53 protein-coding genes and 1 pseudogene (2 of these 54 running past the window's edge) are annotated in these 56,984 nt (G+C 75.2%); 30 read left to right on the top strand and 24 right to left on the bottom strand.

Annotated elements, in window-relative coordinates:
- From QSK03_RS06835 to QSK03_RS06820, 4 genes are all read right to left on the bottom strand, one after another.
- On the bottom strand, positions 1–444 hold the 5' portion of the coding sequence (locus QSK03_RS06835) for a regulatory protein RecX (RefSeq protein ID WP_285649690.1). Its footprint begins 216 nt before the window's first position; 444 of the gene's 660 nt are visible here — the first part of the coding sequence; it begins with the start codon at positions 442–444; its stop codon lies off the left edge, out of view.
- 4 nt (positions 445–448) lie between these two features.
- Entirely contained in the window at positions 449–1,489 is a 1,041-nt protein-coding gene (recA, locus tag QSK03_RS06830; protein WP_285649688.1) for a recombinase RecA, read from the bottom strand.
- Between the two features lie 265 nt (positions 1,490–1,754).
- On the bottom strand, positions 1,755–1,949 hold the full coding sequence (locus QSK03_RS06825) for a DUF3046 domain-containing protein (protein WP_285649686.1): 195 nt from the start codon (positions 1,947–1,949) through the stop codon (positions 1,755–1,757).
- 236 nt (positions 1,950–2,185) lie between these two features.
- Positions 2,186–3,643 carry a glycosyltransferase family 39 protein gene (locus tag QSK03_RS06820; RefSeq protein ID WP_285649684.1) on the bottom strand — a complete coding sequence of 486 codons (1,458 nt, stop codon included), beginning with the start codon at positions 3,641–3,643 and terminating at the stop codon, positions 2,186–2,188.
- A gap of 123 nt (positions 3,644–3,766) precedes the next feature.
- Between QSK03_RS06820 and QSK03_RS06815 the strand changes: the two genes are divergently transcribed.
- Both QSK03_RS06815 and QSK03_RS06810 read left to right on the top strand, forming a co-directional pair.
- Positions 3,767–4,315: a sensor histidine kinase gene (locus QSK03_RS06815; protein WP_285649682.1), complete on the top strand. Its 549-nt coding sequence runs from the start codon at positions 3,767–3,769 to the stop codon at positions 4,313–4,315.
- Complete coding sequence (locus QSK03_RS06810; protein ID WP_285649681.1) at positions 4,312–4,980, top strand: response regulator transcription factor; 669 nt, start codon at positions 4,312–4,314, stop codon at positions 4,978–4,980. The genes QSK03_RS06815 and QSK03_RS06810 overlap by 4 nt, the downstream gene beginning before the upstream one ends.
- A gap of 1 nt (position 4,981) precedes the next feature.
- On the opposite strand, the gene QSK03_RS06805 is transcribed toward QSK03_RS06810, so the two are convergent.
- Positions 4,982–5,662: a GAP family protein gene (locus QSK03_RS06805; protein ID WP_285649680.1), complete on the bottom strand. Its 681-nt coding sequence runs from the start codon at positions 5,660–5,662 to the stop codon at positions 4,982–4,984.
- The gene (locus QSK03_RS06800) at positions 5,659–6,891 is read right to left on the bottom strand and encodes a patatin-like phospholipase family protein (protein ID WP_285649678.1); all 1,233 of its coding nucleotides are present in this window, start codon (positions 6,889–6,891) and stop codon (positions 5,659–5,661) included. Before QSK03_RS06800 ends, QSK03_RS06805 begins: the two co-directional genes overlap by 4 nt.
- A 72-nt stretch (positions 6,892–6,963) precedes the next feature.
- On the opposite strand from QSK03_RS06800, the gene QSK03_RS06795 reads away from it, so the two are divergent.
- Positions 6,964–11,769 (top strand): ATP-dependent helicase, encoded by a 4,806-nt coding sequence (locus QSK03_RS06795; protein ID WP_285649676.1) that lies wholly within the window; start codon positions 6,964–6,966, stop codon positions 11,767–11,769.
- Here QSK03_RS06795 and QSK03_RS06790 read toward each other — a convergent pair.
- On the bottom strand, positions 11,758–12,513 hold the full coding sequence (locus QSK03_RS06790) for a hypothetical protein (protein WP_285649674.1): 756 nt from the start codon (positions 12,511–12,513) through the stop codon (positions 11,758–11,760). The two genes, QSK03_RS06795 and QSK03_RS06790, sit on opposite strands and share 12 nt — an antisense overlap.
- 242 nt (positions 12,514–12,755) lie before the next feature.
- Here QSK03_RS06790 and QSK03_RS06785 point away from each other — a divergent pair, with 242 nt between their 5' ends.
- On the top strand, positions 12,756–13,709 hold the full coding sequence (locus tag QSK03_RS06785) for a hypothetical protein (protein WP_285649670.1): 954 nt from the start codon (positions 12,756–12,758) through the stop codon (positions 13,707–13,709).
- A gap of 142 nt (positions 13,710–13,851) precedes the next feature.
- On the opposite strand, the gene QSK03_RS06780 is transcribed toward QSK03_RS06785, so the two are convergent.
- From QSK03_RS06780 to QSK03_RS06765, 4 genes are all read right to left on the bottom strand, one after another.
- The gene (locus QSK03_RS06780; protein WP_285649668.1) at positions 13,852–14,094 is read right to left on the bottom strand and encodes a hypothetical protein; all 243 of its coding nucleotides are present in this window, start codon (positions 14,092–14,094) and stop codon (positions 13,852–13,854) included.
- 11 nt (positions 14,095–14,105) lie between these two features.
- Positions 14,106–15,245 (bottom strand): inorganic phosphate transporter, encoded by a 1,140-nt coding sequence (locus QSK03_RS06775; RefSeq protein ID WP_285649666.1) that lies wholly within the window; start codon positions 15,243–15,245, stop codon positions 14,106–14,108.
- Between the two features lie 111 nt (positions 15,246–15,356).
- Complete coding sequence (locus QSK03_RS06770; protein WP_285649664.1) at positions 15,357–16,181, bottom strand: IclR family transcriptional regulator; 825 nt, start codon at positions 16,179–16,181, stop codon at positions 15,357–15,359.
- A 105-nt stretch (positions 16,182–16,286) separates the two neighbouring features.
- Positions 16,287–17,762 (bottom strand): M28 family metallopeptidase, encoded by a 1,476-nt coding sequence (locus tag QSK03_RS06765; protein ID WP_285649662.1) that lies wholly within the window; start codon positions 17,760–17,762, stop codon positions 16,287–16,289.
- A 328-nt stretch (positions 17,763–18,090) separates the two neighbouring features.
- Here QSK03_RS06765 and QSK03_RS06760 point away from each other — a divergent pair, with 328 nt between their 5' ends.
- From QSK03_RS06760 to QSK03_RS06740, 5 genes are all read left to right on the top strand, one after another.
- Positions 18,091–19,914, top strand: a complete 1,824-nt coding sequence (locus tag QSK03_RS06760; protein WP_285649660.1) for an MFS transporter — start codon at positions 18,091–18,093, stop codon at positions 19,912–19,914.
- A 90-nt stretch (positions 19,915–20,004) separates the two neighbouring features.
- A complete protein-coding gene (locus tag QSK03_RS06755) occupies positions 20,005–20,322 on the top strand; it encodes a hypothetical protein (protein ID WP_285649658.1) in 318 nt (105 codons plus the stop codon).
- Positions 20,323–20,347: 25 nt separating this feature from the next.
- Entirely contained in the window at positions 20,348–21,226 is an 879-nt protein-coding gene (locus QSK03_RS06750; protein ID WP_285649656.1) for a DNA-formamidopyrimidine glycosylase family protein, read from the top strand.
- A 33-nt stretch (positions 21,227–21,259) separates the two neighbouring features.
- The gene (locus QSK03_RS06745; RefSeq protein ID WP_285649654.1) at positions 21,260–23,992 is read left to right on the top strand and encodes an AAA family ATPase; all 2,733 of its coding nucleotides are present in this window, start codon (positions 21,260–21,262) and stop codon (positions 23,990–23,992) included.
- Between the two features lie 95 nt (positions 23,993–24,087).
- Positions 24,088–24,732, top strand: a complete 645-nt coding sequence (locus tag QSK03_RS06740) for a hypothetical protein (protein ID WP_285649651.1) — start codon at positions 24,088–24,090, stop codon at positions 24,730–24,732.
- Here QSK03_RS06740 and QSK03_RS06735 read toward each other — a convergent pair.
- Complete coding sequence (locus QSK03_RS06735) at positions 24,707–25,123, bottom strand: DUF2000 domain-containing protein (RefSeq protein WP_285649649.1); 417 nt, start codon at positions 25,121–25,123, stop codon at positions 24,707–24,709. The genes QSK03_RS06740 and QSK03_RS06735 overlap by 26 nt on opposite strands.
- A 50-nt stretch (positions 25,124–25,173) precedes the next feature.
- Here QSK03_RS06735 and QSK03_RS06730 point away from each other — a divergent pair, with 50 nt between their 5' ends.
- Positions 25,174–25,965 (top strand): AraC family transcriptional regulator, encoded by a 792-nt coding sequence (locus QSK03_RS06730; protein ID WP_285649647.1) that lies wholly within the window; start codon positions 25,174–25,176, stop codon positions 25,963–25,965.
- A 12-nt stretch (positions 25,966–25,977) separates the two neighbouring features.
- On the opposite strand, the gene QSK03_RS06725 is transcribed toward QSK03_RS06730, so the two are convergent.
- The 4 genes and pseudogenes from QSK03_RS06725 to rimO all read right to left on the bottom strand — a co-directional run bounded on the left by QSK03_RS06725 (position 25,978) and on the right by rimO (position 29,843).
- Positions 25,978–26,811: a PspA/IM30 family protein gene (locus QSK03_RS06725; RefSeq protein WP_285649645.1), complete on the bottom strand. Its 834-nt coding sequence runs from the start codon at positions 26,809–26,811 to the stop codon at positions 25,978–25,980.
- 535 nt (positions 26,812–27,346) lie between these two features.
- Positions 27,347–27,563 (bottom strand): annotated as a pseudogene (locus tag QSK03_RS06720) (helix-turn-helix domain-containing protein); the annotation flags it as partial.
- A 154-nt stretch (positions 27,564–27,717) separates the two neighbouring features.
- Positions 27,718–28,272 carry a CDP-diacylglycerol--glycerol-3-phosphate 3-phosphatidyltransferase gene (pgsA, locus tag QSK03_RS06715; RefSeq protein WP_285650073.1) on the bottom strand — a complete coding sequence of 185 codons (555 nt, stop codon included), beginning with the start codon at positions 28,270–28,272 and terminating at the stop codon, positions 27,718–27,720.
- An 83-nt stretch (positions 28,273–28,355) separates the two neighbouring features.
- Entirely contained in the window at positions 28,356–29,843 is a 1,488-nt protein-coding gene (gene rimO, locus QSK03_RS06710) for a 30S ribosomal protein S12 methylthiotransferase RimO (RefSeq protein ID WP_285649643.1), read from the bottom strand.
- Positions 29,844–29,959: 116 nt separating this feature from the next.
- Here rimO and QSK03_RS06705 point away from each other — a divergent pair, with 116 nt between their 5' ends.
- A complete protein-coding gene (locus QSK03_RS06705) occupies positions 29,960–30,493 on the top strand; it encodes an amino-acid N-acetyltransferase (RefSeq protein ID WP_285649641.1) in 534 nt (177 codons plus the stop codon).
- Here QSK03_RS06705 and QSK03_RS06700 read toward each other — a convergent pair whose 3' ends face one another.
- From QSK03_RS06700 to QSK03_RS06685, 4 genes are all read right to left on the bottom strand, one after another.
- Positions 30,494–31,252, bottom strand: coding sequence for a CPBP family intramembrane glutamic endopeptidase (locus tag QSK03_RS06700; protein WP_285649638.1), 759 nt, complete (start codon positions 31,250–31,252; stop codon positions 30,494–30,496).
- A gap of 160 nt (positions 31,253–31,412) precedes the next feature.
- Positions 31,413–32,141 carry a sensor histidine kinase gene (locus QSK03_RS06695; protein WP_285650070.1) on the bottom strand — a complete coding sequence of 243 codons (729 nt, stop codon included), beginning with the start codon at positions 32,139–32,141 and terminating at the stop codon, positions 31,413–31,415.
- 95 nt (positions 32,142–32,236) lie between these two features.
- A complete protein-coding gene (locus QSK03_RS06690) occupies positions 32,237–33,208 on the bottom strand; it encodes a hypothetical protein (protein WP_285649636.1) in 972 nt (323 codons plus the stop codon).
- A gap of 397 nt (positions 33,209–33,605) precedes the next feature.
- Positions 33,606–34,256 carry a hypothetical protein gene (locus QSK03_RS06685; protein ID WP_285649634.1) on the bottom strand — a complete coding sequence of 217 codons (651 nt, stop codon included), beginning with the start codon at positions 34,254–34,256 and terminating at the stop codon, positions 33,606–33,608.
- A 156-nt stretch (positions 34,257–34,412) separates the two neighbouring features.
- Here QSK03_RS06685 and QSK03_RS06680 point away from each other — a divergent pair, with 156 nt between their 5' ends.
- Positions 34,413–35,573, top strand: coding sequence for a sensor histidine kinase (locus QSK03_RS06680; protein WP_285649632.1), 1,161 nt, complete (start codon positions 34,413–34,415; stop codon positions 35,571–35,573).
- A complete protein-coding gene (locus QSK03_RS06675; RefSeq protein ID WP_285649631.1) occupies positions 35,570–36,232 on the top strand; it encodes a response regulator transcription factor in 663 nt (220 codons plus the stop codon). The genes QSK03_RS06680 and QSK03_RS06675 overlap by 4 nt, the downstream gene beginning before the upstream one ends.
- Here the strand turns inward: QSK03_RS06675 and QSK03_RS06670 are convergent.
- Together QSK03_RS06670 and QSK03_RS06665 are read right to left on the bottom strand one after the other, a co-directional pair.
- A complete protein-coding gene (locus tag QSK03_RS06670) occupies positions 36,193–37,413 on the bottom strand; it encodes an MFS transporter (RefSeq protein WP_285649629.1) in 1,221 nt (406 codons plus the stop codon). The genes QSK03_RS06675 and QSK03_RS06670 overlap by 40 nt on opposite strands.
- Positions 37,414–37,483: 70 nt before the next feature.
- The gene (locus QSK03_RS06665; protein WP_285649627.1) at positions 37,484–38,455 is read right to left on the bottom strand and encodes a LysR family transcriptional regulator; all 972 of its coding nucleotides are present in this window, start codon (positions 38,453–38,455) and stop codon (positions 37,484–37,486) included.
- Positions 38,456–38,605: 150 nt separating this feature from the next.
- Between QSK03_RS06665 and QSK03_RS06660 the strand changes: the two genes are divergently transcribed.
- The 7 genes from QSK03_RS06660 to QSK03_RS06630 all read left to right on the top strand — a co-directional run bounded on the left by QSK03_RS06660 (position 38,606) and on the right by QSK03_RS06630 (position 46,965).
- On the top strand, positions 38,606–39,550 hold the full coding sequence (locus QSK03_RS06660) for a fumarylacetoacetate hydrolase family protein (RefSeq protein ID WP_285649626.1): 945 nt from the start codon (positions 38,606–38,608) through the stop codon (positions 39,548–39,550).
- A complete protein-coding gene (locus QSK03_RS06655; protein WP_285649625.1) occupies positions 39,547–40,533 on the top strand; it encodes a cyclase family protein in 987 nt (328 codons plus the stop codon). Before QSK03_RS06660 ends, QSK03_RS06655 begins: the two co-directional genes overlap by 4 nt.
- On the top strand, positions 40,533–41,660 hold the full coding sequence (locus QSK03_RS06650) for an FAD-dependent monooxygenase (RefSeq protein ID WP_285649623.1): 1,128 nt from the start codon (positions 40,533–40,535) through the stop codon (positions 41,658–41,660). The genes QSK03_RS06655 and QSK03_RS06650 overlap by 1 nt, the downstream gene beginning before the upstream one ends.
- Before the next feature lie 12 nt (positions 41,661–41,672).
- Positions 41,673–42,608 (top strand): VOC family protein, encoded by a 936-nt coding sequence (locus QSK03_RS06645; protein WP_285649621.1) that lies wholly within the window; start codon positions 41,673–41,675, stop codon positions 42,606–42,608.
- Positions 42,608–43,576 carry a fumarylacetoacetate hydrolase family protein gene (locus QSK03_RS06640; protein WP_285649619.1) on the top strand — a complete coding sequence of 323 codons (969 nt, stop codon included), beginning with the start codon at positions 42,608–42,610 and terminating at the stop codon, positions 43,574–43,576. Before QSK03_RS06645 ends, QSK03_RS06640 begins: the two co-directional genes overlap by 1 nt.
- 70 nt (positions 43,577–43,646) lie before the next feature.
- On the top strand, positions 43,647–44,663 hold the full coding sequence (locus tag QSK03_RS06635; protein WP_285649617.1) for an amidohydrolase family protein: 1,017 nt from the start codon (positions 43,647–43,649) through the stop codon (positions 44,661–44,663).
- Between the two features lie 169 nt (positions 44,664–44,832).
- Positions 44,833–46,965, top strand: a complete 2,133-nt coding sequence (locus tag QSK03_RS06630; RefSeq protein WP_285649615.1) for an HNH endonuclease signature motif containing protein — start codon at positions 44,833–44,835, stop codon at positions 46,963–46,965.
- A 27-nt stretch (positions 46,966–46,992) separates the two neighbouring features.
- Here QSK03_RS06630 and QSK03_RS06625 read toward each other — a convergent pair whose 3' ends face one another.
- Positions 46,993–49,683 (bottom strand): DNA translocase FtsK, encoded by a 2,691-nt coding sequence (locus QSK03_RS06625; protein WP_285649613.1) that lies wholly within the window; start codon positions 49,681–49,683, stop codon positions 46,993–46,995.
- A gap of 78 nt (positions 49,684–49,761) precedes the next feature.
- A complete protein-coding gene (locus QSK03_RS06620; RefSeq protein ID WP_285649611.1) occupies positions 49,762–50,520 on the bottom strand; it encodes a hypothetical protein in 759 nt (252 codons plus the stop codon).
- A 532-nt stretch (positions 50,521–51,052) separates the two neighbouring features.
- Between QSK03_RS06620 and QSK03_RS06615 the strand changes: the two genes are divergently transcribed.
- From QSK03_RS06615 to pqqE, 10 genes are all read left to right on the top strand, one after another.
- Positions 51,053–51,511, top strand: coding sequence for an MSMEG_3727 family PQQ-associated protein (locus tag QSK03_RS06615; protein WP_285649609.1), 459 nt, complete (start codon positions 51,053–51,055; stop codon positions 51,509–51,511).
- A gap of 32 nt (positions 51,512–51,543) precedes the next feature.
- Positions 51,544–53,232 carry a PQQ-dependent dehydrogenase, methanol/ethanol family gene (locus tag QSK03_RS06610; protein ID WP_285649607.1) on the top strand — a complete coding sequence of 563 codons (1,689 nt, stop codon included), beginning with the start codon at positions 51,544–51,546 and terminating at the stop codon, positions 53,230–53,232.
- 56 nt (positions 53,233–53,288) lie between these two features.
- Entirely contained in the window at positions 53,289–53,378 is a 90-nt protein-coding gene (gene pqqA / locus QSK03_RS06605) for a pyrroloquinoline quinone precursor peptide PqqA (RefSeq protein ID WP_285649605.1), read from the top strand.
- 93 nt (positions 53,379–53,471) lie between these two features.
- On the top strand, positions 53,472–53,687 hold the full coding sequence (gene rd, locus QSK03_RS06600) for a rubredoxin (protein ID WP_285649603.1): 216 nt from the start codon (positions 53,472–53,474) through the stop codon (positions 53,685–53,687).
- 13 nt (positions 53,688–53,700) lie between these two features.
- Positions 53,701–54,465, top strand: a complete 765-nt coding sequence (locus QSK03_RS06595) for a ribonucleotide-diphosphate reductase subunit beta (RefSeq protein WP_285649601.1) — start codon at positions 53,701–53,703, stop codon at positions 54,463–54,465.
- A gap of 74 nt (positions 54,466–54,539) precedes the next feature.
- Positions 54,540–54,632, top strand: coding sequence for a pyrroloquinoline quinone precursor peptide PqqA (gene pqqA / locus QSK03_RS06590; RefSeq protein WP_285649599.1), 93 nt, complete (start codon positions 54,540–54,542; stop codon positions 54,630–54,632).
- 37 nt (positions 54,633–54,669) lie between these two features.
- Positions 54,670–55,629 carry a pyrroloquinoline quinone biosynthesis protein PqqB gene (gene pqqB / locus QSK03_RS06585; protein WP_285649597.1) on the top strand — a complete coding sequence of 320 codons (960 nt, stop codon included), beginning with the start codon at positions 54,670–54,672 and terminating at the stop codon, positions 55,627–55,629.
- Positions 55,630–55,636: 7 nt separating this feature from the next.
- Positions 55,637–56,362 carry a pyrroloquinoline-quinone synthase PqqC gene (gene pqqC, locus QSK03_RS06580; RefSeq protein ID WP_285649594.1) on the top strand — a complete coding sequence of 242 codons (726 nt, stop codon included), beginning with the start codon at positions 55,637–55,639 and terminating at the stop codon, positions 56,360–56,362.
- Entirely contained in the window at positions 56,359–56,640 is a 282-nt protein-coding gene (pqqD, locus tag QSK03_RS06575; protein WP_285649592.1) for a pyrroloquinoline quinone biosynthesis peptide chaperone PqqD, read from the top strand. Before pqqC ends, pqqD begins: the two co-directional genes overlap by 4 nt.
- On the top strand, positions 56,633–56,984 hold the beginning of the coding sequence (gene pqqE, locus QSK03_RS06570; protein WP_285649588.1) for a pyrroloquinoline quinone biosynthesis protein PqqE. 776 nt of this gene lie beyond the right edge of the window; the window shows 352 of its 1,128 coding nt (coding positions 1–352); its start codon is at positions 56,633–56,635; its stop codon lies beyond the right edge, outside the window. Before pqqD ends, pqqE begins: the two co-directional genes overlap by 8 nt.

Raw genomic sequence — 56,984 nt, 5'->3', positions numbered from 1 at the left:
GTCGACGAGCGCCCGGGCGCGGGCGCGCTCGTCGTCGCGGTCGATCTCGTCGACCGCCGTCGTCGCCGTCTCGCGGTCGACGCCCTTGCGGTGCAGCTCCCCGGCCAGTGCCCGCTTGCCCAGGCCCTGGTGGCGGTGGCGCGACGACACCCACTGCTCGGCGAACGCGGCGTCGTCGACGAGCTTGGCCGCGGCGAGACGGTCGAGCACCCGGCGGGCGACGTCGTCCTCGACGTCCTTGCGCACCAGGGCGTCGGCCAGCTCGGCACGGGAGCGGGCGCGCGTGGTGAGCAGGTTCAGGCAGATCGTGCGGGCGACCGACTCGGGGTCGGCCGGTGGGTCGTCGCCGGCCGCGTGGGTGCTGCCGGTGCCGTCGGGGTCGGGCGGCTCCGGCGCGCGCCCCCGCGACGACCGGCGCCGCCCGACCCCGTCGCGGGCCCCCACGCGACTAGAAGTCGACGGGGGCGGGCGCGGTCTCCTCGGCATCGAGCTTCGGGCCGATGCCGAGCTTCTCCTTGATGCGCTTCTCGATCTCGAGGGCGACGTCCGGGTTCTCCTTGAGGAACTTGCGGGCGTTCTCCTTGCCCTGCCCCAGCTGGTCGCCCTCGTACGTGTACCAGGCTCCCGACTTGCGGACGATCGCCTGCTCGACACCCATGTCGATCAGCGAGCCCTCCTTCGAGATGCCGTGGCCGTAGAGCATGTCGAACTCGGCCTGCTTGAACGGCGGGGCCACCTTGTTCTTCACGACCTTGACCCGCGTGCGGTTGCCGACCGCGTCGGCGCCGTCCTTGAGCGTCTCGATGCGGCGGATGTCGAGCCGGACCGAGGCGTAGAACTTCAGCGCCTTGCCGCCCGTGGTGGTCTCCGGCGAGCCGAACATGACGCCGACCTTCTCGCGCAGCTGGTTGATGAAGATCGCCGTGGTGCCCGACGCGTGCAGCGCACCGGTGATCTTGCGTAGCGCCTGGCTCATCAGCCGGGCCTGGAGACCGACGTGGCTGTCACCCATGTCGCCCTCGATCTCGGCGCGCGGCACGAGGGCGGCCACCGAGTCGACCACGATGACGTCGAGGGCGTTCGAGCGGATCAGCATGTCCATGATCTCGAGCGCCTGCTCGCCCGTGTCGGGCTGCGAGACCAGCAGGGCGTCGGTGTCGACACCGAGCGCCTTGGCGTACTCGGGGTCGAGCGCGTGCTCCGCGTCGATGAACGCCGCGATGCCGCCCTGGGCCTGGGCGTTGGCCACCGCGTGCAGCGTCACCGTCGTCTTGCCCGAGGACTCCGGGCCGTAGATCTCGACCACGCGCCCGCGGGGCAGGCCACCAACCCCCAGCGCCACGTCGAGGGCGATCGAGCCGGTCGGGATGATGTTGACCGGCGCCCGGCCCTCGTCCCCGAGCCGCATGACCGAGCCCTTGCCGAACTGCTTGTCGATCTGGGCGAGGGCGAGCTCGAGCGCCTTGTCGCGATCCGGTGCCTGTGCCATGGGGATGTCACCTTCGGGGTCAGGGGTCGACTCTCGGAGGCCGACGGTAGGCGGAGGGTCCGACAGCGTGGTGCCGGAGCCGGCCGGCCTGGGGACGGACGGAACGGTTGTGGACGGACGCCGGCGACGCTGACGCCGCGCAGGGGCCGTACGGAGCAGGGTAGACGAACAGGTGTTCGATCCGGGAGCCCGTGGCGGTCCGGGCGTGTCGGGCGTCGGTGCCGGTGCGGCGGGCGGTCCTCCGGCCGGGAGGTCGACCGGGTCGTCACCGGCGCTCGGCGGGCACCTCGAACTCGGCGCACACCACCCGCCACACGTCGCGCGGCTCCTCACCGTCCTCGAGCGCCTGCGCCACCGTGCGCCCACCGAGCGCGCCGAAGACGTGGTCGCGGGCGATCGACCCGGCCCGCACCGCCCCGAACTCGTCGTCCATCAGCTGCCGGAAGTGAGTCAGCCGCACGCGCTCCACCCTAGGTGGGGGCGTCGCCGCCGGGCCGCGACGCCCCGCCCGACACGGTCACCGGCCGGTGTCGCTCACCTGGCGAGGAGCACCGGCCAGTAGCCCGCGGACCGCTAGCCTGGACCCCGTGGACGGGGCGCTCGGGAGCACGCTGGGGTCGATCGTCGCCCTGGCCTGCATGGTCGGCGCGCTGGTGGTGCTGCTGCGCTGGTGGTTCCAGAACCGCGGCCGCTGAGCTACTGCACGTCGAGGTGCCGCAGGCTCGGCCACAGCTGGTCCCAGGGCACGAGCCGGCCCGTCGCCAGCCAGAGCCGCGTGTCGCCGACCGGCTCCCCCACCGGGCGCACGTCGGCGAACCACGGACGCAGCTCGTCGGCGGTCGACCCCACGTAGAGCACGGTGTCGCCGTCGTCGGACGGCGGCGGGAACCAGCCGTAGCTGCGGTTGCTGCTCACCGCCGGGGGCAGCGCGCCCTCGGGTGCGTGGACGTCGAGGTAGGCCGCGTAGATGTAGGACTCCGCCATGACGGCCGCGTGCGCGCGCTGCGCGGGCGGCAGGGCGTCGTACGCGCGGACCGTCGCGGCGGCGAGCGGCTCGCCGACGGTCGGCGCCGCCATCGCGACCGACGTCGGCAGCACCGCGACCGCGACCGCCGCGCTCACCGCGGCCGCGGGCCAGGCGACCCAGCGCAGCCGCCGGTGACCGGCCTCCCGGCGGCGCTGCAGCCCGACCGCGCCCGCCGCCGCGAGCAGCCCGTAGAGCCCCGCGAGGTAGTAGGGCCGCCCGAGCGTGACCGCGAAGACGACGTAGAGGACGACGGTGGTGAGGGCCAGGTGGCGCAGCTCCGGGTACGTGGCGAGACGCCACACCCCGTACAGCGCGAGCGGCAGGCCCAGCACGCCGGCCGCGGCGAGCATCCCGAGCACGATCCCGGGGCGCCCGCCGTAGAGGAAGGCCGCCTCGGAGGCGACGACCGGCCCCATCTGCAGCTGCGGCCACCCGTTGACGGCCTGCCAGACCAGGGTCGGCGCGGCGAGCACGGCCGCGATGCCGGCGCCCGCCCAGAGCAGGGGCCGGGTCAGGAGCGCCCGCGGCCCCAGCACGGCGACCGCCAGCACCAGCACGGCCGCCAACAGGAGGATCTGGAACTTCACCTCGGCGCCGACCCCGACCACGGCGCCGACCGCGAGCAGCAGCCGGTCGTCGCGCACACGCCACCAGCGCACCAGCAGCCAGCCCAGCGCGAGCCAGGTGACGGGCTCGAGGGTGTACGGGGTGACCCAGTGGCCGCCGATCGTGGCCCAGACGCCGGTGCCCTGGGCGAGCGCGGTCAGCGTCTGGGCCCGCGTGTCGCCGCCGAGCTCGCGGGCGATCAGCGCGGCGAGAAGGACGGCCGCGACCGTCGCCAGGATCGCCGGGAGGCGCAGCACGAGCACGTTCCCGGGCGCGATCGCGTCCATGGCGGCCGCGACCAACGGGGCCACCGGCGGCTGGTCGACCGACCCGAACGCCAGGTGGTGACGCCCGATGGCGAGCATGAGCGCCTCGTCGAACCACCAGCCGGGGATCCACGCGACGGCCAGGTGGGCCGCGGCGACGGCGGCGGCGACGGCGCCCACGGGCCACCACGCGAACGGCGGCCGCGCAGGGCGCGCCGGTGCGGTGGCTGTCGGGACGGGTGCCGTGACGGTCATGGCGATGATCGTCGCCAGGAGCACGGGCCGGCGGCCACGGCGCGACGACTGCTCCCGGTCGACGAAAGGACCGTCGCGGATCGACCTTCGGCCGAGGCCGGTGTCGGAGGCCAGGCGCTCGAGGTGGTGCGCGCCGGGGCCCGCGACGCGCTGGTCGACCTGCGCGCCATCCTCGGCGTGCTGCGCGACCCGGACGCGGACCCCGACGACCACGACACCGACGAGGTGGGCACCGCGCAGCGCGCACCGCAGCCCACGCTGGCCGACCTGGACCGCCTCGTCGCGGGCGTCCGCGCCGCGGGCACGCCGGTCGCGGTGCGCGACGAGCTCGACGGCACCCCGCCCGACGAGTGCGGGCGCACCCTCTACCGCATCGCCCAGGAGGCGCTCACCAACGCCGCGCGCCACGCCCCGGGTCAACCCGTCGACATCGTGCTGCGGGGTGCCCCCGGCGCGGACGCCGAGCTGGACGTCAGCAACCCCCTCCCGCCGGCGCCGGTGCGACCGCCCGGGAACGGCCTGCTCGGCATCGCCGAGCGGGTCGACCTCGCGGGCGGGCGGGTGCGGCACCGCGGGCCGGACGGCGGCCGGTTCCGGGTGGACGTCCGCGTCCCGTGGCCCGTGGTGCCCCAGCCGCTCGCGGACCGGCCGACGCCCGCGGAGGCCCGATGAGCGGGCCGGTCCGCGTCCTGGTGGTCGACGACGACGCCCTCGTGCGCTCGGGCCTGCGCCTCCTGCTGGGCGAGGCGCCGGACATCACGGTGGTCGCCGAGGCGGGCGACGGCGACGAGGTGCCCGCCGCGGTCGCGGAGCACCGCCCCGACGTCGTCCTCATGGACCTGCGCATGCCCCGCGTCGACGGCGTGCGGGCCACCGCCGAGCTGCTCCGCGGGGCCGACGCTCCCGCGGTCCTCGTCCTCACCACCTTCGACTCCGACCAGGACGTCCTGGCCGCGCTCCGCGCCGGCGCCACCGGCTACCTCGTCAAGGACACCCCGCCCGCCGAGATCGAGGACGCCATCCGCCGGGTGGCGGCCGGGGGCACGAGCCTGTCGGAGACCGTGACGCGCCGGCTCATCGCGGCGGCCACCGGCCGCGGCGCCGCACGGCCCGACGCCGGCGCCCGGCTCGCCGGGCTCTCCGAGCAGGAGCGGGCGGTGGCCGCCGCGGTCGGGCGCGGGTGGAGCAACGCGCGCATCGCCTCGGAGCTGCTGCTCTCGCTCTCGACGGTGAAGACCTACCTGTCGAGCGCGCTGACGAAGCTCGACCTGGAGAACCGCACGCAGCTCGCCCTGCTCGCCCACGACGCGGGGCTGGCCGCGGACGACCCGGCCTGAGTCACCACCCCAGGAGCCCGACCAGGCCCTTGCCGGTGAGGTAGATCCCGACCAGGCCGACCGCGACCGCGATGAGCACCTTCGAGTTCCGCCGGCCCCACGCGTGCGCCCCCTGCACCGTCTCCAGGGTCCGGTCCGGGCGCACCACGACGAGCGCCAGCGCGGCGAGGGGCACGGCGAAGCGGAGCACGGTGTAGACGGCGACCTGCACGATCCCGTCCACGGCGCTCGGCTGCGTCTGCAGGATCGCGACCAGCGCGGCCAGGTAGTAGAGCCCCGGCAGGTTGGTGACGACCCCGGCCGCGGCCACCACGCGGGTCGTCGGCGGTCGCAGGCGGCGGTCGAGGGCCTCCGGCAGGACCGTGCTGCGCTTGCGGGGACGCTCCGGGCGCCGGCGCCGCGGCTCCCGGCCGGCCAGCCGCAGCGCCGACCAGATCATCGCGAGGACGCCGAGCACCAGGTCGGCGACGAGCCGCCCAGTCGTGCCCTCGGACGTCGGCGCCCCGGTGTGCAGCCAGGTGACCACGACGATGCCCACGCCGAGGGTCACGGCGATGCCGGCGACGAGGTAGGCGACGAGCAGCGGGCGCGGGCGCTCGGAGAGCAGCAGGATGTACACGATCGCGAGCTGGACGCCGCGCACGGCGCTGAGCAGCCCCAGCGCCAGGGCCTCGGGGCTCACGTCGCGTCCTCGTCGGCGGGGCCCAGGTGCAGGCCCACGATCCGCTCCCCCGCGTACGACGCCGTGAGGAGCCCCGCGGTCCGGTCGTCGGCCCGGACGCGCCACGCGACGTCCTCGCCGACCAGCTCCTTGCGGGTGGCGTCCCGGGCGACGCCGGCCGCCAGCAGTGCGGGGACGTCGCCCGCGAACGGCGGGTCGACCTCGACGGCGGCGTCGACGAGCAGGGCACGGAGGAGGGGGACGTCGCCGGCGTCCCACGCCTCCTCGAGGCGCAGGGCGGCGAGGAAGACGTCGGCCCGCCCGCGGCCGCGCCGGCGCAGGTCCCGCAGGAACGCCACGTCCCGGTTCAGCTTGGACGCGGCGCCGAGCAGGCCGGTGACCGGCGAGCGGGCGAGCTCGAGGACCCGGACGGCGACCTGTCGGTATCCGCCGGCCGGGCTCAGCGTGCCGGCCGCCAGGAGCTGGTCGATCCGCTCGACGGCCGCGAGCTCCTGGTACAGCGAGAGGTTGCCCGCGAGCTCGTTGCGGCGGTCGGCGATCTCGAGGGTGGTCCGCGGCTCGGCGTCCCGCCGGGTCGGGTTGATCTGGACGACCCACAGCTCGTCGGGGTCGTCGTCGAGCAGCGGCGCGACCGGCGGGTTCTGGGAGAACAGCCCGTCCCAGTAGGCGCCGCCGTCGGTGTGGACCGAGCGGAACAGGGTGGGGATCGCCGCCGAGGCCAGCACGGTGTCCGGGGTGATGCGGTCGCGGCGGCTGTCGAAGGCGCGGAAGGCCCCGGTGCGGACGTCGACCGCGCCGAGCACCAGCCGCGGGTGCTCGCCGGCGGCGTCGACCGTCAGCGCGTCGAAGTCCACGTGCCGGCGCAGCAGCCGGCGGAACTCCGCGCGGCCGTCGAACGGCGGCGGCACGAGGTAGGGGTTCAGCGGCGGCAGGAGGCCGAGGCTCTGCACGAGCCCCGCCCCCACGAGCGCGGCGTTGCCGAGGCGCTCGACCGGACCCCGCGCGGCGTTGTCCTCCCAGAACGCCTCCAGCGCCGCCGGGATCCCGTCGACGTCCCCGCGGCGCAGCACCGACCACGTCAGCAGGGCGTTGATGGCGCCGCCGGAGGTGCCGCTGACGGCCACGACGTCGTGCGCGTCGAAGGCACCGCGCTCGACCCACCGGGCCATGACGCCCGCGGTGAACGCCGTGTGACTGCCGCCGCCCTGGAAGGCGAGCGCGATCCGCATCCGGCCACGTTAGTGATCCCTCCCGACCACCGGGAAGCCGACGGCGGTTCGCTGTCGGGGGTCGGGGGCACCATGGGACCCGTGGACGTCATGGACCGCTTCTCCCCCGCGACGCGCGACTGGTTCACCGGCGCGTTCGCCGGGGCCACGCCCGCGCAGGAGGGCGCCTGGGAGGCGGTCGCCGACGGGCAGCACGCGCTGGTCGTCGCGCCCACCGGCTCGGGCAAGACGCTCGCCGCGTTCCTCTGGGCGCTCGACCGGTTGGCGACGACGTCGCCGCCCGAGGAGCCCACCCGCCGCTGCCGGGTCCTCTACGTCTCGCCGATGAAGGCGCTGACGGTCGACGTGCAGCGCAACCTGCGCTCCCCGCTGGCCGGGCTCGGGCAGGCGGCGCAGCGCCTCGGGCTGCCCCGCCCGGACGTCACCGTGGGGTCGCGCACCGGCGACACCCCCGCCGACGAGCGCCGCAGCTTCGCCCGCACGCCGCCCGACATCCTCGTCACGACGCCGGAGTCGCTGTTCCTGCTGCTGACGTCCGCGGCGCGCGAGTCGTTGCGCGGCGTCGACACGGTGATCGTCGACGAGGTGCACGCCGTGCTGGCCTCGAAGCGCGGGGCGCACCTCGCGCTGAGCCTCGAGCGTCTCGACGCCCTGCTCGACGCGCCGGCTCAGCGCATCGGCCTCTCGGCGACCGTCCGGCCGATCGACGAGGTGTCGGCGTTCCTCGGCGGCGGCCGCCCAGTGCGCGTCGTCGCGCCGGAGTCGGCGAAGACGGTGCAGGTCCGCGTCGAGGTGCCCGTCGAGGACATGGCGGCGCTCGACGGCCAGGGCGACAACAGCTCCGGGCCGGGCGTGGAGGAGGAGGTCGAGGGCTCCGCGGCCGGTGCCGCGCAGCGCGCCTCGATCTGGCCCGCCGTGCAGGAGCGGGTGCTCGAGCTGGTCGAGGCGCACCGCTCGACCATCGTCTTCGCCAACTCCCGCCGTCTCGCCGAACGTCTCACCGCGCGGATCAACGAGCTCGCCACGGAGCGGGCGCAGGCCGCGGCGGCCGAGCGCGAGCCGGTGGAGCTGGACGACGACGGGACGGACGAGCCCGGCGCCGACACCGACGACGAGGCCGAGGAGCTCGCCCCGGTGATCGGGCGGTTCCCCGCGGGAGCGGTCGGCCAGTCGGGCACGGCCGAGCCCGCCGAGGTGATCGTCGCGCGGGCCCACCACGGTTCGATGAGCCGCACGCAGCGCACCCAGGTCGAGGAGGCGCTCAAGTCCGGGCAGCTGCCCTGCGTGGTGGCCACCTCGAGCCTCGAGCTGGGCATCGACATGGGCGCGGTCGACCTCGTGGTGCAGGTGGAGGCGCCGCCGTCGGTGGCCAGCGGGCTGCAGCGCGTCGGCCGCGCCGGCCACCAGGTGGGCGCGGTGTCCGAGGGCGTGGTGTTCCCGAAGTACCGCGGCGACCTCGTGTCGTGCGCCGTCGTCGCCGAGCGCATGGCCGGCGGCGCCATCGAGGCGATGCGCTTCCCGCGCAACCCGCTCGACGTGCTCGCCCAGCACGTCGTGGCCATGACGGCGATGGAGCCGTGGACGGTCTCCGACCTCGCGGCGCTCGCGCGCCGGGCCGCGCCCTTCGCCGGCCTGCCCGACTCCGCGCTGGCCGCGGTGCTCGACATGCTCGCCGGGCGCTACCCCAGCGACGACTTCGGCGAGCTCCGCCCGCGCATCACGTGGGACCGCGTCACCGACCAGCTCTCCGGGCGACCCGGAGCCCAGCGCCTGGCCGTCACCAGCGGCGGCACGATCCCCGACCGCGGGCTGTACACGGTGGTGACGCCCGGCTCCGGGCCAGAGAATGGACGCAGCGGCGGCACCGGCGGGTCGCGGGTCGGCGAGCTGGACGAGGAGATGGTCTACGAGTCACGGGTCGGCGACACCTTCCTGCTCGGCTCCACCAGCTGGCGCGTCCTCGACATCACCCGCGACCGCGTCGTCGCCGAGCCCGCGCCCGGGGTGCCGGCCCGGATGCCGTTCTGGAAGGGCGACGCCCCGGGTCGTCCTCTCGAGCTCGGCCGGGCGCTCGGGGCCTTCGTGCGCGAGGTCGCCGCCGCCGACGACGAGGCGGCGACCGCCCGGGCGCAGGCCGCAGGCCTCGACGCGTGGGCCACCACCAACCTGCTCTCCTACCTGCGCGAGCAGAAGGAGTCCACGCGCCACGTCCCGAGCGACCGCACGATCGTCGTCGAGCGCTTCCGCGACGAGCTCGGCGACTGGCGCCTCGTGGTCCACTCCCCCTTCGGTGCCCAGGTCAACGCGCCGTGGGCGCTCGCCATCGCCGCCCGGTTCCGCGAGCAGCGCGGCCTGGAGGTGTCCGCCGCGAGCGCGGACGACGGCATCGTCCTGCGCCTGCCCGACGCCCTCGACGACGCCGGCGAGGAGATCCTGCCCTCGGCCGAGGACGTGCTGCTCGACCCGGACGAGGTCGAGCAGGTGGTCACCGGCGAGGTCAGCAACTCCGCGCTGTTCGCCGCGCGGTTCCGCGAGTGCGCGGCCCGGTCGCTGCTGCTGCCGCGCCGCGACCCCACCCGCCGCACCCCGCTGTGGCAGCAGCGCCAGCGCGCCGCGCAGCTGCTCTCGATCGCCAGCCGCTTCGAGCAGTTCCCGGTCGTGCTCGAGACGATGCGGGAGGTCCTGCAGGACGTCTACGACGTGCCCGGGCTCGCCGAGCTGATGCGCGACGTGCGCTCGCGCGGGGTGCAGGTGGTCGACGTCGCCACCGCCAGCGCCTCGCCGTTCGCCCGCACGCTGATGTTCGGCTACGTGGGGATGTTCCTCTACGAGCTGGACGCCCCGCTGGCCGAGCGCCGCGCCGCCGCCCTCTCGTTGGACTCCACGCTGCTCGCCGAGCTGCTCGGGTCGGAGGCGATCCGCGAGCTGCTCGACGCCGAGGTGCTCGCCGAGATCGAGGGCCAGCTGCAGCGCACCGACCCGGAGCGCCATGTCCGCGACGCCGAGGGCACGGCCGACCTCCTGCGCTTCGTCGGCGACCTCACCACCGCCGAGGCCGAGGCCCGCGGGGTCCGCGAGGAGTGGCTCACCGAGCTGGAGTCGGCCCGCCGCGCGATCCGTGTGCGGGTGTCCGGACAGGAGCGCTGGATCGCGATCGAGGACGCCGGGCGGTTCCGTGACGCCCTGGGCGCCGGCCTCCCGGTCGGCGTGCCCGAGGCGTTCACCGAGCCGGTGGCCGACCCGCTCGGCGACCTCCTGGCCCGCTTCGCCCGCACCCGCGGGCCGTTCCCGGTCGCGGCCGCGGCGCACCGCTTCGGGCTCGGTGTCGCGGTCGTCGGCGGCGTGGTCGACCGCCTGGTCTCCTCGGGGCGGCTGGTGCGGGGCGAGCTGCGCCCGGAGGGGTCGCCGCCGGTCCCCGGGGCGCCCGCCGACCTCGCGGCCACCGGCCCGGACGTGTGCGACGCCGAGGTGCTGCGCCGGCTGCGGCGCGGCTCGCTCGCCCGCCTGCGCGCCGAGGTCGAGCCGGTCGAGCGCGCAGCGCTCGGACGGTTCCTCCCCTCGTGGCACGGCATCGGCGGGCGGGTCCGCCGGGCGCCGGGCCCGGACGACGTGCTGGGGGTCGTCGAGCAGCTCGCCGGCGCGCCGATCCCGGCGAGCGCCCTGGAGAGCCTGGTGCTGCCGGCCCGCCTGCCCGGGTACTCGACCGCGCTGCTCGACGAGCTGACGAGCGCGGGCGAGGTCACGTGGACCGGCTGCGGCACGCTCGCCGGCGGCGACGGATGGCTCGCGGTCGCGCCCACCGACCTCGCCGACCTCCTGCTGCCCGACCCCGAGACCGACCTCGCCGACACCCCGCTGCACCGGGCGCTGCTCACCACGCTGGAGGCCGGCGGCGCGCTGTTCTTCCGCCAGCTGACCGAACGGACGCAGGCGGCGCTGCGCGAGGCCGGCGAGTCCGAGACCGCCCGGGAGATCGACCTGCCCGACGACGCCGCAATGGTCGCCGCGCTCTGGGACCTGGTGTGGGCGGGGCTCGCCACCAACGACACGCTCGCGCCGGTGCGGGCCCTGGTCTCCGGCGGCGGGTCCCGGGGCTCGGGCGGGTCGCGGGGTGGGGCGCACCGCCAGCGCCGGGCACCCGCGCGGGGTCGCTACGCCCGCCTCGGGCGCGCGCCGATGCCCTCGCGCACCGGCCCGCCCACGGCCGCGGGCCGCTGGTCGGGGGTCCCCGAGCGCGAGGGCGAGCCGACCCGGCGCGCCCAGGCCCGCACCGAGGCGTTCCTCGAGCGCCACGGCGTCCTCACCCGCGGCGCCCTCGACACCGAGCGCACCACCGGCGGGTTCGCCGGCATCTACCCGGTGCTCCGGGCGATGGAGGAGTCCGGCCGCGCCCGCCGCGGCTACGTGATCGAGGGGCTGGGCGCCGCCCAGTTCGCGGTGCCCGGCGCGATCGACCGTCTGCGGGCGGAGTCCCGGGTCGAGGACGGCGGCGGAGCGGCGCAGGCCCTCGTCCTCGCGACGACCGACCCCGCCCAGCCTTGGGGCGCGGCGCTCGAGTGGCCGGCCACCGTCGGCAGCCAGGACGGCACCAGCTCGCACCGGCCGGGGCGCAAGGCCGGCGCGCTCGTGGTGCTCACCGACGGCGAGCCCGCGATCTACGTCGAGCGCGGCGGCAAGACGCTGCTGAGCTTCACCACCGAGCACGACACCCTCGCCGCCGCCGCGACCGCGCTGGCCACGGCGGTGCGCGAGGGCTGGCTCGGCAGCATCGCGGTCGAGAAGGCCGACGGCTCCGGCTCGCTCGACGGCGTGCTGGCCGAGGTCCTCACCGACGCGGGCTTCCGGCACAGCCCGAAGGGCCTGCGGCTACGGGCCTGACGAGGTGCCGGTCGGCGCGTCACCGGCCGGCGTGTCCCACGGTCGCGCGAGGAGGCCGCCCGGCTGCGCGGGGTCGCAGCCGACCTGGCGGAGCCGCAGGACCACCCCGCTGACCTTGCGCTCGACGGAGCCCGCGATCTCGGCGAGGAGGGCGCGACGGTCGGCGTCGGGTGCGGCGGCGAGCCACGCCGTCCGGATGCGCAGCTCCTCCTCGGGCTCCCAGGGCAGCCCGTTGCGCGGTGGCGCCGCCGGCCGGAACCGGTTCGGCACCGGGAACGGCACGACCGTCGGATCCCGGAACCCGTCGGGATCGCCGTCGCCGAGGTCGCCGACCTGGTCGTCGGGCCGGTCGCCCCAACGCACACGGCGACGCCCGCCGAGGTCGCCCGGTCCGTACCAGCGGTACCGGCCGAACGGTCCGCCGTCGCCACCGGCGTCACCGCCGTCGCCCCAGCCGGCGCGGTCCCGGTCGCGCCAGGGCTCGAAGGTGCACGAGTCGTGCGCGTCGGCCCAGGCGACCCGCAGCGCGGCGACGAGCACGCGCGCCGGCACGGCGACGGTCACCGGCTCCGAGGGTTCATCGGTCCCGTCCTGATCGTCGGGCTCGTTGGTCCCGTCGGTCCCGTCGTGATCGCCGGGCTCGCCGCTCCGGGGGTACAGCGCGAGGCAGGCGACGGTGCCGACGACCCGGACCGTCAGGTCCCGGTCACCGGCGGGGATGCGGAGTGCGTGGCGCGAGGTCATGACGCCACGGTGCGGTGGTCGCGCCCGCGACGGGTGCGCTTCAGGACGATCGGTGGACACGGCGATCCGGGCCGCGACCGGACGGTCCGGCGCGCTGCTCCGCACGCGGCCCGAAAGCGCCCGGCGCGGTGTGGTTCCGTCCACAGGGGACCTCGAGGAGCGGGCGTGGGGCGCGCACGGCAGGCTGGGCGGCAACCGCCCCGCACCGCCCCGGTCCGAGCAGCCGACGACGAGGGAGAGCAATGGCGCTGGCGTGCCCCACGTGTGAGCAGTCCGCCGCGGAGTACCTCGGGATGGCCGACGACGGCCGCAACATGATGCGCTGCACGAGCTGCGGCCACGAGTGGGTGCTCGGCGCGAAGCCGGTCTCGCCGCGGGCGGTCAGTCAGACCACGCGGTCGCGCAGCACCCCGGCCCGGAGCGCGACCTCCCGCTCCACCGCGCCGCGCTCCCCCAGCCGCTCGACGAGCCGCCCGGCGTCCCCGGCCCGCCCCGCCCGCGAACGCCGGGGGCCCGAGGATGTCGAGACCGCGCGACGCCGGTTCCCGGCCACGCCGGAGCTCCCGCCGGCGCGGTGGAAGCTGATCGACGAGCTGCGCCGCGAGTTCCTCGCCGACTTCCCGTACCCCGACGAGGAGGCCGGGCGCTACCGCGACGTGTACCGGCAGGCGTTCGAGGCCGACGCGCTGCCCTACACCACCCCGAACGCGCTCAAGGACTTCGCGAACAGCAAGGTCGTCGCCCGGCCCGGCAACATGAGCCGGTTCAACGACGAGTGGCGCACGCTCGGCAGCCAGGGCGCCGCCGAGGCGTTCCGCGGGGTCATCGAGCACCTCCTGCGCGGCGAGGACCCGCCGGCGCCGGAGGACCGCCTCACCGAGCTGATCACCTCCGACGACCCGCCCGCGATGGCCGGCTTCCGCGAGTCGATGCTCACCCGCGTGCTGTGCATCGCCGAACCCGAGCGGTTCCTGCCGATCCTCGTCTACACCAGCCCGTCGGGGGGCAAGCGGGAGATCGCGCGGCGGGTGTTCGGCGTCGAGCTCCCGGCGCCCGACTCGACCTCGCAGACCATCGGTCGGCTCGCGTACTGGAGCAACGACCTGCTCGTCGAGCTGATCGGCAACCGGTTCGTCGACCTCGACCACGCCCGCCAGTTCCTGTGGTGGGTCAAGGACCACCCCGACCTCGACTGAACGGCTCAGCGCACGCGGCGTTCGCGCCGGGCCCCGAGACACGAACGGCGACCTCGCTGCATCGGTAGCAGCGACGTCGCCGTTCGTTCGTCGTCGGACGCCGGGAATCCCGGGAACGCCGGAGATTCCGGGGAACCCCGCGTCAGAACGCGATGATGTACAGCCCGTAGAGCACGATCGCGACGACGGCGGCGAAGCACACCACCGCGACCGCCGTGCCCGCGGCCGGGCTCAGGGTGGGGGCGCCGTCGTCGGGGCCGCCGACGCGCTCGGGCACGCGGGCGGAGAGCCCGATGAGCCCGAGGGAGAACAGCGCGACGACGACCACCCCGGCGGCGATCGAGACCACGGAGACGAGGCCCAGCGAGGCCCAGTCGATCTTCATGACGAGTCCTCTCAGGCCGGGACGGCCGGCTCGTGGCGGATGGCGGCGTCGTCGTCGACGTCGTTGACGTTGTCGGCGGTGACCGGACGGCGACGCGAGGCGGCGTAGATGCCCGCGGCGACGGCGATCGCGACGAGGGCCACGATCACGGTGCCCACGACGCCCGTCGAGGCCGCCCAGGCCGCGACGGCCCCGACGATGGCCGCGGACGGCAGCGTGAGGATCCAGGCGATCGCCATCTGGCCCGCGACGCTCCAGCGCACCGCGGCCAGGCGGCGCCCCGCGCCGGCCCCGAAGATCGAGCCGGTGGCCACCTGGGTGGTCGACAGCGCGAAGCCGAGGTGCGACGAGGTCAGGATGACCGCGGTGGTGCTCGCCTCGGCGGCGAAGCCCTGCGGCGTCTCGATCTCGCTGACCCGCTTGCCCAGCGTCCGGATGATCCGCCAGCCGCCGAGGTAGGTGCCCAGGCCGATCGCCAGGCCCGATCCGAGGATCACCCAGAAGGGCGGGCCGGAGTTCGGCGCGAGGACACCGGCCGTGATCAGCGTCAGGGTGATGACGCCCATCGTCTTCTGGGCGTCGCTCGTGCCGTGTGCGAGCGCGACCATCGAGGCCGAGCCGATCTGGCCGATCTTGAAGCCTCGCTTGACCGTGCCGTCGTCGGCGCGCGAGGTCGTGCGGTAGGCGAGGTACGTCGCGACCAGGGCGATGACCCCGGCGAGGACCGGTGAGATCACGGCGGGCAGCACGACCTTCGACAGCACCGCGCCGAAGTTCACGGCCCCGGCACCCGCGGCGACGAGCGTCGCGCCGATGAGGCCGCCGAACAGGGCATGCGACGAGCTCGACGGCATGCCGAGCAGCCAGGTCAGGAGGTTCCAGAGGATGGCCCCGACCAGACCCGCGAAGATCACGACCGGCGAGATCCTGGCCTCGTCGACGAGGCCGCTCGAGATCGTCTTGGCCACCTCGACGGACAGGAACGCGCCGACCACGTTGAGGACGCCGGCGATGAGGACGGCCACCTTGGGCTTCAGTGCCCCGGTGGCGATGGAGGTGGCCATGGCGTTGGCCGTGTCGTGGAAGCCGTTGGTGAAGTCGAAGGCCAGGGCCGTGACGATCACGACGATGACGATCAAGGAGAGGTCCACCGCTCATTCCCCTTCCGGGTGGGACGGCGCGACCGTAGGTGACCGTCACGAACGCCGGGGAAATGCGCGGTCAAACATCCTTTACCCGGGCCACACGCGCCCTTGGGGCGATCAGGTGGGGCTACCGAGCCAGCCCAGACGGGTGGAGAGGTCCTCGGCGGCGGAGCGCAGGTCGGGCACGATCGCGCGGGCCCGGCGGCGCGGCAGGCGGTAGGCCGGGCCGGCCGCACTGAGGGCGGCCACGACGTCGCCGGCAGCACCCCGCACCGGCACGGCGACGGCGTGCAGCCCGACCTCGAGCTCCTCGAACGACCGCGCGTGGCCCTCGTCGACGACGCGGGCGAGCTCGGTGCGCAGCTCCGCGGCCTCGGTGATCGTCGCGTCGGTGAAGCGGGGCAGGCGCCGGCGCAGGAACGTCCGGCGCTCGGCGTCGCTCATGTACGCTAGCAGGACCTTGCCGGCCGAGGTCGCGTGCAGCGGTGTCCGGCGGCCGACCCAGTTCTGCGTCGTGACCGATGCGCTCCCGAACTCCTGGGCGACGTTGATCGCGGCCTCGCCGTCGTGGATCGCGAGGTTGACGGTCTCCCCCACGACCTCCGCGAGCTGCTGGCACGTCGGCTGGCCGAGGCGGGCGATGTCCATGCGGCCCGTCGCCGACGCCGCGAGCCGCACGACGCCGAAGCCGAGGGCGACCCGGCCCCGGTCGCCGAGCTGCTCGAGCATCCCGCGCCGCGTCAGGGCGGCCACGAGCCGCGAGGCCGTCGACTTGTGGACGCCGAGCTCCTCGGCGAGCTCGGTGATGCCGACCTCGCCGCGCGCCGCGACCACCTCGAGGGCCGTCACGGCGCGGTCGACCGAGCGGACGAGCGACGGCTCCGACCGGTCGGAGCCGTCGGAGCCACCGGTGCGCGCGTCGTCGCCGTCGGTACGAGCCATCGGGGGCCATCCTCTCCGAGCCGGCAGGGCCGTCCGGGGGGTGGGTGTCCGTCGGTGTCGGGACGCCACCGGATGTGGTTGCGGAGTGCGCAACCCTACGCGGTCTCAGCGCGTCTGTCGCTGCTCCCGGGTCGGGACGCCGTTCGGCCCGCCGAGATCGACGGCGTAGGTGCCGATGCCGACGGCGAGGGTGTCGAGCATCCGGTCGAGGGCGACGCGGTCGATGTTGGCGAGGTTGTCGCAGGCCTGGTGGTAGCAGCGGTCGTACGGGGCCCCGGCCTGGCCGCCCCACAGGGCCGCGTCCTCCGCGGTCTTGACCTCCTCCGCGCCGGTGAACAGCCCGCCGGACGGGACGCCCGCGGCGATGAAGGGCCCGTAGTCGGACCGTCCGTCGAAGTCGGTGCCACGCGGCTGCACGCCCGTCGCGCCCAGCGCCTGGGTCAGGGTGCGCTCGATGGCGTCCGAGCCGGCGGGGCCGGGCGGGGCGCCTTCGCGGTCGGAGTCGTCGCCGTCGTAGACGAGGTAGCCCGGGTTCGGCGAGGCGAGCATGTCCGAGTTGAGGAGCACCGCGATGTCACGACGGGCCTCGGGGGTCAGGGTCTGCACGTAGTTGGTCGAGCCGAGCAGGCCCTCCTCCTCCGCGCCCCACCAGGCGAACCGCACCGCGTTGGTCACCGCCGGCGCGCCGCCGAGGCGCAGCGCCAGCTCGAGCTGCGCCGACGACCCGGACCCGTTGTCGTTGATCCCGGGGCCCTCGGGCACCGAGTCCAGGTGGGCCCCGCTCATGACCACCTCGTCGGGGCGACCGGTCGTCGTCTGGGCGATCACGTTGCGGGTCGTCTGCGTCGCCGACCGCGTCGCGAGCACGAGCGTGACCGGCGTGCCCACCCGCGGGAGCAGCCCGTCGAAGTCGGGCTGCAGGAGCCCGCCGGTCGGCAGGCGACCCTCGGCCACCGAGCCGAGCGTCCCGCCCAGGGGGCCGGGCGCGTTGTTGCCGACCAGCACGGCCGCGGCGCCGGCCTCGGCCGCGACCTGCTGCTTCTGCGTGAAGGTGCAGGACCCGCGGCGCACGAGGACGACGGCGCCCCGGGCCGGGAGGTTGGCGTAGTCGGAGGCCTCGCAGCCCGGCGTCGGGTCGGCGGGCGTGTCCGGGGCCGCCACCAGCGGCGCGGTGACACCCCCGGGCGGCGTCGCCGGGGAGTACGACAGCGCGGTGACCGCCGGCCCGGGCGCACCCGCGACCGTCAGCGTCTGGGCGTCCACGGCGAAGGTGTCGAACGGGAAGCTCGGCGTGTCCACGCGATAGCCGGCCTCGCGCAGCCGGCCCGCGACGTAGTCCACGCTCGCGTCGAAGCCCGGCGTGCCCGACGCGCGGTTGCCACCGTGGGCGTCGGCGATGCGCTGCAGCTCCTGGAGGTGCGCGAACGCCCCGTCGGCGGTGGCCTGCTCGGCCAGCCGCCGGGGCAGGCCCGGCTCCGGCGCGGGACCCGCGGCCCCGCTGCCGCCGCCCCCGCCGCAGGCCGCGAGGGCGAGGAGGGCGCTCAGCACGAGCGCCGTGGCTCCGCGACGGGGCGTGATCATGCTCACGCACCGTAGAGCACGGGTCCGGACGCCGTGACGGGAACCGCCCGGACCGTACGGAGCGGGACGCCCCGCACACCGGACCGGCGGCGATCGCCGGACACCAGGGGCACGCCGGCGTGCCGTCGCGCTCCCCAGCCCGCGGGCCCGGGACCAGCGCGCAGGGCCGTCCGGCCGAGCGCCACCGACGCGCGGTGCACGGCGGTGGACTCCCGGTGACGACGGGCCGGACGAGCGGTCGGGAGCGACCAGGACCACGTCCCCGGACCGGGCGCATCGGGCTACTGTTGGTTGGCACAGCCAACGATCACGTCTGCGAGGAGGACGCGTGCCGCAGGCCGCCGTGTCGGTGCCGTCGTCTCCTGCGCCCACGGCACCCCGGCCCGCCCTCGTCGTCACCGTGCTCTCGTCGGTGGGTCTCGTCGCGTCGCTGTGCCTGACGCTCGTCGTGCCGCTCGTGTCCCAGCTGCCCCGCCTGCTGGAGACGTCGGCGGCCACGGCGTCCTGGGTGATCACCTCGACGCTGCTCGCGGGCGCCGTCGCCACCCCGATCGCCGGACGCCTCGGCGACATGGTCGGCAAGCGCCGGGTCCTGCTCGCGACGCTCGGGCTGCTCGTCGTCGGGTCGGTGCTCTGCGCGGTCACCGCCGACCTCGTGCCCGTCCTCGTCGGGCGCTCCCTGCAGGGGGTGGCGGTCAGCGCCGTCCCGCTGGGGATCAGCCTCATGCGCGACACGCTGCCGCCCGCGCGCCTCGGTTCCGGGATCGCGCTGATGAGCGCCACGCTCGGCATCGGCGGCGGCCTCGGTCTCCCCCTCGCCGCGATCATCGTGCAGCTCGCCGACTGGCACGCCCTGTTCTGGGTCGCGGGCGGCCTCGGGCTCGTCGGCGTCGTGCTGGTCGCCCTCGTCATCCCCGAGTCGACGACGCGCACCGGCGGGCGCTTCGACGCCGGCGGCGCCGTGGTGCTCTCGATCGGCCTCATCGGCCTGCTGCTGGCCGTGTCGAAGGGCGCGGAGTGGGGCTGGACGAGCGCGGCGACGCTGACGTCCGCCGCGATCGCCGTCGTCGCCCTGCTCGGGTGGGGCTTCTACGAGCTGCGGGTGCGCGACCCGCTCGTCGACCTGCGGCTCAACGCCCGCCGCGCGGTGCTGCTGCCCAACCTGATCTCGATCCCCGTCGGCGTCGCCATGTTCACGGGCATGGTCGTCTTCCCGCAGCTGCTCACCGCGCCCGTCGCGTCGGGCCACGGCCTCGGGATGAGCCTGCTGGCGGCAGGCGTCACGCTCGCCCCCATGGGGTTGGTGATGATGGCGATGTCGCCGGTCACCGCCCGGATCTCGGCCGCCGCTGGGCCCCGGACGTCGTTGTGGATCGGGCTGGTCGTCATCGCCGTGGCCTACCTCGCCGGGATCTTCCTGGTCGGCGCGGCGTGGCAGGTGTCGCTGGTCATCGCCGTGATCGGCGCGGGCGTGGCGCTGTCGTACGGCTCGCTCCCTGCACTGATCATGCGCGCGGTGCCCACCACCCGCACGGCCGCCGCCAACGGGCTGAACACCCTCATGCGCTCGATCGGCACCTCGGCGGCCTCCGCGGTCGCCGCCGTCGTGCTCTCGGCCTCGACCGTGGCCGTCGGCGACACCCTCGTGCCCTCGCTCGGTGCCATCCGGACGACCCTGCTCATCGCCGCGGGGTGCGCCGTCCTCGCCCTGCTCGTCAGCTTCGCCGTGCCCTCGCTGCCGGAGCCGACCGAGGAGGTCGAGGAGTTCGGCCCCGCTCAGCCCGCCGAGGTCACCGAGGACGCCGTGCCCGTCGCCCGCCCGGCGCTGCTGCGCGGCCGGGTGCTGCACGACGACGGCGGGCCGGCCGCCGGGGCGCGGGTCACGCTGGTCGGCAACGACGGCCGCCAGCTCGCCGTCGCGCCGGTGGACCAGGACGGCGCGTTCGCCGCCGACCCGGGTCCGCACCGCCCGGTGCTGCTCATCGCCGCGCTGGCCGGGGCGGCGCCCGCCGCCGTGCACGTCGCTCCCGGCCAGGACACGCTCGACCTCGTCCTGTCCCCGACCCGGACGCGGGGCCGCACCGCCGTCCCGGAGATCACGGGCGCGTCGTCCACCCCGACGCGGGCGCCGAGGTGCACCGCGCACTCGTGATCGTCGCGCGGGCGCGTTTGTGGCCCACCCCACGCGTGGCACTCCTCCCCCCGACCCAGGACGCACCGATGCGTGGCCCGGAGGGAACCCTTGTCCAGCGACGACACCCCGGTCGTGGCGGTCCGGCAGGCGATCGCGGCCCTGCGCGCCGGGACGGTGACGCGGCCGCTCGACCGCGAGGACCTCGGGCTGCTCGGCACCGAGGCGCGGGCCCTCGTCGAGCAGCTGGTCGACGTGCTCCAGAGCGTCGACCGCGCGACGACCGACCCGCGCGACCCCCACACCCACGACCTCGCCACGCTGCGGGAGCGCCTCGCGGGCGCGCTCGTGCCGAGCGGGCTCGTCGGCGACCCGCGCGACGAGCTCCAGGAGGCCGGCACCGTCCGGCCCCACACGCCCGACGACTGATCCGCACCAGTGGGACCATGGCCCGGTGCCCGAGGGTGACACCGTCTTCCTCGCCGGCCGGCGCCTCCACGACGCGCTGGCCGGCCAGGAGCTGACGCGCGGCGAACTGCGGCACCCGCGTCTCGTGCAGCACGACCTCGCGGGGCGCACGGTGCTCGAGGTCGTCAGCGTCGGCAAGCACCTGTTCACGCGCTTCGACGACGGCACCAGCCTGCACAGCCACTTCCGCATGGACGGCACGTGGCACCTCTACCGTCCCGGCCGGCCGTGGCGGGGCGGCGGCGACCACCAGATCCGCGCCATCCTCGAGGTGCCCGACCGCGTCGCCGTCGGCTACCGCCTGCACGATCTCGACCTGCTGCCGACCGAGCGCGAGGACACCTGGGTCGGGCACCTCGGCCCCGACCTCCTCGGCGACGGCTGGGGCCCGGAGGCGGCCACGGAGGTCGAGCGGCGCCTGCGCGCCGACCCCGACCGTGAGCTCGGCGCCGCCCTGCTCGACCAGCGGGTCGCCTGCGGCGTCGGCAACCTCTACAAGGCCGAGGTGTGCTTCCTCGTGGGTGTCTCGCCGTGGACGACGGTCGGCGCCCTCACCGACGCCCAGGTCCGCGACGTCGTCGCGCGGTCCCACACGCTGCTGTCGCGCAACGCCTGGCGCCCCGAGCAGTCGACCACGGGTGACCTCGGCGGGAACGCCCAGCACTGGGTGTTCGAGCGGGGCGGGCGCGGGTGCCGGCGCTGCCGGGACGTGGTGCGCACCGCCGGCCAGGACGACGGCAGCCCGGACCGCGAGGACCGGATCGCCTACTTCTGCCCCACCTGCCAGCCCGGACCCCACCCGCCGCTCGAACGCCGCCGCGGCCGGCGCCCCCAGCAGCAGTCGGGGCGGCAGGCGCGGTACTAGGGGCGGAGGCCGGACCGCGCCACACTGCCCGTCGTGGACACCGCCCCACCCGGCCGCGAGCACGAGACGGCCGTGCTCGTCTCGGCGCTGGAGGACGCGTGCGCGGGACGCGGCACCGCGGTGCTCGTCGTGGGCGAGGCCGGGATCGGCAAGTCGACCCTGCTCTCCGCGCTGCTCGACACGGCGGAGAGGCGGGGCGTGCCCGCGCTCCTCGGCCGGACCGGCGCCGACCTCGGCGCCCCTGTGCTCTGGCCGTGGTTGCGCCTGCTGGGCAGCCCCGCCGCACGGCAGCGTGGCCTCGACCCCGGGGTGCTCGACGGCGCCGGGGACGGCCCGGAGGTCAGCGACGCCCGTGCCCGCTTCCGCGCGATGGCCGACACCGCCGACGCCCTCGCTGCCGCCGCCCGCGACGGGCTCGTGGTGGCTCTCGAGGACGTCCACGCCGCCGACCCGGCGTCCCTGGCCCTGCTGCACCACCTGGTCGGCGAGGTCGTGGCGACCCGCGGCCCGGCCCTGCTGCTCGTGGCGACGTCGCGGGAGCCGGCGCCCGAGGGCCTCGACGCGGCCGTCCCGATCGTGCTGCGCCCGGGCCGGCTCGGCCGCGACCCCGTGCGCGAGCTGCTGCGACGCCGCGACGGCGGCACGCCCGACGACGCCGTCGTCGACACCCTGCTCCGGGTGAGCGCGGGGCACCCGCTGCACCTGCGCGAGCTGCTGCACGCGCCCGAGGTGCACGCGGAGGCGGTCGCTCCGCTGGTGCGTCGCCGCGTCGCCGGGCTCTCCCCCGCCGCCCAGGACCTGCTGGCCACCGCCGCCGTCGCCGGCGAGGACGTCGAGCTCGACGTCCTCGGCGCACACGGGTCCACCGCGCTCGCCGAGGCGCTCGCGGCACACCTCCTGATCGACGACCCGCAGGACGCCGGGCGGGTGCGCTGGTCGCACGGGCTGGTGCGTGCCGCATGCCGTGACGGGCTCGCGCCGGCACGGCGCCGGGAGGAGCACCGCCGGCTCGCCGACGCCCTGCCGCCGGCCCGGGCGGGCGAGGTCGCGGGACACCGGCTCCCCGCCGCCGACTCGCCGGCGGCGCGGGCCACGGCCGCCGCGGCGTGCCGTGTCGCGGCGGACGACGCGATCGCCCGGCGGGCGCCCGACGAGGCCGCCGACTGGTGCCGGCGCGCGCTGGAGGTCACCGACGACACCGTGGACGCCGCCGAGACGCGGCTGGCGCTGGCCCGGGCCTTCGTCCGCGCAGACCGCACCGCGGACGCCCTCGACGCAGCGACCGCGGTCCTCGACGTGGCCGAGGTCGCAGTCCGCGCCGATCTCGCGGCCGCCGCGGCGGTGGTCGTGCGCGGGGTCGGCCCGGACCTGGTCGCGGGGCGGGTCGAGCGGCTCGTGGTGCGCGCCGGCACGCTGCTCGCGGGCGAGGACTCGGCCCGGCGGGCGCGCGTGCTGGCGCAACAGGCGATGGTCGCGGGCGTCCGCGGGTGGTCCGAGGAGGCGGCGGCCGTCTCCGCCCGGGCGCTCGCGATGGCCGATCGGCACGCCGACGAACCCGACGGCGCCGACGCGGTCCTGCACGCCCTGCACGCGCGCTACGAGCTGTGCGGCGGGCCGGCCCACGTCGCCGAACGGCTCGCCGTCGGACGGCGGACCATCGCCCTCGGCACCACGGCGCGCCGCTCGGAGGCCCTCGTCTGGGGCCACGTGTGGCGGATCGAGGACGCCTTCGAGCTGGGCGCGCCCGACGTCGTCGACGCCGGGATCGAGGCCCTCGCCGAGGTGGCCGACCAGCTCGGCGGCACCCTCGCCCGGTGGCACGAGCTGCGAGCGCGCGCCGCCCGCGCCCACCTCGTCGGACGGTACGACGAGGCCTTCGCCCTGGCCGACCGGTTCCGCGAGCTGGGCCGCCGCAGCCAGGACCCGACGGCGGAGTCGATGTACCAGGCGTTCCTGAGCCTGCTCCACCGCGACCTCGGCACCCTCGCGACGTGGCGGCCCGACGAGGACGCCATCGCGCGCACCCGCCGCCTCCCGGTGTTCTGGGCCACCGCGGGCGTCGCGTTCCTCGGCCGCGGCGACGCCGACCTCGCCCGCACGCTCTACGACGAGCTGCGGCCGCACCTGTTCGCCGTGCCGCCCGGGAACCGGTGGCGGCCCGTCCTGTGCTGCGGGAGCGAGCTGGCCGTCGCGTTCGGCGACACCGAGGTCGTGCGGTCAACCTTCACCCAGCTGCTCCCGCACACGGCGTTGCGCACCGACAGCAGCACCGGCTGCCCCGGCCCCATCGCGCGCTTCGCCGCCGCGGCCGCCCGCGGGCTCGACGAGCACGACGAGGCCGTCCGGCTCGCCGACCAGGCCGTGACCTCGGACCGGCGCCTCGGCGCGGTGCCGGGGCTCGCCCGGTCGAGCCTGGAGCTGGGCCAGGCGCTCGCGGCGCGGGGCGGCGCAGCCGACCGGGACCGTGCCCGGAAGGTCCTCGGCGAGTCCCGGACCCTGGCCCGCCGCCTGGGGCTGCGCCCGACGCGCGACGGGGCGTCGGCGCTGCTCGCCGAGCTCACGGGTCTCGGGCCGGGTGCCGCGTCCCTGACCGCCCGCGAGCGCGAGACCGTCGCCCTCGTCGTCACCGGGCTGGCCAACCGGGAGGTCGCGGCCCGCCTCGTGATCAGCGAGCGCACCGTCGAGAGCCACGTCCGCAACGCGCTGGCGAAGCTGGGCCTGCACAACCGCACGCAGCTCGCGGCGTGGGCGGCCGAGGCCCTGTAGCCGGCCTGCGTACCGGGATCTCCGTGCCACCACGGAGGTCCTCCTCCGGCGCCGCGTCCCACGCTCGACGGCATCCACCAGCACACCGAGAGGACGTGGACGCCGTGTTCGCCCGACTCCAGACCGTCAGGTCCCTGCCACCCACCGACGACCCCGACGCCCGCCGCCGCGAGCTCACGGACATCCTGCGCCGGCAGGCCGGCTACAGCGGGGCCTACTTCATGGTCTCCGGACCGACCGCTGTGCGGGCCCTGCTGACGCTGTGGGCCACCGAGGAGGACGCCCGCGCCGCCTCGGACCGCACCCGCGCCGCGTACGACGGCACACCGCCGCCGGTGACCATCGACGAGGACGTCGTCTACGAGGTCGTCGAGGACGAAGCCGGACCCGACGCCGGGGCCGACGCGACGATCGCCGCCGTGGCCGCGTTCGACGGCCCCTTCAGCGACGCCGGGCGCGCCGCCATGGACCGGATCCATCGCCGGCACGTCATCCCGGCCCTGCGCGCCCTGCCCGGCACCGTCCGGGGGCTGTTCCTGTGGGACCACCTCTCCCGGTCGATGCGCGGGCTGCACCTGGCCACCGACGCGCGCCCGCTCGACGCGGCCCGGGCGGCGGTCGAGGCGACCGATCCCGCCGCGGGCGAGGACCCCGCCCTGGTCTCGCCGCCGGACCGCGTCGAACGCTGGGCTGTGGGCGGCGCCGACGTGCCGCTCACGGATGCATCCGCGCGCCCTTGACGATCTTGTCGACGGCGTTCCGGGGCCCGTGCACCGCGATCCCGACGAGGTCGAGGTCGTCGCGGCCGATCTTCGCGACCGCGGCGCGGTTGTCCTCGTCGTTGCCGGTCGCGAAGAGGTCGGCGGTGAACACGGCGATGCGCAGGCCCCGGTCGAGGGCGCGGCGGTGGGCGGTGCGCAGCACGGCGGCGTCCCCGGTGAACACCATCACCGGCTGCCCGAGCATCGGCAGGTAGGCGGTGCCGTCGGCGTCGGCGTAGGGCTCGCCGACCAGCTCGGGGGTCGCGGCGGTGATCCCGCTGGTGAGGAACGCGGTGACGTTGAGGGCCTGCCAGCCCGCCAGGTCGTCGCGCAGCACGACGGCGATCTTGGTCTCGAAGGCGCTGCTCATGGCGCCCACGATCACGCGGCGAGGCCCGCCAGGTCTTGTACGTTCCTGGCATGCGCGAGGACGTCCGGGCCTGGCGCCCGGCCGTCCCGGGGATCACCGAGGTCTTCCACGCGCGCTTCGTCGACCACGCCTACCCGTCGCACACCCACGAGGCGTGGACGCTGCTGATCGTCGACGACGGCGCCGTGCGCTACGACCTCGACCGCCACGAGCACGGGGCGCTGCCCGCCTCGGTGACCCTGCTGCCGCCGCACGTCGCGCACGACGGGCGCTCGGCTCGGCCCGGTGGCTTCCGCAAGCGCGTGGTGTACCTCGACGACGCCGTGCTGCGCGCCCCCGACGGGCCGGCGCTCGCGGGTCGGGCCGTCGACCGCCCGGCGTTCGACGACCCCCTGCTGCGCCGTCGCGTCGACCAGCTCCACCGCGTGCTCGACGCCCCGGGCGAGGAGCTGGCCGCGCAGACCCGGCTCGCGCTCATCGCCGAGCGGCTGGCGGCCCACCTCGGGGAGGTGCCCGCGGTGAGCGGCCGGGACCCGACCCTCGCGCACCGGCTGCGGGACCTCCTCGACGCCCGCACGCCTCGGGGTCTCGGGCTCGACGAGGCCGCCCGCGTGCTGCACGCCCACCCGACCCACCTCGTGCGGGCCTTCGGCGCGGAGTTCGGGCTGCCGCCCCACCGCTACCTGACGGGTCGCCGGGTCGACCTGGCGAGACGCCTGGTGCTCGGCGGCATGCCCGCCGCCGACGTCGCGACCGCGGCGGGCTTCCACGACCAGGCGCACCTGACGCGGCACTTCCGCCGCGTCACGGGCACCACCCCCGGACGCTTCGCCCGGAGGTGAGAGGCCCGCCTCCTACTGGCGCGGCGCCTGCTGCTGCTGGGTGGGCTGCTGCTGGGGCTGCGCGGGCTGGGCCGGCTGCACCTGCGGCTGGGCGGCGGACTGACCGGCCGGGATCTGCGAGCCGCCCTGGCCCATGGAGGCCCGGATCTGGTCGAGGCGGCTCTTGCCCGCGTAGTCGCGCGTGGCCTGCTCGACCTCGAGCATCCGGCCCTGCACGCTGTTCTGTGCGAGCTCGGCCTGCCCCAGGGCCGTCGAGTAGCGCCGCTCGATCTTGTCGCGCACCTCGTCGAGGGACGGGGTGTTGCCCGGCGCAGCGACCTCGCTCATCGAGCGCAGCGACGCCGAGACCTGCTCCTGCATCTTCGCCTGCTCGAGCTGGCTGAGGAGCTTGGTGCGCTCGGCGATCTTGGTCTGGAGGACCTGCGCGTTGCGCTCGACGGCCTGCTTGGCCTGCTGCGCCGCGCCGATCGACTGGTCGTGCAGCGTCTTGAGGTCCTCGACGTTCTGCTCGGCCGTGACCAGCTGCGAGGCGAACTGCTCGGCGCTCTGCTCGTAGCGCTGCGCGCCCTCCTCGTCGCCGCGGGCGCGCGCCTCGTCGGCCATCACCAGGGCCTGACGCGCCGACGCCTGCAGCTTCTCGATGTCGGAGAGCTGACGGTTCAGCTTCATCTCCAGCTGGCGCTGGTTGCCGATCACCGACGCCGCCTGCTGCGACAGCGCCTGGTGCTGACGCTGCGCGTCCTCGATGGCCTGCTGGATCTGGACCTTCGGGTCCGCGTGCTCGTCGATCTTCGAGGAGAACGCGGCCAGGAAGTACCGCCAGGCCTTGACGAAGGGGTTGGCCATCTGCTCCCGCCCAACTCGTGACGTCGATCCGGCTCAGGCGGGCGACATCCGCGCCTGGTCTGACCCCATCGTCTCACCTCCTCGCGGAGGCTTCCACCGACCCACCGATCACCCGCTGCCGAGCTCGCGCGGATCTCGCGTGACCTCACGGGGAGATCACGCGGGCGTCATGCCGCGACGCGCACCACCGGTGTGGACCGTCCGGGCCCCGACGCGCCGGACCCGCCGGCGAGGCCGACGAGCCGGACCGTGGTGCCGCCCTCGACCGGCGCCACGACCTCCTCGCCGGTGCCGGGCAGGCCCTCGGGCTCCGGCAGCGCGACGGTCTGCGGCAGCGGCGGGTCCGCGGGCTCGGGCGGCGTCGGCAGCGTGGCCGACATGCTCGCCGACGCGGCCGCGCCGCCCGTGGGCTCGTTGCCCGCCTCGAAGGCCTCCTCCACCGCGGTGCGCAGGGCCTCGTCGACGGGCTGCTCGTCGATCGCCCCCGCGGCGCCGACCCCGGCCGGCACCCGACGGCGGACCGGACGCAGCGCGTCGGCGACCTCGTCGAGCAGCTCCGGCAGCGGCAGGCCGAGCGCTTCGCAGATCGCCGCGAGGAGCTCGCTGGACGGCTCCTTGCGGCCCCGCTCGATCTCGGACAGGTAGCCCAGGCTCACGCGCGCCTCCTTCGAGACGTCGCGCAGCGTGCGGCCCCGCTCGGTGCGGGCCTGACGGATCGATCCGCCGATGGCCTCGCGCAACAGCAGCGACATGCCACACCTCCCAGCGCCGGCCGTGGGGACCCCTGGGCAGGACCTGGACCTGCCCGACCGGGCTCGACGACCGTGTCCGTCCACCGTACCGAGATCGACGCCGCCGGGACGGTGACGCGGGCCCCGCGCTGTTCGTCGAGAGCGAACAGGTCGGTCAGGTCGCCCGGCCGCGCGCCCGCAGGCGCAGCGCGCGGACGAGGTAGTCGACGCCCGTGACGACGGTGACCACCACGGCGGCGACCATGAGCACCGCCACGGCCGGGTCGAGCCAGGTGGGCAGCGGCATGATCGCGAGCCCGAGCGCCACCGTCTGCAGCACCGTCTTGATCTTGCCGCCGCGGCTGGCGGGGATCACGCCGTGGCGCAGCACCCAGAACCGCAGCAGGGTCACCCCGACCTCACGGGCGGCGATCGTGACCGTCACCCACCACCCGAGCTCGCCCAGCAGCGACAGCCCGACCAGCGCGGACCCGGTGAGCGCCTTGTCGGCGATCGGGTCGGCGATCTTGCCGAAGTCGGTGACGAGACCCCAGCGGCGCGCGAGGTCACCGTCGAAGGTGTCGGTCAGCGACGCGATCGCGAACACCGCGAACGCCGCCCACCGCCACGCCGCGCTCTGTCCCCCGTCGACGAACAGGACGACGAGGAACACGGGCACGAGCACGAGGCGCACGACGGTGAGCGCGTTCGCGATGTTCACCAGGGGCACCGGGGGCGCGACGACGCCGCCGGCCGTGGTGGCCGACGCGGTCGGGGACGGGGCACCGGGCGTGGAGCCCGGCCGCGGGGAGGTCACCGGGCCCCGGCGCCGGCCGGGACGCCGGCGGCGGTCTCGTCCGACCGCTCCTCGGTGAGCGCGAGCGCCTCGACCACGAGGTCCAGACCCTCGGCGTCGACGACCCGGCCGGTGACGACGTCGCCTGGCGCGAGCGCGTCGAGCAGGTCCTCGTCCCCGACCAGCCGGCACTCGCCGTCGACGTCGGGACCCTGGTGCGCGGCCCGGCCGATCCACGACTCCTCGTCGGGCTCCCAGCGTTCGGCGAGCACCTCGACCGTCGTCCCGACCCGCCGTGTCGCGCGGTCCTCGGCGACGTGCTCGGCGAGGCGGGTGACGCGCTCCACGCGGGCCGCGATCTCGGTCGGGTCGACCTTGCCGGGCAGGTCGAGCGCCTCGGTGCCGTCCTCGTCGGAGTAGCCGAACACCCCGACGGCGTCCAGCTCGGCCTCGGACAGGAATGCCTCGAGCTCGGCGAGGTCGTCCTCGGTCTCGCCGGGGAAGCCGACGATGACGTTGGAGCGGATGCCGGCCTCGGGGTCGAGCGCGCGGATCTCGCGGCAGAGCGCGAGGAAGGTCTCGCGGGAGCCGAAGCGCCGCATCCGGCGCAGCACCGGGGCGCTCGCGTGCTGGAAGGAGAGGTCGAAGTAGGACGCGACGCGCGGGGTCTCCGCAATCGCGCGCAGCAGCGGCGGCCGGACCTCGGCGGGCTGCAGGTAGGAGACGCGGACCCGGCGCAGCCCCGGCACGGCCGCGAGCTCGCCGAGCAGGCGCTCGAGCGCCCCGCCCGCGGCGCCCCGGGCGTCGATGTCCTTCCCGTATGACGTGGAGTTCTCGCTGACGAGCATCACCTCGGCCGCGCCGTGGTCGGCGAGCCAGGCGCCCTCTGCGACGACGTCGCGCGGGTCGCGGGACACGAAGGCCCCCCGGAACGAGGGGATCGCGCAGAAGCTGCAGCGGCGGTCGCACCCCGAGGCCAGCTTGAGCGGGGCCACCGGGGCGTCGTCGAGGCGCTGCCGCGGCGCGTGCTCCGATGCGTCAGCTCCGCTGCGCTGCGTGCCGCGGGGCAGCCACTCGTGACCGGGGATCGAGCCCTCGCGGACCGCCTCGGGGCGCTTCACCGGGCTGATCGGCAGGAGCGTGCGGCGGTCGGAGGGCGTGTGCGACGCGAGCGGGCGCCCGGCGAGCACGTCGTCGAGCCGGGACGGCAGGTCGCCGTAGTGGTCGAAGCCGAGCACGGCGGACGCCTCGGGCAGGGCGTCGGCGAGCTCGGCGCCGTACCGCTCGGCCATGCAGCCGACCGCGACGACCTTGGCGTCACCCCCGCTGGCGGCGAGCACGGCGTCGATGGAGTCCTTCTTGGCCTGCTCGACGAACGTGCAGGTGTTGACCACGACGACGTCCGCGTCCCCGGCGTCGTCGGCCGCGACGTCCCACCCCTCGGCGGCCAGCCGCCCGGCCAGTTCCTCGGAGTCGACGTCGTTGCGCGCACACCCGAGGGTCACGAGCGCAGCACGAGGACGGCGGCTCGATGACTCACGGGGTTCCGGGGAGCGCTCGACCACCTGCCCAGCCTATCGGCCCGACCCCTGGCCTACCCTCCGCTGGTGGTGAGCGCCCGGTGACCCCTGCTGCCGAGACCGCCCCCGAGACCGCCGCCCCGGTGCTCCTGCGGCGCGCACGCACCGCCGACGTGCGGGGCATCAAGGCCCTCGTGGACTCGTTCGCCGACGACAACATCCTGCTGCGCAAGCCGCTGGTCACCCTCTACGAGACGGTCCAGGAGTTCCGGGTCGCCGTGCGGGGCCGCGACGTCGTCGGCTGCGGCGCGCTGCACGTGCTCTGGGAGGACCTCGCCGAGATCCGCACCATCGCCGTCGGTCCGGGGATGCGGGGGGCGGGCATCGGGCACGGGCTGGTCCACGAGCTGATCGCCCAGGCCCGGGCGCTCGGCCTGCGCAGCGTCTTCGTGCTGACGTTCGAGGTGGAGTTCTTCGCCCGGCACGGCTTCCGCGAGATCGAGGGCTCGCCGGTGACGCCCGAGGTCTACGCCGAGATGATGCAGTCGGCCGACGAGGGCGTCGCGGAGTTCCTCGACCTCGCGTACGTCAAGCCGAACACCCTCGGCAACACCCGCATGCTCCTGGAGCTCTGACTACAGGACCAGCGCCGCCAGACCGAAGACGAGGGCGTTGTTGACCCCGTGGGCCAGCACGCCGGGCCAGACCGACCCGCTGCGCCGCAGCAGCAGGGCGTTGATCACCCCGAGCACGAACGCGGCGGGGAGCACGATCGAGACGCCGTGCGCGAGCGCGAAGACCAGCGCGCTCGCGAGCACCGCGACCCACGCGCCGTGGCGGCCCAGCGCCGTGGTGACGACGCCCCGGAAGAGCAGCTCCTCCCCCACCGGCACGAGGACCGCGCCGAGCAGCATCATCAGGGCGAACGTGGGCAGGTCGCCGGTCAGCCCCGGGAGGAACCCGGCCTGGGGGTTCGACATGTCCCCGGTCGCGAGGACGTAGGAGAGGATGATCAGACGGTTGACGGCGAAGGCGACGACGCCGCCCGCGACGCCGACGAGCAGCCACCGCCACGACGCGGCGCGCACGCCGACGGCCCGCAGCGACCGCACCCGCACGGCGACGGCGAGCAGCGCCGCGCCGAGCGCCGCCGCCCCGGAGATCCCGATCGCGACGACGGCGAGCGTCGCGCTCCCCGGGCGGAGCAGCCCGCCGAGCAGGATCGCGGCCAGGGCGGTGAGGGCGAGGTAGGCGACGGCGCCGACCGCGATCTCGGTCCACCCCGGACGGGGACGCCCCGGGGTGCCGGACGCGGGGCCCGGGTCGGTCGGACCGGGCGGGACGGGGTGCGGGTCGGCGGGCTCGGGCGCAGCGGGCTGCGTGGGTGTCGACACGACGTCTCCTCCTCGGGTGTCGGACGTTGTCGACGCTAGGGAGCCCCGGGGCCGGTGATCGTCCGTCGCGGTGCGGATCCCTGGCCGGGCGCCTCCTCCTCGAGGAGGAGAGGGTGATCGCGATCCGGGTGACGATCGGTGTCAGATGCGAGCGGGTTCGTCACCGGGACGGCGATCTGGACCCGGCGGGCTCGACGGATCCGGCGTCGGGCTCCGCGTCGAGCAGCCCCGCCGGACGGCGCGGCAGGTGCGCGAGGACGCGCCAGCCCGGCCCGCACGGTCCCGCCTCGACGGTCCCGCCGACGAGGGCGGCGCGCTCGCGCATCCCCATCATCCCCAGGCCCGAGCCCTCGCGCGCCGGGCGGTGGCCGGGCCGCACGCCGTCGTCGACCACCTCGGCCGTCACGACGTCGTCGCCATGGCGGACGGACACCCGCGTCGGCGTCGGCCCGGCGTGGCGCAGTGCGTTGGTGAGCGCCTCGGTGACGATCCGCGCGGCGAGCACGTCCGCCTCCGGACGGTCCGCAGGCGCGGTGCCGACGACCTCGACCGTCACCGGCAGCCCGGCGCCGCGCGCGGGCCCGGCGAGCGCCTCGAGGGCGTCGGCGTCGAGGACGGGGCGCGCGGCGCCCGGAGCGCCCTCCAGCAGGGTCGCCAGCGCCGCGGCGATCCGCTCGCCGGCCTCGTCGATCGCGGCGAGAGTGGCCGGGTCGGGGTCGAGGCGCGCGGCGTGCAGGGTCACGACGAGCGCCGACAGCTCGTGGGCGAGGACGTCGTGCAGGTCGCGGGCCAGGCCGAGCCGCTGCGCGCGGACCTCCCGCAGGGCGCGCTCCGCGGCCCGGTCGGCGGCGCGCCGGGCCTCGGCGGCCGCGGCCCGGCGCTGCAGCACGCCGAGACCCCAGATCGCGGGGACCAGCACGTACGACAGCACCCAGGTGGCCTGGCCCTGGTCGATCGCCGCCGGGACGTCCGTGGTCAGGGTCGTCACGAGCACCACGGCCGAGCACGCCGCGACGGTGAGGGCGGACGCGACCGTCCCCGCGCCCAGCCCGGCGCCGAAGACGAGGATGCTCCAGGACGCCTCGGTGACCAGGTGCGTGCTGTGCAGCAGCGCGGCCGCCGTCGATCCCGCCGTCGCCACCACAGCGCCGGTAGCGGCGCGAGCGGCCACCACGCGAGGGCGCCGACCTGGACCAGCAGCGGCAGCAGCCCGAGCGGCCGGGCGAGGTCGACGTCGACCAGCGCGAGCGTGTCCGCCAGCGGGCCCGGGCGGGCGTGCGGGATCGCGACCGCCGCCACCGCGGCCGAGGCCGCGACGAGGCCCGCCGCCACGGCGGCGAGCGCCAGCCCGCCCCGGGTCGGGAGCCACCGGGAGGGCGGCGCGGCCGGTGGGCCGGGCGCCGGGCCGGGCTGCGGAGCAGCCGTCCCGGGGTCACGCAGCAGGTGCAGGGCCCGGCGCATCCCCGCGAGGGCGGCCCGGGCGTCCGCGGCCACGTCGGTGAGCCGGGCGTCGCGGTCCGTCGCGGCCGCCGGCAGGGCGCGGACACCGGCGACGACCCGCTCGACGCGGACGGCGACGAGGTCGCGGAGGTCGCCGGCGAGCCGGTCACGCTGGGCGGCGAGGGCGTCGGCGAGACGGTCACGCTCCTCCTGCCGGCGCCGCGCCGCGATCCGTGCGGCGCGCCCCCGGGCGACCACCGCGACGGCGGCCGCCGCGACCAGGACGAGGCCCACGTTCAGGAGCAGCCCCACCGCGATCCCGAGGGCCGTGGCCGGGTCGGAGGGGCGGTCGGCGAACCCGGCGAGCACCGGGGCCAGCACCGTCGTCGCGACGAGCGCCACCCCGCCGGGCACCGGGCGGGACCGCCGGACGACACCGAACACGAGCACCGCCCACGTCCACGTCGCGGGCGAGGCCGCCAGCGCCCAGACCGGCGGCACGGAGGCCGCGAACACGACCAGCGCGCCGATCGGGCGCTCGCGCCGCCACAGCGCCGGGACGGCACGGCCCGACGCGGGACGAGCACGACCGCCGTCGCGACCGCGACCAGCAGCGCCCAGCCGACCACCGGGAGCCCCAGGTCCGCCCGCTGCACGTCCTGCACCCCGAGCGTGACCGCGACCCACACGGCGGTGGCCACCGCGCCACCGGCGCCGAGCCGCCACCGCACGCACCCGCCCGGCCACCAGCCCAGCCCCGCGAGCACGGCCGACTCCACGAGCTGCGTCACGACGCCGCGCGGCAGCATCGGCGGGAACGTCGACACGGTCAGGAGCAGCGCGGCCGGGAGCGCCGAGCGGGTCGTGGATCGGGGGGCGGGGTCGCCGGCCGCGGGCGGGCCGACGACCGGGGTCACGCCGGGTCCCGCTCGAAGGGACCGTGCTCGACGACCGGCACGCTCCAGCCCTGCCGCCACGAGTTGGCGGCGACGACGACGTCGGCGAGCCCGGCGACGACGTGGCAGCGCGTGAGGTCGACGACGCCCCGTGTCGCGAAGGTCTCGGTGCACGCGGCAGCGAGGTCGCGGGCCAGCTGGCGGTCGAGGGCGGCGCGCGCCCATCCCCCGAGCGGAGCCCCGCGCCGGTTGGCGTAGCGCAGCAGGTCGTAGCCGAGGTCGTGCGCGCGGCAGGCGTCGTCGAACGCCGCGGGCAGGGCGATCGGGGACGAGCACCCCCCACCGGGGTCGAGCAGCATCCCGTCGACGACGGCCGGGTGGCGCGACGTGCCCGCGGTGGCGGCGAGGTAGGCGACGGGCAGCCGGGAGCCGACGCGGCCGGGTCCGGGGTTCTCACCGGTGAGGTCGGCCACCGCGCGGGCCGCGTCCGGGTCCTCGGCGCCGCGCGCCGGCACCGTCGCCTGCCCGGTGCCGGTGGCGAGCACGAGCCCGGCGATCACGGCGAGGACGACGAGCAGCGTCGCGGTCGCCGGCCGGCGCAGGAAGCGCGTGCGCCGGGGCCACGTCACCCGGGGCAGCGAGGGAGCACGGGTGTCGGTGCAGGTCATGGGGGAACGCTCGCCACCGAGGGCCTCGGCGGGCGTCGGGCTGGGGAGCCGTCGTGGGAGCAGGACCACGGTGCCATCACCGCCTCGGCGTCATACCGGGGGGTGAGGACCCTGGTGTGACGACAGCGCGGTAGGGGCCTCCTAACCTCCTTCACCATGGCTCGGGGACGGATCACGCCGCGCGCCCGGCGCTGGTCGTGGGCGGGCCGGATCGTGCTGGTCGGCGTGCTGCTGGCGATCGCGTGGCCGACCGCGCTGCAGGAGCTCGCGGTCGGCCCGCCGACGGCGCTGCCGGTCGCGCTCGTCGTGTGCCTGCCGGTGCTCCTGGCACCGGAGCACCCGTGGCGGGCGTGGATCGCCTCCGCCCTCGGGGCCCTGCTGATCGCGTGGCTCGTCGGGCCGGCGCCCGGTCACGGGCTCGGCGTGCAGGTCGTGCACCTGGTGGTGCTGGGCGGGCTCACGGCGCTGGTGGCGGTCCGGTGCGCGTGGTGGGCGGTGGCGGTGGCCGCGGTCGGCGTGCCGGTCGTGGTCTCCGCGGCCACCGTCTCGGTGGAGGGCCTCGGCCTGGCCGTCTTCTGGACCCTGGTCCTGCTCGCGGTGGCGTTGCTCGTGCGCCGGGTCGTCTCCCAGCGTCGCGAGATCGCCGTGGTCGAGGAGCAGCGGGCCGACGAGGAGTCGCGGCGCGCGGTGCTGCAGGAGCGCGCCCGCGTCGCCCGCGACCTGCACGACGTCGTCGCGCACGCGATGTCGATGGTCGTGGTGCGCGCCGAGACCGCCCGCTACCGCCTCCCCGACGTCGACGAGGCGTCCGCCGGCGAGTTCACCGCGATCGGCGACGCGGCGCGGCAGGCGCTCGGCGAGCTGCGCGGGGTCCTGCAGGTCCTGCGCACCGAGGAGGGCGGCGAGCGGCGGCCGCAGCCGACCGCGGCCGACGTCGACGACCTCCTCGCCGCGACCACCCGCGCGGGCGTCGACCTCACCGTCAGGACCACCGGGGACCCGGCGGCGCTCGGGGCCGCGGCGACGGTCTCGCTCTACCGGATCCTCGCCGAGGCGCTCGCCAACGCCTCCCGCCACGCCGCCGACGCCCCGGTCACCGTCACCGTCGACCACGCCGACGACGCCGTCCGCGTCCGGGTGGTCAACGGCCCGGGCCGCGAGGCCACCGGCCCGGGCTCGGGGCTCGGGCTGCCCGGGATGCGCGAGCGCGCCGCGGCGGTCGGCGGCGAGCTGACCATCGGGCCGACCGCCGAGGGCGGGTACGCCGTGGAGGCGCGGCTGCCGAGCGGGCGGGCCGTCGCGGGGAGGAGCGCGTGACGCGGGTGCTCGTCGCCGACGACCAGGCGATGGTCCGCGAGGGCTTCGGCGCCCTCCTGGCCGCGCAGCCCGGCCTCGAGGTGGTCGGGCACGCCGCCGACGGCGAGGAGGCGATCGCCGCGGTCGAGGCGCACGCCCCCGACGTCGTCCTCATGGACGTGCGGATGCCGCGGCTCGACGGGCTCGCGGCGACCCGGAGGATCGTGGCCCGCCACCCGGAGGTCCGGGTGCTCGTGCTGACGACGTTCGACGTCGACGAGTACGTCTACGAGGCCCTGCGCGCCGGGGCGAGCGGCTTCCTGCTCAAGGACGCGCCGGCCGAGGAGCTCGTGCGCGCGGTCCGGGTCGTCGCCGCCGGCGACGCGCTGCTCGCCCCGTCGGTCACGCGCCGGCTGGTCGCCGAGTTCGCCTCGCGCGCCGTGCCCGCCCGGGCGGTCTCCCCGCGCCTCGACGTCCTGACCGCCCGCGAGCGCGAGGTGCTCGGGCTCGTGGCGCGGGGGCTGTCGAACCTCGAGATCGCCGAGCACCTCGTGCTCGCCGAGCAGACGGTCAAGACCCACGTCGGGCGCATCCTCACCAAGCTCGACCTGCGCGACCGCGTCCAGGCCGTCGTCCTGGCCTACGAGACGGGCGTCGTGACCGCCCGGCTCGACCGCTGACCGGCCGCCCGCACGATCACCGGGGCGACGGCGGCGACCACCGCGGTCAGCACGCCGAGGGCCAGGATCGACCCCGACAGCCCGCCCAGCGGCCCGGCGACCGCGAGCAGCACGAGCGGGCAGAAGAACTGGCCGATGAACATCGCCGCGGTCCAGAAGCCCGTCCCCCGGCCGCGCTCGGCGAAGCACAGCCCGGACAGCGCCCACGTCAACAGCGTCGGCAGCAGGAGGCCGGTGCCCGCGCTGGCGATCACCGCGCCGACGGCGATGACCGGCACCGCCGACGACGCCCCGACGACCACGAGCCCCACCGCCGCGAGCCCGAGGGCGACCGGGAGCAGCACGCGCGTCCCGCGCCGGGAGACCCGGCCGAAGGTGAACCCGCCCGCCGCGGTGGCGAGCGAGGCGACGGCGCTGACCAGGCCGATGGTGGCCGTCGAGGTCACCCCGACCGACGCGAGCACCAGGGAGAGCTCGGCGATCGGCGTGTAGAAGACGACGCCGCCGAAGAGGGTGACCAGGCACGGCACGGCGATGAGGCGCCAGGGCACCGGCGGGAGCGCCGCGGCCGGTGTGCGGCCCGTGCTGCGCACGAACACCGCGACCAGGACGGCGATCACCAGGCTGGAGAGGTACAGGACGAACGGCGCCCGCCAGCTCACCGCGCCGAGGGCCCCGCCGAGGGCGAAGAACACGGTCGCCGCGAGGGTCGTCGCGATCGTCTGCCGGCCGAACCACCGGTCGCGGGCCGTGCCGTCGAAGAGGTCGGCGAGCAGCGTCGTGCAGGCGGTCATGATCGCGGCCTCGCAGATCCCGACCCCGACGCGGCTGGCGACGATCGCGCCCAGCGAGCTCAGGTACAGCGGCGCCGTCCCGAAGAGCGCGTAGACCACGAGGGCGGCGACCAACACCCGCTTGCGGCCGGCCGCGTCGACGATCCGCCCCGCGACCGGGGCCAGCAGGCCGATCACCAGCGCCGGCGCGGTGAGCACGATCGGCACCAGCGCCTCGACGCCCGCCGTCCCCGCGAAGGCGTCCATCATCCGGGGCAGCACCGGGGCGAGCAGCACCGATCCGAGGATCGGCAGGCAGCTGCCCGCCAGCAGGATCGCGCCCTGCCCGATCGCTCCGCGTGACCGGGCCGCCCTGCCCTGGTCCTCGTCCTGGCCGATCACCGTCACGACGCCCTCCGTCCCGTCCCCGCTGTGGTGGTGACGGCGAGTGTCGAGGCGCGGGTCACAGCAGAGGAAATCATTCCTCTTGGGACCCACCATCGGTCGCGCTGATGGTCGGGAGGACCGCGCTGACCTCGGTGATCAGGCCGCGCAGCCACCGGTGGGCCGCGTCCGTGTCGTACGTCGGGTGCCACCACATCGCCTCCACCAGCGGCGTCACCGTGAAGGGGCAGGGCAGCGCCCGCACACCGCCGCCGGGCCGCAGGCGCGCCGCGAGGCGGGCCTGGACGAGGGCCACCCGGTCGGTGCCGGCGACGAGGTCCGGGATCGGCAGGAAGGACTCCACCACGACCTGCGCCCGGGGCTCGATGCCGTGGGCCCGCAGCTGCTGGGCGGCCGGGGTGAACGCCGTCGGGCGGTGGTAGACGGTGACCCACGGCAACGTGGCGAGATCGTCGAGGGTGATCTCCGCCCCGACCCGCTCGTTGGCGGTCGCGACCAGGACGACCCAGTGGTCCTCGTAGAGGTCGATGAAAGGCAGGTCGTCGACGAAACCGTGGGGCAGCAGCAGCCCGTCCACGCCACGGAGGCGTTCGGCGGCACCGGTGACGTCCTCGGGGCGGTGCGGGCACAGGCGCAGCCGGGCGTTCGGTGCGGAGCGGGCGAAGGCGGCCGCGAGCGGCGGGCCGAGCACGCTCGTCGCGTAGTCGGAGACGAGGAGCGTGAACTCCCGCGTGCTGTCGGTGGCGTCGAAGTCGGGGGCGGCGGAGAACACCCGCTCGACGCCCGCGACCGCGCCCTGCACCCGGTCCACGAGACCGGCCGCCAGCGGTGTCAGCTCGTAGCGGTTGCCGACACGGACCAGCAGCTCGTCGCCGAAGTGCCGCCGCAGCCGGGCCAGGGCCGCGCTGACCGCGGGCTGTGACAGGCCGAGCGCGGCGGCCGCCCGGGTCACGTTCCGCTCGGCGAGCAGGGCACGCAGGGAGAGCAGCAGGTTGAGGTCGAGGTTGGCGAGCCGGAGCGGCCGCGGTGCCGCGTCCTCGTCCATCCCGTAGGGATACCGGGCCCGCCGCGCGCGCTTCAACCGGGGCATCCATCCCGCCGATGCCCGGCATCAGCGGTTCGGGCTTCCGGGCTGCTGCGCCCCGACCGCATCGTGGTCGCGACCACACGGACTCTCGATGCGGAGGGCACGCCCATGGGGGCGATCAGGCTGGGCACGTTCGCCGGGGCCGGCGGGCACCGGTTCCCCGGGCTCGTGACGGACGCGGGGAGCGTCGTCGACGCCAGCGAGGTCGGCGCGACCACGCGGGAGCTGCTCGCCGACTGGGACCGCGCGCTGCCGCGGCTGGACGCCCTGGCCGCCGGCGACGGGGTGCCGCTCGACGGTCTCGAGGTCCTCGCCCCGGTCGAGCCCGGACAGATCCTCCAGTCCGGCGCGAACTACCGCACCCACGTCATCGACCTCGCCGCCGCCCACCACGCGGAGCGCGGCACCCGCCCGGACGCGGAGATCCGGGCCGAGGTCGCGGCGATGATGGACCGGCGCGCCGCCGAGGGCACGCCCTACCTGTTCATCGGCCTGCCGTCGGCCGTCACCGGCCCGGCCGACGACGTCGTCATCCCGTCGTGGACACAGCAGTTCGACTGGGAGCTCGAGCTGGCCGCGGTGATCGGCCGCGAGGCGTTCCGCGTCGACCGGGCCCGCGCCCTCGACCACGTCGCTGCCTACACGATCGCCAACGACCTCACCGCCCGCGACCAGGTGTTCCGCCGGGACATGCCCGAGATCGGCACCGACTGGTTCCGCGGCAAGAACGGCCCGGGCTTCACCCCGCTCGGTCCGTGGCTCGTCGCCGCCAGCGACGTCGACCCGTCCGACCTGCGCATCCGCCTCGAGCTGGACGGTCCTGACGGCGGAGTCATGCAGGACGAGACCACCAAGGACATGCTCTTCGACGTGGCCGCCCTGGTGGCCGCGGCCTCGGAGATCACGCCGCTGCACCCGGGCGACCTCGTCCTCACCGGCAGCCCCGCCGGCAACGGCATGGCCCGCGGCCGGCTGCTGCGCGACGGGGACGTCATGAGGGGCTCGATCACGGGCCTGGGCACGCAGACGACGCGCGTGGTGGCCGAGCGATGACCGACACCACCGCCGTCGTCGCCGCCGGCCACGACCCGGCGAAGCCCGAGGAGGCCGTCGCCGCCGTCGTCGCCCGCGTCTCGCGCTGGGGCCGCTGGGGTCCCGACGACGTCCTGGGCTCGCTGAACCTGCTCACGCCCGCGAAGCGGGTCGAGGGCGCGGCGTGCGTCCGCACGGGCACCGCGTTCTCGCTGTCGCAGCCCTTCGACGAGACCGGCCCGCAGAACGGCTGGAAGAAGCGCACCAACCCGGTGCACACGATGCTCGGCACCGGCCACGAGGCCCTCGACGGCGAGTTCCCGCACGGCATCGGCGGCGCCGACGACGTCATCGCGATGCCGTTGCAGTGCTCGACCCAGTGGGACGGCCTGGGTCACATCTTCGACCACGGCAAGGCGTGGAACGGCCGCGACGCCGCCGCGGTGGTCCGCGTCGAGGGCGACCGGCTCACCGGGATCGAGACCGCCGCCGCCCACCTCGCCGGGCGCGGGGTGCTGCTCGACGCCGGGCGTGTGCTCGGCGACGACCGGGGCGAGCTGCCGGACTCGTACCCGATCACCGCCGACGAGCTCGACGAGGTCGCCCGCGCCCACGGCGTCGAGGTCCGGCCCGGCGACATCGTGTGCGTGCGCACCGGCCAGTACGCCCGCACCCGGCGCGAGGGCTGGGGCGGCTACGCGGGCGGGCCGGCGCCGGGCCTGTCGTTCACCACGCTGGACTGGCTGCACGACCGCGACATCGCGGCGATCGCCACGGACACGTGGGGGGTGGAGGTGCGGCCCAACGAGTTCGAGGTCGCCTTCCAGCCGCTGCACCAGGTCGCCATCCCGCACCTCGGGCTGTTCCTCGGCGAGATGTGGGACCTCGACGGCCTCGCCGCCGACTGCGCGGCCGACGGCCGCCACGATTTCTTCCTGACCGCGGCCCCCTTGCGCATCACCGGTGCCGTCGGATCCCCCGTCAACCCGATCGCGGTGAAGTGATGATCCAGAACGCACTGGTGGTGGGCGGGGGTGCCGCCGGCGCCGCCACCGCGATCCTGCTGGCCCGCGCCGGGGTGGCCGTCGACCTCGTCGAGGCGACGCCCGAGATCGGCAGCTCGGGGTCCGGGATCACGCTGCAGGGCAACGCGCTGCGGGTCTTCCGCGACCTCGGGGTGCTCGACGACGTGCTCGCTCACGGCTACGCGTTCGACGAGGTCGGCCTGCGCACCCCCGACGGCGGCGTCCTCGCCGTCATCCCCGACGCGCGCACCGGCGGGCCGGACCTGCCCGCGACCGTCGGGATGCCGCGCGGGGAGATGGCCCGCCTGCTCGCCGAGCGGGCCGCCGAGGTCGGCGTGAAGGTCCGCACCGGGGTCCGCGCGGAGAGCGTCGGCGAGTCCGGGGAGGTCGTCTGCTCGGACGGCACACGCGCGATCCACGACCTCGTCGTCGGCGCCGACGGCCTCAACTCCGGCGTCCGGGCGCAGCTCGGGATCGACACCCGCCCCGAGCCGATCGGCATGGGCATCTGGCGGGTCTTCACGACGCGGCCCCCGTCGGTCACCCGCACCGACCTGACCTACGGCGGCGCCGCCCACATCGCCGGCTACTGCCCCACCGGCGACGACTCGCTCTACGCCTACCTCGTCGAGGACGCGGCCGACCGGACCGGCCTGTCCCCCGACGAGCGGCTCGCCACCATGCGCGAGCTGGCCGCCCACTACGGCGGGCCGTGGACCGAGATCCGCGAGCGGATGACCGACCCGTCCCGGGTGAACTACACCTGGTTCACCCACCACCTCGTCGACGGGCCCTGGCACCGCGGGCGGGTCGTGCTCGCGGGCGACGCCGCGCACTCGTGCCCGCCCACCCTGGCCCAGGGCGCCGCGATGGCGCTCGAGGACGCGAGCGTCCTGGTCGAGGAGCTGCAGGCCGGCGACGACCTCGACGCCGCGCTCACGGCCTACACCGCCCGTCGTCGGGATCGGGCCGCCGCGGTGGTGGCGGGCTCCGTGCAGCTCGCCCGCTGGCTGCTCGACCACGAGCCCCCGCCGCAGGCGGGCGGCACCGCCGACGTCCCCGGGCTGATGGCCCGGACCGCCGCGCTGCTCGCGCAGCGCCCCTGAACCGGAGCACCGATGGACCGCCTGATCACCCACCTCCGGCACGTCGACCTCGCCGTGCCCGACTTCGACACCCAGCTCGCGTTCTACCGCGATCTCTGGAAGCTCACCCCCGAGACCACCGACACCGGCATCGCCTTCCTCGCCGCCGAGGGCTCGCCCGAGCAGTACCAGGTGCGGCTGCGGGCCGACGCGGACAAGCGCGTCGACCTCATCGCCTTCGGCGCCGCGACCCCGGCGGACGTCGACGCGCTCGCCGAGAAGCTCGGCCGGGAGGGCGTCACGCTGGTCAGCACGCCCGACAAGCTGGCGACCCCGGGCGGCGGCTACGGCTTCCGGTTCTTCGACCTCGAGGGCCGCACGATCGAGGTGTCCGCCGACGTCGCCACCCGCGCGCACCGCCGCGTCGAGGAGGGCGAGTCGGTGCCCGTGAGGCTCTCCCACGTCGTGATCAACTCGCCGCAGCCCGAGGCGCTGGTCGCCTGGTACGACCGTCACCTCGACTTCAGGCTCTCCGACACGCTGTTCTCCCCGCACATGGGCGAGATGATGTGGTTCCTGCGCTGCAACCCGCAGCACCACTCCCTGGCGATCGCCCGCTGCCCGCACGTGTCGCTGCACCACGCGAGCTTCGAGCTGCGTGGCATCGACGAGTACATGCGCGGCACCGGGCGGCTGCTGCGCGCCGGGGTCGAGAAGGTGTGGGGCCCGGGGCGGCACCTGGCCGGGAACAACACTTTCTCCTACTTCCTCGACCCGCAGGGCAACACCGTCGAGTACACGACCGAGCTCGAGTGCCTCGACGAGGACACCTGGCACCCGTCGCTGCACGACTTCACCGACCCGATGGTCTCCGACCAGTGGGGCACCGCGAACCCGATGAGCGAGTTCGTCGCCACGAAGTCGTTCAACGACCCCGACCGCGGCGTCTTCGTCGCGCCGCCCGTCTGATGCGCCTCGCGACGGTCCTGGCCGACGGGACGGCCCGGGTCGGGATCGTGGTCGACGACCACGTGCACCTGCTGGACACCGCGGTCACGATGCTGGACCTGCTGCGCGCCGGGACGCTGCCGGAGGCGGGCCGCGATGCCCTGTCGGCGCCGGCCGTGGCGCTGGACGCGGTCCGGCTGCTCGCTCCGCTCCAGCCGCCGACCGTGCGCGACTTCGTCGCGTTCGAGGAGCACGTGGAGGGGATGCGGGGCGGCAACGGCATCCCCGAGGCCTGGTACGACGCGCCGACGTTCTACTTCTCCAACCCCTACGCGACGCTCGGCCCGGCCGACGACGTCCCGGTGCCGCCCGGGTGCTCCGTGCTCGACTTCGAGCTCGAGGTCGGCGTCGTCATCGGGCGGTCCGGCCGCGACGTCGCTCCCGACGACGGGTGGGGCCACGTCGCCGGGCTGACGGTCCTCAACGACTGGTCCGCCCGGGACATCCAGTCGCGCGAGATGCAGGTCGGCCTCGGCCCCGCCAAGGGCAAGGACACCGCGACGACGCTCGGACCGTGGCTCGTCACCGCCGACGAGTTCACCCCGGACGCCGAGGGCTTCCTCGACCTCGCGATGACGGCGTCGGTCGACGGCCGCGTCGTCGGCGAGGATCTCCTCTCGAACATGGGCTGGCCTCTCGGCGACCTCGTGGCGTACGCCTCGCGGGGCACCGAGGTCCGCCCCGGCGACGTCCTCGGCACCGGCACCTGCGGCCACGGCGGCTGCCTCGGCGAGCTCTGGGGTCGTGGCGCCTCGCACGAGGACCTGCCCCCGCTCGCGCCGGGCTCCGAGGTCTCGCTGACCGTCGAGGGCATCGGGACGCTGACCTCGCGGGTGGTCGCCGGCGCCGACCCGGTCTCGATCCCCGGCGCCCGCCCGCGTCCTCGTTCCCGCCCCCGCACCCGCCCGACCGATCGCGTCGCCCGGTGACCCGTGTCAGCGAAGTGCCGTCGCTGACGCTCAGCGTCCGCAACGGGACTTCGATCATGGAGGAGACACCGTGAACCCCACCGTCGACGTCCACGCGCACGTCCTCGTCCCGGCCGCCGAGGCGCTCGTCGCCGACGAGGCCGCCCTGGCCGAGGCCCGGGCCGCCGAGGCGCGCGCCGCCGGGCCGGCGTCGTCCCGGGTCAACCGCGAGCAGATCGGGGCCCTCGGTCCGGCGCTGACCGACCGCGGCGTCCGGCTCGCGGCGATGGACGCCGCCGGCATCGAGGTCCAGCTCGTGAGCCCGATGCCGATCCACCACACCTGGGCCGACCGCGATCTCGCGGCCCGCTACGCGGCCGCGGTCAACGAGGGTGTGCTCGGGCACTGCGCCGGCACCCCCGACCGGCTCGTCGGCCTCGGGACGACACCCCTGCAGCACCCCGACCTCGCGGTCGAGGTCCTGCGCACCGCGGTCGCGGACGGCCTGCGCGGTGTGGAGATCGGCACGTTCGTCACCGGGCCCGACGGGGTGCGCCGCGAGCTCGACGACCCTGCGCTGCGCGGGTTCTGGGCGGCCGCCGCCGAGCTCGAGGCCGTCGTGTTCATCCATCCGTGGGGCTGCACGCTCGGCGAGCGGCTCGACGTCGGCTACCTGTCCAACAGCGTCGGCAACCCCGTCGAGACGACCGTCGCGCTCTCACGGCTCGTCGCGTCCGGCGCCCTGCCCGACGGCGTCCGTGTCCTCGCCGCCCACGGCGGCGGGTTCTTCCCGCTCGGCACGGCCCGCCAGGACCACGCCTGGCACGCCCGCCCCGGCGACCGAGTGGCGGCCGCTCCCCCGAGCCGCGCGCTGCGCCGCCTGTGGTTCGACGCGCTGGTCTACACCCCCGAGGCGCTGCGCCACCTCGTCGCCGTGGCGGGCGCCGACCGCGTGTGCCTCGGGACGGACCACCCCTTCGACATGGGCGTCACCGACCCCCTCGACCGTCTCACGGCCGCGGGCCTCGACCCCGCCGAGACCGAGCTCGTCCGCGCCGGGGCGGCGGCCGCCCTCCTGGCCCCGACCCGGGACAGCATCGTGTCGTGATGAGGCGGCGCGTCCACGACGAGGCGACCGCCCGTTCCGGCGGCCGCGCGCGGTGTTCCTGCCCGAGGTCTCCCGCGCGGGGATCGTTGCCGTTCTGTGACCTGCCGGTCGGGCCTGACCTGGGCTTCCCGGGACGGGACTGTCGGGGGTCGGTCCTAGTGTTCCGGGTATGAGCATCGACCACGATCTGGGGTGTGGCCTCGCGGCCGCACTGGCGGGTCGTGAGCCGGATGCCGACCTGGTGGCCGAGCTCGATGGGACAGACCCGCGCACGCTGACCGGGGAGGACCTGGCGGCGTACGTGCGAGCGCGGTGGCAGGTCCACAACCGCGCCGAGGCGATGCTGCTGGCCGGGCTCCGGGAGCTGGGCACCGCGCAGGACGGGCACACCGGTCGGCTCCCGAGCACCGACGAGTTCTCCGGCGACGAGGTCGCGGCGGTGCTGGGCTGCTCGCGCACGATGGCCTCGCGGCGGCTGCAGCTCGCCGACGATCTCTTCTCCCGCCTGCCCGCGCTCGGCACAGCGCTGTGGCAGGGGCGCCTCGACGAACCCAAGGTCCGCACGATCAGCGAGCTGACCACCGACCTGTCCGCTGACCACGCGCAGCAGGCGGTGGCCGAGGTGCTGCCCGAAGCCGCCGAGCTGCCGGTCGCGGCGCTGCGGGAACGGCTCGAGGAGATCGTGCTCGCCCTGGACCCGGAGTGGGCCGAGCGGCGCCGCAAGCGGGCCGAGTCGCGGGGGCGGGTGGAGCTGTCGATGAACCCGTCGGGCACCGCGAACCTGGCGCTGGTCGACGCTCCCGCGAGCGACGGGATCGCGTCGATGGCGCGGATCGAGGCGCTGGCCGCCGCGGTCCGCGGGCTCGGGGTGCTCACCCCGATCCAGCTGCTGCGCCGGCAGGTCGGCACGCGGCTGCTCGACGGGTCCACCGCGGGCATGCCTGACGACGACATCGCCCGCCTCCTCGCCGCCGAGTATCACGCCGCCGGCGCCTCCGACGAACCCGACGACGACAAGCCGGACGACGGCGGCCCCGGCGGCGGTCCCGATCCCGATCCGGGTCCGGACGACAGCGGGCCCGGCGGCCCTCATGGTGGACCCGCTGGCGGCGGCCCCGACGACGAGGGCCCCGACGACGAGGACCGCGACGACGAGGACCGCGACGAGGACCGCGGCGACGAGGGCCCCAGCGGCGGCCGTTCCGATGGTCGGCGCGAGGACGACCCCGGCGAGGACGCTCCGGAGCAGCCCGCGCCGCGGTCACCCGCCGAGCAGGGCGCCCTCGACCTTCCCGGCCTCCCCGTCGGGGACGACGACACCGGTGAGCCCGAACCCACGGCGCCCGTGGAGTCGCGCGCCGGACGGCTGCGCCGCGGCACCGTCGAGATTCGGCTGCGGCTGACCACCGCGCTCGGAGTCGACCAGTACCCCGCCACCGTCCCCGGCGTCGGCGCCGTCACCGCCCAGGTGGCCCGCGACCTGATCGCCGCCCGACACCACGGCGAGTGGCGCGTCGTCCTCACCGACCCCGACGGCCACCTCCACCACGTCCTGCTCGCCCGCCGTCGACCCACCCGACCAGCGAGCCCCCGCGGCCGTCACCGGGCGCGGGGGCAGGCACCGGGTCCGGCCCGGACCGGCGCGATCGTCGAACTCCAGGTTCCGACGACAGTGCTCGCTGCCCTGCACCCCGACGACCACCCCGACTGGGCGCCGCTACTGCGCGAGCTCCAGACCCGGCTCACCGACCTGCGCCGGACCGGCACCCTCGGGCACCCGCCCGACGCCGCGAGCGGCCCCGACGACTGGCTACGCCGCCGTCCCGGCGCCGAGGCCGAGCGTTGGACCCGCGCCCGCGACCGGCACTGCGTCATCCCCTGGTGTCGGCAGCCCGCCCACCGCGCCGAGATCGACCACACCCGCGAGCACGCCTGGGGCGGGCCGACCGTCACCTGGAACCTCGGGGCGTGGTGCACCCACGACCACCGCCTCAAACACCTCGGCGGCTGGCACGTGCGGCAGCCCCTGCCGGGTTGGTTCGTCATGCGCACCCGGGCCGGGGTCACCCACACCACCGGGCCGAAGAAGATTCTCCGACCACTCCCCGCCCCGAGCCCCGCCGCCACGCCCCGGCCCCTCCCCGACGACGGCTACCCCGACCGCGAGCACGACGAGCTCGACCCGCAGTGGCTCGAGAAGATCGCCCCGAAGCTCGCCGCCCAGCGCTCGCAGGCCCGGGCCGCACCCACCCCGCCGACGACGGCCGCCACGTCCGGCCCCGACGATCCGCCGCCCTTCTAGGAGCGACGGACGACGTCCGGGTCACAGTCAGTCCTCGCTCGGCGGCGGGATGTCCGAGTCGGGGTCGGCGGCCGGCGCCGGGGCCGGTTCGCCGCGCAGGGACGCCAGCAGGTCGGGCAGCTCGTCGGGCTTGAACAGCACGTCGCGGGCCTTGGAACCCTCCGACGGGCCCACGACGCCGCGGGTCTCGAGCAGGTCCATGAGCCGCCCGGCCTTGGCGAACCCCACGCGGAGCTTGCGCTGCAGCATCGAGGTCGAGCCGAACTGGCTGGTGACGATCAGCTCGGCGGCCGCGACCACGAGCTCGAGGTCGTCGCCGATGTCCGGGTCGATCTCCTTCGTCGAGCCGGCGGCCTCGGTGGTGACGCCCTCGGTGTAGTCGGGGTCGGCCTGCTCCTTGCAGTGCTCGACGATCGCCGAGATCTCGTCGTCGGAGATGAACGCGCCCTGCAGGCGGTTCGTCTTCCCGGCGCCCATCGGCAGGAAGAGCGCGTCGCCCATGCCGATGAGCTTCTCGGCGCCGGGCTGGTCGAGGATGACGCGCGAGTCGGTGAGCGAGCTCGTCGCGAACGCGAGCCGCGACGGCACGTTCGTCTTGATCAGACCGGTGACCACGTCGACGGACGGGCGCTGTGTGGCGAGCACGAGGTGGATGCCGGCCGCGCGGGCCTTCTGCGTGATCCGCACGATCGCGTCCTCGACGTCGCGCGGCGCGGTCATCATGAGGTCGGCGAGCTCGTCGACGATGCACATGATGTACGGGTACGGGCGGTAGACGCGCTCGGAGCCGAGCGGCGCCTGGATCGCTCCACTGCGCACCTTCTCGTTGAACGTGTCGATGTGCCGCACGCGGTTGGCCTGCATGTCCGAGTAGCGCTGCTCCATCTCCTCCACCAGCCACTGCAGCGCCGTGGCCGCCTTCTTCGGCGAGGTGATGATCGGCGTGATCAGGTGCGGGATGCCCTCGTAGGGCGTCAGCTCGACCATCTTGGGGTCGATGAGGATCATCCGGACCTCGTCCGGTGTCGAGCGCTGCAGCAGCGAGACGAGCATCGAGTTGACGAAGCTCGACTTACCGGAACCGGTGGAGCCGGCGACCAGCAGGTGCGGCATCTTCGCGAGGTTGGCCGTCACCATCCGGCCCTCGATGTCCTTGCCGAGCCCGATGACCATCGGGTGGGTCTCGGCCCGCGCCGTCGACGACGTCAGCACGTCGCCCAGGCGCACCATCTCCCGGTCGGTGTTGGGCACCTCGATGCCCACGGCCGACTTCCCCGGGATGGGCGCGAGCAGCAGCACGCGGTCCGTGGCCGCGGCGTAGGCGAGGTTGCGGTGCAGCGCGGTGATCTTCTCGACCTTCACGCCGTGCCCGAGCTCGACCTCGTAGCGCGTGACCGTCGGGCCCCGGGTGAACCCCGTGACCTCGGCGTCCACCTTGAACTGCTCGAGCACGCCGGTGATCGCCTCGATCATGGCGTCGTTCGCGGCGCTGCGGGCCTTGGGCGGCTCGCCGGCCGTGAGCAGGTCGGGCGGCGGGAGGCGGTAGTCGCCGTCGGTGACGTCGCGGTGGGAGCTGAACGAGGCCGCCGCCTGCGGGTCGGGCTCGGTCTCCTCCGGGGGCTCGGCAACGGCCGCCGGTGCGGCGGGAGCGGGCTTCTTCTTCGGCCGCGGCGGGGCCGGGGCCTCGTCCGGCGGCGGGCTGGTCAGGTCGGGGACGGCCGCGGCGTTGCGGTCGCGGTGCCGCGCGGGGTGGCGGGCGGCGTCCCCGTCGGAGCCGTCGGAACCGTCGGTTCCGCCGGACCCGTCGGCACCCGCCTCGTCCGACGCGGCGCCCGTGCGACCGCGGCGCCGGATCGCCGTCGTGGGCGCCGTGCCATCCGGGTCGTCGAGGGGCACGCCGTCGGCGTCGACGTCCACGTCGTCCGGGCCGCCCCAGTCGCCGTCGGGGTGCTCGCCGGTGACGAGCAGGCGCAGGCGCTGGCCGATCTCGCGCACCGGCGTGCCCGTGAGCACCAGCAGGCCGTAGAGGCCCACGAGCACCAGCACGACCCCGGCGATCCACGTCGTCACGCCCCGGGCGAGCGGGTCCGCGATCACGGCGCCGAGGACGCCGCCCGCCGTGCGGCGCCCGTCCAGCTCGCGCGGCGCGCCGACGACGAGGTGCCAGACGGCGAGGACAGCGAGGCCGAACAGGAGCGCGCCGACGACCGTGCGCGGGCGGGTCTCGGGCTGCGGGTCGGTGCGCAGCAGGATCACGGCGACCCCGAGCAGCACGACGGGCAGCACGAGCGCGGCCGCGCCGATGACGGTCCGCAGCCCGACGTCCAGGCCGGTGCCGACCGGGCCGCCGGCGCCCCACCAGACCCCCGCCGCTGTGAGCACCGCGAGCACGACCAGCGCCAGCGCCACCCCGTCACGGCGGTGCGCGGCGTCGACGTCGCGGGCCCGCCCCAGCGTGCGGACGAGCGAGCCGAGCCCGCGGGCGGTGAGCACCCAGCCCCCGCGCAGCGCCCGCACGATCGGGCCGGGCCCGGTGCGCCGCCGGGCCGGCGGGCGCTTCTTCGTCGACGAGCCCGCGGGCCGGCGCTTGGCGGGCGGCCGCGGCTGCGGCGAGCGGGTCGACGCGGCCGGGCCGGCACCCCGCTGCCGCGGCGTCCGCCCGCCCGTGAGCGGGCGACTGCGGTCCGCGCGCTGGTCTGTCTCGGTCCGGCCGGCCATGCGCCCACGGTAGCCCGCGGGCCCCACGCGTCCCGGTAACCACACGCGCCCCGGACGGACCTCACCCCGGGACGTGTGTCAGCTCTGACCCCGGCGCGCGATCTCGTCGTGCCACACCGAGGTCTTGGTGCAGTACTCCGGCGCCACGACGACGTCGCGCTCGTCGAGCAGCTGCTCGAACCCCGAGGCGGTCGGCTGCACGTCCGGCGGGCAGCAGCGGGTCGACAGCTCGACGAGCTCGCGCCCGCTCGGGAAACGGAAATGCTCGAGGTCGACGCGCGCGAGCCCCATCCCGGTCGCCGCCACCTTGACGCGCCGGACCACCAGCGGCCCGTGCACCTTCAGCTCGGAGAGCCGGGCGTCGTCGACGACCTCGCTCCCGCCCTCGCACGCCCAGGTGCCCTGGGTCCCCGAGAGCAGCTCGCGCGCCTTCGCGGAGCCCGCGATCACCGCGGCGGCGGCCGCCGAGTCGATGTCCCGGCGCACCTCGATGTCCTTCCACACGCCGGCGGGGACGACGTCGTACTCGACGCGCGCCCCGCGGGGCCGGTAGCAGCCGAGCTCGGTGCCCCGGCGGCGCGCGGAAACCGCGAGGTCGAACTTGCCGCGCGCCCGGCGCCGCAGCCGGATCTCGACGCCGGCCTGCAGGAAGTCCAGCTCCTCGGTGTCGAGCAGGTAGGTCTGGCGGACGCTCCACGGGGGGCCGCGCCGCCCCGTCAGTGCCTCGGCGGCGGCTCCGGCCGGAGGCACGAGCAGCGTCTTCAGCTCGACGCTGTCGGCGTGGACGCCGTGGGTGGCGAGCCACGCGAGCGCCTCGGTCGACCCGAACCTGCCCACCTGCGACCGACCTCCCACCAGGCGCTCCGGCAGCCCCGTCGGCGGCTCGCCCGGTGCCGACGATAACTGCGGTCGGTGATCCACGACACCTCGGGCCGCCGAACCTGGCCGGATGGCCAGGGTGCGCCACGCATTCCGCCGCGCCGACCGAGTGTTCCGCACATCGGAACAGTGGCCGGCAACTACTTCCCGTGATCGACCCAGGCCACCCGCGTGATCAAGCCTCCGGAGCAAGATCGAGATCCGAAACCCCCGCGCTGCCCCTTGCCGAGCCAGGACAGCCTCCCTACTGTCCCCTGTGGCTCAGCACACACCGCTCGGCGGCCGTCGTCATCCGGTCGCCGTCCTGCTGCGTGTGTCCTGCCGCCCAGCGGTCGACATCGTCGGCCGGACGGTCGTGCGACCGAGGCGGCGGAGCCCTCCTCACCCACGCATCGTCCGCCGCGATGGGCCATGCCCGGCGAGACCCGGTTGCCGAACCCCGGGGGTCGTCAGCGAAGACGAGAAGGGCACCCATGAGGAGGTACGTCGCATGACGTCCACAGATCGATCCGCCGACCTGGCCGCTGCCGGCCTGGACGGGCAGAACAAGACGGCACTCGGTCGCCTGCTCGGCACCGGCAGCATCGGGCACGCCGAGAAGGGCTCCGACGGCGTCATGCGGGCCACGGTCCGCATCCCGGAGGACGAGCTGATCTGGGAGCCCTCGATCCTCGTGTTCCCGGAGGGCGGCGAGGTCGAGCTCACGCTCATCAACGACGACAAGAACACCCACTGCGCGGTGCTGCCCCACAACGGTGACCCCAAGATCATCTGGCTGGTCAACCACTCCAAGGGCACGGCTCGGCTCTCGCTCTCCGGGCCCGGCACCTACTACTACGGCTCCACCACCGGCAACGACGAGGGCCGCGGCCTGACGGGTGCGCTCGTGTTCGGCGGGGAGGTCCCCGACCACGCGAAGCAGGACCGCCCGCCGCAGCCGCGTCCGTAGATCCCAGCGCGTAGAGACCGGAGAGGAAACCGATGACCGACTACGTGGACGCCGGCGAGGCCGTCCCGCACAAGACCCTCAGCGCCACCAGGGGCCAGGCCCCCGCGACCAGCGAGGTCAACTACGAGCGCATCCGGAACGCGCGCTCGGAGCCGCAGAACTGGCTGACCTACTACGGCACCTACGACGGCCAGCGCCACAGCGGGCTGGACCAGATCAACAAGGACACCGTCAAGCGCCTGACGCCGGCGTGGGTGTTCCAGGCCGGCATGAACGGGCTGCACTCCGGCGCGTCGACCTACTCGTTCGAGGCTTCGCCGCTCGTCGTCGAGGGCGTCATGTACGTCTCCGGCCCCGACGGCAAGGTCTGGGCGATCGACGCGGTCACCGGCGAGGAGCTGTGGCGGTACAAGTACGCGTCGCCCTACGACGTGTCGCTGTGCTGCGGCAACGTCAACCGCGGCGTGGCCGTCGGCCACGGCAAGGTCTACATGTACACCCTCAACGCGCACCTCATCGCGCTCGACGCCCAGACCGGCGACCTGGTCTGGGACGTCGTCAACGGCGACGTGCGCGCCGGCGAGAGCGGCACCGTCGCCCCGCTGCTCGTCAAGGACATGGTCGTCGTCGGGAGCTCCGGCGGCGAGTTCGGCCTCCGCGGCCACATGGACGCGTTCGACGCCCAGAGCGGTGAGCGGCGCTGGCGCAACTACACGATCCCGAAGCCGGGCGAGCCCGGCGCGGAGACGTGGCCGGACGACGGCGAGGCGTGGCAGCGCGGCGGCGCGAACTGCTGGGTCACCTGCACGTACGACCCGGACCTCGAGCTGCTCTACCAGGGCACCGGCAACCCGGCGCCCGACTTCGACGGCGGCGTGCGTGAGGGCGACAACCTCTACACCGACAGCGTCATCGCGGTCGACGTGAACACCGGCACCATCCAGTGGCACTACCAGTTCACGCCGCACGACCTGTGGGACTACGACTCCACGATGGAGAACCTGCTCTTCGACGCTCCGGACGGGCGCAAGCTGCTCGCCCACGCGGACAAGAACGGCTACTTCTTCGTCATCGACCGCACCAACGGCGAGCTCGTCCGCGTGTTCCCCTTCGTCGACCGCATCACGTGGGGCGAGATCACGCCCGACGGCAAGGTCACCCCGAAGGTGTACCCGGACGAGGAGGGCGTCCCCGTCCACTTCTGGCCCGGCCCGGCCGGTGGCAAGGAGTGGACGCACATGTGCTTCAACCCCAGCACGGGGTTGATCTACGTGCCCGTCCAGGAGGTCGGGGCGACGGCCACCCGCCGCCGCCGCGAGTTCAAGGAGAGCATCCCCTACTGGGGCGCCGGCGTGGCCGTCGACCTCGACGACTTCTACGGCTACGTGGCCGCCATCGACCCGGTGTCGGGCGAGGAGAAGTGGCGCTGGAACAACGAGTACCCGATGTGCGCCTCCACGCTGAGCACGTCGGGCGGGCTGGTCTTCCAGGGCACGCCCACCGGCGAGTTCGTCGCCCTGGACGCCGACACCGGCGAGAAGCTGTGGTCGTTCCAGTGCGGCAGCGGGCACCACTCGAGCCCGTCGACGTACGAGGTGAACGGCCGCCAGTACGTCGCGGCGCCCACCGGCTGGGGCGGCTGGGTCGAGGGCTTCCTGCCCGGCCTGCTCGGCGCCGCCGCCGGCGACGCGCTGTTCGTCTTCGCCCTGCCCGAGAGCTGACCTGCCGCTCCGCGGCGACATGTACGCCGGCAGCCGCCGGCAGAGAGGAGAAGGACATGGAGCTCCACGTGTGGGAGACCCCCGAATTCGAGGAGATCGGTGTCGCGCCTGAGGTGACGATGTACGTCGCCCAGATGGACGACTGACAGACAGATCGCGAAGGGGCGCCGGATCCGTTCCGGCGCCCCTTCGCGGCGTTTCGGCACGGACCCGGTGGGAGATCCCGCGGAGGAGAGGACATGACCGTCGAGCAGACCGAGGCGCCCCCCGCGGCCGCTCGCTGGCTCTGCGAAATGTGCGGGTTCATCTATGATCCTGAGGAGGGCGATCCCGACAGCGGCATCCCGCCGGGCACGCCCTTCGAGGACATTCCCGACGACTGGATGTGCCCGATCTGCGGCGCCGAGAAGGCGGACTTCCGCGAGCTGGAACCGGGTGAGTTCCCGGAGATGTGAGGTTGCAGCAAGAATGATCACCGGGTACGGCCACTTCGTCCAGCTCGCCGAGTCGCTGCAGTGGGACGAGACGACCATCGACCTCACGGCCGACATCGAGGCCTTTCCGAAGCTCGACCAGGACGAGTACGACCAGGTCCTCGGGCTGCTCGCCGGCTTCTGCATCGGTGAGACCTCGGTGGCCACGCACCTCACGTCGTTCCGCGGCGCGGCGACCGACGACGACATGATGGGCCGGGTCTTCGAGGCCCAGGCACGCGACGAGGCACGTCACGCCCGGTTCTTCGACCGGGTGGTGCGCGAGGTCGCGGGGGTGCCGGGCGCGAGCATGACCGAGCGCGTCGACCACCTGCGCGACCGCGTCGGCCCCGACCTCGTCGAGCTGTTCGAGGAGCGCCTCCCCGCCATCGCGGCGCAGGTGGCCGAGGACCCCCAGCAGCTCACCGCCGCCGTCGGGCTCTACCACATGATCCTCGAGGGCGTCGTGCTCACGGCGGGTCAGCACGCGCTGCTCGAGACCCTCAAGGGCCTGTCGGTGAAGATGCCCGGGGTCGTCAAGGGAATGGAGCTGGTGCTGCGCGACGAGCGCTGGCACATCGGCTTCGGGTCCCGGGTGATCCAGAGCGCCGACGTCGTCGACGACCAGATGGAGGAACTGCTGACGCAGGGCACCAAGGCCGCGTCGGCATGGGGCGACCTCATCGCCCAGGACGACATCGCGCACGTGGAGCATCTCCACCAGCGCCGGCTCAAGTCCGTCGGCATCAAGTTCTGGTGACCACTCGGCCTACTGCCGCGTGACCCCGCGGCAGGTATGTTGACCTTCGTCGATCGAGAGGAGGTGCGAGAATCATGGAGTCGCTCTCCGTCTGGGAGACCCCGGAGTTCGAGGAGATCGGTGTCGCCCCCGAGGTGACCATGTACGTCGCTGCGCTCGACGATTGACGACGATCGCGACAGGGGCGCTGGACCGTGCCGTTTCTTGGGCGCAGTTCCGGCGCCCCTGTCGCCGTCGGGGGCCCACGATGTGCGCGAGGAGGAGACGGCGATGTGGCTGCGGGTGCTCGGCGCCGGTGCGGGCGGCGGCTTCCCCCAGTGGAACTGCGGCTGCCCGGGCTGCCGCGCCGTGCGGGACGGGTCCCGGCCGGCCACCCCGCGCACCCAGTCCTCGATCGCCGTGAGCGCCGACCGCCGCACCTGGTTCCTGGTCAACGCCTCCCCCGACCTGCGCGCCCAGATCGACGCCGACCAGGACCTCCACCCGCGCACGGGCCGTGACAGCCCGATCGCCGCCGTGCTGCTCACCGACGCCGAGCTCGACCACACGATGGGCCTGCTCCTGCTCCGCGAGGGGCCCGGCATCGCGCTGCACGCCACGGACGCGTCGTTCGAGACGCTGCGCGACGGCACGGGCTTCCTGCCGACGCTCGAGCGCTACACGCAGGTCGAGCGCCACCGCGTCGTGCCGGGCGCGACGGTCGCCCTGCACGAGCACCTGAGCTACCGAGCCTTCGACGTCCCGACGGTGAAGAAGGCCCGGTTCGGCGGAGTCGAGGACGAGGGACGCGTCGTGGGCTACCGGTTCACCGACACCGCGAGCGGGCGGACCGCTGTGTACCTGCCGGGCGTCCAGGAGATCACCCCGGCGGTGCACGAGGAGCTGGCCGGCGCCGACGTCGTGCTCGTCGACGGCACCACGTGGACCGACGACGAGATGATCACCATGGGCCTGGCGTCGAAGACCGCGCGCGACATGGGCCACCTGGCCGTCGGCGGCCCGGGCGGCAGCCTCGCGGTGCTGGCCGACCTGCCGGCCGAGCGCCGGATCTACGTGCACATCAACAACACGAACCCGATGCTGCTCGAGGACACCCCCGAGCACGCCGAGGTCATCGCCCGGGGCGTGGAGATCGCGCCCGACGGGCTCGAGGTGGAGGTCTGACAGCGGCATGACGGTCACCCACGCGACCAACGGCACCCACGGCACGGGCGAGGCCGTCGGTCCCGACGCGCTCGTCGAGCGGCTGCGGTCCCAGGCCCACCGCTACCACAGCGAGCACGACTTCCACGTGCGCATGAACGCCGGCGACCTCTCCCCCGACCAGATCCGGGGCTGGGTCGCCAACCGCTTCTGCTACCAGGAGGCGATCCCGCGCAAGGACGCCGCCATCCTGGGCAACTGCCCCGACCGCGAGATCCGGAAGCGCTGGATCCGGCGGATCACCGACCACGACGGCACCGACACCACCGAGGGCGGGATCGAGGCCTGGCTGCGCCTCGGCGAGGCGTGCGGGGTCCCCCGCGCCGAGATGGAGGACGGGCGCCACATCGTCCCGGGCGTCCGCTTCGCGGTCGACGCCTACGTCACCTTCGCGCGCACCCGACCCTGGGTGGAGGCCGTCGCGTCGTCGCTCACCGAGCTCTTCGCGCCGGGCCTCATGGCCGAGCGCCTCGCGGCGTTCGAGAAGCACTACACCTGGATCGACCAGGACGGCCTCGACTACTTCCGCAACCGCCTGCACCAGGCGCCGCGCGACTCCGAGCACGCGCTGGAGATCGTCAAGGACCGGTGCCGCACCGCCGAGCAGCAGGACGCCGCGGTGGCCTCGCTCGCGTTCAAGAACGACGTGCTCTGGAGCATGATGGACGCGATTGATCGGGCGTACCCCTCGTGACCAGCACCGTTCCTCGCACCGGGCGGCCACGGCTCGCCCGGTTCGTCAAGACGCGCTACGACAAGGCCCGTGAGCGCCAGGTGCTGCTCGGGCCGGAGACCGTCGTGGTGCTCAACCCCACCGGCGCGGACATCCTCGCGCTCTGCGACGGCCGGCACAGCGTCGCCGAGATCGTCGACGAGCTCGGGCGCCGGTACGACCGCGTGGTCGACGACGAGGTCGAGGCGTTCCTCGCCAAGCTCGTCGCACGACGCTGGGTGGAGATCGACCATGACTGACGGGCCCCTCGGACTCCTCGCCGAGCTCACCCACGCGTGCCCGCTCGCGTGCTCGTACTGCTCGAACCCCCTCGAGCTCACGAAGCGCTCCGAGGAGCTGGAGACCGACGACTGGCGCCGCGTGCTCGACCAGGCGGCCGACCTCGGCGTGCTGCAGGGCCACTTCTCCGGCGGCGAGCCGCTGCTGCGCCGCGATGTCGTCGACCTCGTGGCCCACGCGAGCGGGCTCGGGATGTACACGAACCTCGTGACCAGCGCGATCGGGCTCTCCCGCACCCGCGCCGAGGCGCTGCGCGAGGCCGGGCTCGACCACGTGCAGGTCAGCATCCAGGCCGACGAACCGG

Origin of the sequence: Actinomycetospora sp. NBRC 106375 (assembly GCF_030269665.1) — a bacterium.
Lineage (GTDB): Bacteria > Actinomycetota > Actinomycetes > Mycobacteriales > Pseudonocardiaceae > Actinomycetospora.
Note: the sequence above shows the minus strand (reverse complement) of the source record. Positions and strands in the feature narration are given on the sequence as shown.

Coding starts and splice junctions, on each gene's coding strand:
- recA (WP_285649688.1), bottom strand. CDS start 1,489: ATGGCACAGGCACCGGATCGCGACAAGGCGCTCGAGCTCGCCCTCGCC.
- QSK03_RS06820 (WP_285649684.1), bottom strand. CDS start 3,643: ATGACCGTCACGGCACCCGTCCCGACAGCCACCGCACCGGCGCGCCCT.
- QSK03_RS06810 (WP_285649681.1), top strand. CDS start 4,312: ATGAGCGGGCCGGTCCGCGTCCTGGTGGTCGACGACGACGCCCTCGTG.
- QSK03_RS06800 (WP_285649678.1), bottom strand. CDS start 6,891: ATGCGGATCGCGCTCGCCTTCCAGGGCGGCGGCAGTCACACGGCGTTC.
- QSK03_RS06795 (WP_285649676.1), top strand. CDS start 6,964: ATGGGACCCGTGGACGTCATGGACCGCTTCTCCCCCGCGACGCGCGAC.
- QSK03_RS06790 (WP_285649674.1), bottom strand. CDS start 12,513: ATGACCTCGCGCCACGCACTCCGCATCCCCGCCGGTGACCGGGACCTG.
- QSK03_RS06785 (WP_285649670.1), top strand. CDS start 12,756: ATGGCGCTGGCGTGCCCCACGTGTGAGCAGTCCGCCGCGGAGTACCTC.
- QSK03_RS06780 (WP_285649668.1), bottom strand. CDS start 14,094: ATGAAGATCGACTGGGCCTCGCTGGGCCTCGTCTCCGTGGTCTCGATC.
- QSK03_RS06770 (WP_285649664.1), bottom strand. CDS start 16,181: ATGGCTCGTACCGACGGCGACGACGCGCGCACCGGTGGCTCCGACGGC.
- QSK03_RS06765 (WP_285649662.1), bottom strand. CDS start 17,762: ATGATCACGCCCCGTCGCGGAGCCACGGCGCTCGTGCTGAGCGCCCTC.
- QSK03_RS06735 (WP_285649649.1), bottom strand. CDS start 25,123: ATGAGCAGCGCCTTCGAGACCAAGATCGCCGTCGTGCTGCGCGACGAC.
- QSK03_RS06730 (WP_285649647.1), top strand. CDS start 25,174: ATGCGCGAGGACGTCCGGGCCTGGCGCCCGGCCGTCCCGGGGATCACC.
- QSK03_RS06725 (WP_285649645.1), bottom strand. CDS start 26,811: ATGGCCAACCCCTTCGTCAAGGCCTGGCGGTACTTCCTGGCCGCGTTC.
- QSK03_RS06685 (WP_285649634.1), bottom strand. CDS start 34,256: ATGACCTGCACCGACACCCGTGCTCCCTCGCTGCCCCGGGTGACGTGG.
- QSK03_RS06680 (WP_285649632.1), top strand. CDS start 34,413: ATGGCTCGGGGACGGATCACGCCGCGCGCCCGGCGCTGGTCGTGGGCG.
- QSK03_RS06665 (WP_285649627.1), bottom strand. CDS start 38,455: ATGGACGAGGACGCGGCACCGCGGCCGCTCCGGCTCGCCAACCTCGAC.
- QSK03_RS06660 (WP_285649626.1), top strand. CDS start 38,606: ATGGGGGCGATCAGGCTGGGCACGTTCGCCGGGGCCGGCGGGCACCGG.
- QSK03_RS06655 (WP_285649625.1), top strand. CDS start 39,547: ATGACCGACACCACCGCCGTCGTCGCCGCCGGCCACGACCCGGCGAAG.
- QSK03_RS06650 (WP_285649623.1), top strand. CDS start 40,533: ATGATCCAGAACGCACTGGTGGTGGGCGGGGGTGCCGCCGGCGCCGCC.
- QSK03_RS06645 (WP_285649621.1), top strand. CDS start 41,673: ATGGACCGCCTGATCACCCACCTCCGGCACGTCGACCTCGCCGTGCCC.
- QSK03_RS06640 (WP_285649619.1), top strand. CDS start 42,608: ATGCGCCTCGCGACGGTCCTGGCCGACGGGACGGCCCGGGTCGGGATC.
- QSK03_RS06630 (WP_285649615.1), top strand. CDS start 44,833: ATGAGCATCGACCACGATCTGGGGTGTGGCCTCGCGGCCGCACTGGCG.
- QSK03_RS06625 (WP_285649613.1), bottom strand. CDS start 49,683: ATGGCCGGCCGGACCGAGACAGACCAGCGCGCGGACCGCAGTCGCCCG.
- QSK03_RS06615 (WP_285649609.1), top strand. CDS start 51,053: ATGACGTCCACAGATCGATCCGCCGACCTGGCCGCTGCCGGCCTGGAC.
- QSK03_RS06610 (WP_285649607.1), top strand. CDS start 51,544: ATGACCGACTACGTGGACGCCGGCGAGGCCGTCCCGCACAAGACCCTC.
- pqqA (WP_285649605.1), top strand. CDS start 53,289: ATGGAGCTCCACGTGTGGGAGACCCCCGAATTCGAGGAGATCGGTGTC.
- rd (WP_285649603.1), top strand. CDS start 53,472: ATGACCGTCGAGCAGACCGAGGCGCCCCCCGCGGCCGCTCGCTGGCTC.
- QSK03_RS06595 (WP_285649601.1), top strand. CDS start 53,701: ATGATCACCGGGTACGGCCACTTCGTCCAGCTCGCCGAGTCGCTGCAG.
- pqqA (WP_285649599.1), top strand. CDS start 54,540: ATGGAGTCGCTCTCCGTCTGGGAGACCCCGGAGTTCGAGGAGATCGGT.
- pqqC (WP_285649594.1), top strand. CDS start 55,637: ATGACGGTCACCCACGCGACCAACGGCACCCACGGCACGGGCGAGGCC.